This is a genomic window from Vibrio sp. 2092 (assembly GCF_033339635.1).
GTDB classification, from domain to species: Bacteria; Pseudomonadota; Gammaproteobacteria; order Enterobacterales; family Vibrionaceae; genus Vibrio; species Vibrio alginolyticus.
Genome location: NZ_JAWOUY010000004.1, coordinates 336955 through 394625, shown reverse-complemented (window position 1 = coordinate 394625; position 57671 = coordinate 336955). Strand labels below are relative to the sequence as shown.

Sequence of the window (57671 nt, the reverse complement as noted above, 5' to 3'; positions counted from 1 at the left end):
TCACCATTTAATTGATGTATTTTAGCGTTCCAAGAGGTTTGAGGTTGTTCTAAATTAAATTCAATTTCTAACATTTATTCTCCTGTTTTTTAGTGATTTTCTCTTTGTTAAGTAATTGATACCAATGTCTTTGACGGCCAGTTCTTTTTGAAGACATGATTTTTCCTATAAATAATAAATTAAGCAGTACTATTCAGTTTATTTTAGATAGCACAAAGCAATGCCTAAAATTAGGCTGAATGATTGATGAAAGAATATTTTAGAAGGAGAGAGGTTTGGTGCAGCATGGGCATGCTACACCAAGAAAAGCAGTCTTATAGAGGAGTTACTTCAGTCGCTTGAGGACCTTTTTTACCTTGCTCTACATTGAAGCTTACTTTCTGACCTTCAGTCAGTGTTTTGAAACCGTCAGAAACGATAGCGTTAAAGTGTACGAATACATCTTGGCCGCCGTTGTCTTGAGATAGAAAACCGAAGCCTTTAGTTTCGTTAAACCATTTTACTGAACCAGTTACTTTAGACATAAAAATACCTTTGAATTAAACATTAAAATTATGATTTGTTTTGTGGATCTTTTCTAAGCTATTGAATGTTCAATCAAGAGGAAGTTGTACGCAGGTGTCTGAATTGGGGATTCAAGATTTTACTGAGAGGAAACTTAAACTAAATGTTGCATTAACAGCTCTCTTCTAAGAGCCAAGGCACACTATACACCTTGTTTAGAAAATAGCTACATTTATTTTAGATAAATTAAATGTGCTCATTATTAACTCGATAAATTGTATTGTTCGAAAAAGTTGAATAAGTAGAACGAATAGTATGGCTCATAATTTTAGCTCATCAACCTAAAATAGAACCTTATCGATAGCCATAGATTGAACATGCGATTTGCAAGCGGTCACAAAGATAAACTAGGAGAACTAGTATGAGTAAATTCAGAGAAATTCGTCAGCTTATTCCTGCGCAACCTACTGCTGATGGTGATGGAGTGAAAATTCGCCGAGTAGCGGGTTTCAATCATGCTAGCTTTTCTCCATTTTTGATGATGGATGAACTCAAATCAGAAGACCGTGCTGACTATATCGGCGGTTTCCCTCCGCATCCGCACCGCGGTATCGAGACGCTTACTTATATGTTGAAAGGTCATTTCCAGCATCGTGATCATATGGATAATGTTGGCGAGCTTCGTTCCGGTGGTGCACAGTGGATGGCAGCAGGAAGAGGCGTCATCCATAGCGAAATGCCTATTATGAAGGAAGGCGAATTGCATGGTTTCCAAATTTGGATAAACCAGCCTGCGAAAAATAAGATGCAGCCAGCTCAATATCATGACTTTCAACCTGAAACGATCACTGAGTTTGATACTCCGAATACGGGGGTTGTACGTTTGATTGCGGGTCATATGACTATAAACAACGAACGAATTCAGGGGCCGCTAACAGAGACAGGTGTTGCTGCCACGGTAGCCGATTGGAGAGCGATGGGGGGGCAAGCTTTGAATTTGAACACGGATCAAGACAACAACATGATGCTCTATGTCTATAAAGGTCGTATTCAATTAAAAGGTCGTGAGATCAATCAAGGCGAAATGGCCATTTTATCGAAAGGTGAATGGGTTGAATTGCAGGCCGAAAAAGAGAGTGGTGCACTGATCTTTATTGGTGAGCCAATTAATGAACCCGTGGTGCATTATGGCCCTTTTGTCATGAATAGCATGGAAGAGATAGAACAAGCCATCCAAGATTACAACTCTGGGTTGTTTGAAACTTACTAGTTTGGACTGCCTACTCGCTTTCTCAGTTAGCGAGCAAATTAAAACAGTTTTGAGCCTGAATATTGGGCTCGACCAGAAGCAAATACGATAATCCACTGCCATCGAATTTGCGTTAGCCACGTTTAATCCACGTGGCTTTTTTCTACTTCTGACTCCAGCGTATGATGGCTTCCTTTCCTGCTTCAATTCCTAACTCATAAGCATGACGCAGTGGTGCTGGCGATCGACTCAGCCGTTTCAACTTGAATGTTTCAGGAGGACACACTTGAATGATTTCGATACCAGGTGGTGGGTTGTTGATCAGCGCTAAGGTCTGATTGTAGCGAACTTCACGTGTCAACATAGGTTCAATTAATCCGGGCGTTTCTTTCAACATCCTCCTAGTTAGGGCGCTGAATCTTCCTCTTGGCTTTTGATAGCTTGCGGGCTGACTGCGTAAAACCATAATCTTTTTGGCTCCTCGCTTTATTGCTTCTGCAACAGGAAGTGCGTCTGAGACGCCACCATCAACGTATTGAATTCCGTTCAGTGATACGCCATTTCGGTAAAGTACAGGCAGTGCGCTGCTGGCTTTCATTGTTTCTGCCAAGTCGTCGACATCAGGAAGGTGGTACTCCGCTTGCCCATTGTCTTGACGCGTCACGCCTAAAAAGAAAGGTCGTGAATCAGCTTTGAGCGCAGATTTATCGATGCCAAGTTCTTCGAGGGTGACATTCCACATCCAGTCTAAGTTCATCATATCACCACCACGTAGAAGTTGAGATGGAGAGATAAATTCTTTTCTTAAGCTGTAATCGAGGTAGATTTTTAAGTTACGTCCGGGCATTTTAGCTAAGTAGGCAGCCAAGTTGCTAGCACCCGCAGACACTCCCCAAAAGCTATCAAATGGAGAAAACTCGCTAGCAAGAAAATGATCGAGTATGCCGCATGAAAATACGCCTCGCATGGCTCCACCTTCGACAATCAATGCTCGAGAGCCTACTTTTTCCATCACTTCGCTCCACTCTTTATCAATCGGATAATAGCGTGCAGCTTAACGCATAATGGTTTTATACCCAAGTGGGCCAAAGGTCTAGGTTGCGTTCCTTTGAATAAAAAGGGCATCGATGGATGCCCTTGTCACTTTTAGCCTATGGAATTGCGGGTAATTGAGTCGCTAATTTAGTGAAGGAGAGCCGACTAGCCCCCTTACATAGAGCCATACCTGTAGTCCCATACTGATCGTTGTTGGAATAGTTTGATGATCACTTGTTAAATAGGCATACAAACACTATCCAGAGCGTTGTAAGCAAAAGTAATGGGGTGAATACTTTCTGGATAGAAGCGCCATCCGTTAAATTGTAAATTTTGATGGATTCATTATAAAACGCTCGTTTGAATTCTTTGAAGCTAATGTCGCTCTTCGCATGCGACTGTTCATAGTGCTGGTGCGCTGCGTCCGATAGTTGGTATTCCAAGTCTTGGAGCTCGTACTCCTTGTTAAAAAACGCATCCCAAGCCGAAAGGCGGGCTATCGTTTTAGGAGATGGATCCCCATTTAGTTTCTCTAGACGCTTAGCATAAGCTGCTTGATATTTATCCACGGTATATTCCTGTCTGAATAGACGTTGAGTTAGAACATATGTAAAAAGAAAAATAAGTAATAAAAGGTTTTTTACGTTCTATACCTGTGATAAATGCTAAAAAGTTCAATGCTCTAGCACTCCGATGTCGCAAATGATATTGATGGAATTGCTCTGCGACAAATAAAATAATTACTCTAGATAACAACGAATTTTTGTTGTTTTTTAAAAAAACTGATCATGAGATTGAGTGGGGAGTTTTACCGAGAAGAATTTCGCTACTGTAACTCTCTATATTTACTCAAAAAGAGAAAATCTTAGAAGCTTTCTTTGAGTGATGTGAGATATTTTAGGTCGAAAAGCATTAATTTTGGCTATGCTTATAGTTCGTCTTTTTTGTTGTTGAACTCTACTTCGAGGGGGAAAGAACCCATATTTCGAGCATAGGATAGCTCGCTTTTTCGTTACGTCGTTCTTGGAGTTTGAATCAGTGACGACGCTATGAGTCTAGCATCTTGAACTCACTTGGGTGTATTGATTAATTATAAAAGTAAAGCAGTGCTGAGCTAGGATAAACTTCAACGTAAAGGTGACGGTATGAATATACAATCAGCCATTATTGAATATGCGATAGCGATTATAGGCTTACTTTTGACGGGCGTTACCCTCTGAGCATGACTGCCCAGAGGATAGAAAGCGCATTAGCTTTTTGCTAACGATTGATGTTGTATCGAGCCATTGCAGCTTCTTCTGACGATACAACCGTTTTACCAATTGGTGCGAGTGAAATAACCGCTAGCTTGAGGTGTTGGAGCGCAAACGGAATGCCGATTATGGTGACAAAGCATGCTGCGGCAGAAAGTACGTGACCGATAGCTAACCAAAGGCCTGCAAATACAAACCAAAGGACGTTACCAATAACGCCGAGCGGACTCGTGCCAATGTCCATTTCATTGGTCAATTCATCGCGTGAGATGGCCTCTTTACCGAATGGGAAAAAGGAAAAATTACCCATAACGATACACGCACGCCCCCAAGGTATTCCGATGATGCTAATAAAGGCCAAAATACCAAAAAACCACCATAGCAACCCCATAAATACGCCACCAAATACAAACCAAATGATGTTACCAAGTGTTCTCATTCTATTTCCTTTATTCTTGAATGTGATGATTCAGATACCTGAGAGCACCGTAAAACAAATCTAAACCGTCTGTTTTGTCGATGTGTGCTTTTGTGCCCTCATTCACCTGATTGATAGAATAATCGCCGTAGTCTTAACAGAGAATGAATGCCTTCCTTAATGCAAGTCTTTTTAGTATAGAGCGTAATACTCAATCAAGCATATAGCCAAGAATCGCATTATCTAGAGACAACTTTCTCGAGATATTGACAAATTTGCTCTGCCAATCGATGGCTGGCAATGTTGCGTGTTACTACTTCATCAGCAATATTTCCAGACTCAACGACGCCAAACCAATCGAGCAACATCGAATGGAAACCTTTACTCGTCAGCATTGGCGTCCAGTCTTTCAAATTGATTTTTTGCTCTTGGTTAGCTTGCCATAGTTTGCCTTCAACGAAGGAGTCGAACTCAACTGCCTTGTTTGCATAACAAGCTTGAACGCGCTCTGTAGTGATACCGAAGTGGCGATTCATAGAGGCGTGGAGCAAAGTATCTCCATGTTGCCACTGAATATCTAAACGCGCCAACTGACCACCTTCAAGTTGATGAGTTACATAAGCATCTTTTAGATCGGCTTTGGCTGTGACGTTAACGCTGTCTAATGGGTGAATAAAATCATCAAATATAAAGGTACGAACATCCCCCGGTAGTTGGTGACGGTTCTTTTCCCAGCGTAGCGACTTTAAGTCAGATATGTTGCCTTGCTGCACTTGTGGCATATGTTGGTTGTAAAGTGGAATGTGACGACGGTTAAAGCCCACATAGAGTGGCTGTCTCTCTTTTTCGGCAATGTCGTACAGCTTTTCTACGTCATCAGCACTATTCGCTAATGGTTTGTCGACAAAGGTTGGAATTCCATGCTGCAGAAAAAATGCCGCTATTTGAGGGTGTACGCTTGTTGCCGCATGAATCATGACGGCATCGACGCCAAAGTGCAGAAGTTGCTGGTAGTCTTGGCAGATCTCTGAGATTCGATACTGCTTAGCCAGGCTCTCAAGTGTGTTTGGGTTGCGGGTACAAAATACAAGTTCGATATTTGGAAGCTGAGTGATAACAGGAAGGTATGCTTTCTGAGCGATATCCCCTAGACCAATAATACCAATTTTCATCCTAGTCCTTATCTCGATGTATGGATCGCGGACTGTCAGTATAATGCTTGGCGCGGCGATGAGTTTAAATACCTTGTTAGAAAAAGCCTGATTCACACTTTGAGCCAGGCTTTATTGAATGATTTAGGAAACGGCTCGGCAGGCTTTGAATATATCTAACTTGCTATCGTAGGCTTGAGTTTGTACATCCATAATGCCTAATAAAGAGTGGAACACGTTATCATGTGAGTATTGGCCTGCATTCTGTGCTTGTTTATACAAACAGTCGGTATTGATCTGCTTCGCTTGTTTAAAGCCCGAAGACAGCCACATAATCAAAGGAACGCGTTTTTGGAAATCTGGTGCAAGGCCATAAGGCATACCATGTAAGAACAATCCGTTTTCGCCTAGTGACTCACCGTGATCCGATATGTAAATTAGCGCAGTATTATACTCAGACTCTAACGCTTTAAGTTTTTTGATGGTTTCTGCCAATACAAGATCGGTGTAGCGTATTGTATTGTCATATGTGTTCACTATTTGTTCGATGCTACAGTTTTCGATATCTGCACGTGGACAGTCTGGTTTAAAGAAGGCGTTGTCTCTTGGGTAACGCTGAAAGTAGGTCGGACCGTGGCTTCCTATAAGGTGCATGGCGACCACTCGGTTACCGTGCATATCCGCGACTTCCTGATCAAAATGATCTAATAGCGCCATGTCGTAACAAGTTTGGCCATTACACATAGGGCTTACTTGCTTTCGATCAACTTCGATTTTCTTGATCTTGTGGGCTACTTCTTTATCCCCACCGTCATTTTCTTTCCAAATGAGGTCAACCCCGGCGCGCTGCATTATATCGAGAGCATTGTCCTGGTTATCCGCTTTGGCGCGTTCAAACTCGTTTCGCGTGAGCTGTGAAAACATACAAGGCACAGATACAGCAGTCGCGGTGCCACAAGACGCGACGTCTTGAAATGAGATAACATCCAGTTTACTAGTATAAGGGTTTGTCTCTCGTGTATAGCCATTGAGTTGGTAGTTCTGAGTTCGAGCGGTTTCTCCTACGACAAAAACCAGTAGTGTTGGTTTGCTCTGTGCTTGCTGTACGGCGCTATTTGACTGTTTTGCATCTGTGCCGATTTCTCGATATGGCTCTGGCGTGGTGAAATATTTCTCCTTCACATACCCGGTCGCGCTGTAAACGAACTGGGTGGGTATGATGATTTTTTTTAGGTGGCTATTGTTGCGCCCTACAGATGCGTAGTCTTGATAGTACACGCTGGCAATGACGGCGATGACAGCTAGCGACGACAGCATCGATACTAATTTGGTAACAGAGAAGTACAGTAATTGGTGACGTTGAGATTGCAGCTTGACCTTAAAGACAATTATCGCTGGGATAACTCCCATAATCAGCGTCCAAATTACAGAGTGAGCACTCAGGTAAGAACTCGCCTCGCTCGAATCGGTTTCAACAATATTGGCAATCATTCCAGAATCGAAAAGTGTGCCATAGTTATAGCTTGCGTAGCTCACCATACTTGAAACAATGATTAAAATTATAAAGAACGGCTTGCCGATCCAAGGCCAACTAAATAAATTAAAAAGGAAATTGAGCGCGGCAAGAAAGAAAATTGGTATTGTGATAATAAATCCAATCTTGACATTATCTAAGTGTGTAAAGATGCCGATCAGTTCTTTATAAATAGGGATATTTACGACGAGAGCGAAATACAGCGCCAACAGGAAAGTAAAGGTAACGTAAGAGATACCTCTCTGTTGTAAATCATGTGTCTTCATTATGAGTGTCTTGAATAAAAATTAGAGCAAGAACGAAGCCCAAATAAAAAGGGCAAGAGTTAACGCAACAAATACTGCTGCTGAGCCAATATCTTTGGCTCTACCACTGAGCTCGTGCCAGTCATCGCTAACACGGTCGACAACCGCTTCTACGGCGGAATTAATGAGTTCGACGATCAATACCAAGAACAGGCTACTGATCATCAGCACTCTTTCGTATGTGGTGACAGGAAGGAAAAAAGCACAGACGGAAAGCACCAAGGCGAGAATCAATTCTTGTCTAAAAGCGGCTTCGTGTGTCCATGCGGCTTTCAATCCTTGAAATGAATAGCCGGTCGCATCCATGACACGGCGTATACCTGTTTTACCTGGCTTCAAAATATGACCTTACTATTTAAGCATTGGGATGGAACACATATCCCAGAGAGGTAACGAGATTAATCGTTACAGCGTGAAACATTTGTGAATAGAATCCATCGCGCGATAATTTAAGAAAAGTGCTTATTTAATCAAGATCGTAGACGGTATAGCCTTTGTGCTGGAGGCATTTACGCAATACGAGAGATTGAGTTTTGGTTGAATCATTTGTTCCACTCAAAGCACCAGCTCCAGCTCCTACAGCACCGCCGGCAGCAGCACCGACAGCCGCTCCACCTAATCCGTCTTCTAGCGCACCAGCAGCTGCGCCGATCAATGCGCCTGTAACTGCCCCATTAGTGGCTTCAGATTTCGCTGCCTCTGATTTGTCGACATTTTCTGCATAGCCTTGGCAGTAAAGAAAGTCTTGTTCATATGTACTAGGGTCGACATTGGTCATGTCGACGACAGGTTTTTGGTTGTAGGCGCAAGCTGTAAGCGTAGAAGTAAGCGCCATAATCAGGATAAAAGATTTATACATGAGTACTATCCATTTAGTGTGTGAATCTTATGGATTAAATGTACACTGTTTTATTGTTGGGCTCTGTCGCTTGAGTGTATTGAAGTGTCGTCTTCTGTAAACGGGGTAGGAAGGTTAAGTTAACTGTCTGATTTTTTGAGGCTAAGTGTGAAGCAAGCTCCTCCAAGTGGGCTATGGTAAATCGAAACTTCTCCACGTTGAAGCTCCATTATCTGTCTGACAATCGCCAAACCGAGCCCAAACCCGCTCGTCTTTTTGTTGCGAGATTCATCCGCGCTGTAAAATGGTTCGAATAGATGAGGCCAATGCTTTTCTTCAATACCTATGCCATCATCATGAACATTGATGAAGCAGCGGTGCTGATCGTGTTTTATCTCTACTAAAATCTGCTTATCTGCGTACCGCATTGCATTGCGCAGCAAGTTATCTAAGGCTCGCTTTAACAATTTTGGGTCAGCAAACGCAAGAACGTTTTCTGAGTTTACTTCTTGAAGCGAGATAGCGAGCGTAGTCTCTTTTTGCCATCTCTGTCGTAACTCTTTGACTAAGTTGAATAGGACGACTTCTTCTTGAGTTTGTAATGCTGTGTCAGGACGCTCCATCTTTGCGTAGTAAAGCAATTCTTCAACCATTTCTTCCATCTCGTCAATGTCTTCGACGATACTGTAAACATACTTTTTCTGTTGTTCAGTTAAGGTTGAATCCGATAACAAATCTGCTTGCCATTGTAAGCGGAAGATTGGGGTACGCAATTCATGTGCAACGGCGTTAGTTAGCATTTTATTGCTAGTGATCAAGCGAGATACTTTATCGGCCATCGTGTTAAAGCTTTTGTTTAACGTCCCAACAGACTTAGCGCTTGAGGTACTAGCTCGAGCCTTGAAGTTACCTGAGGCAAACTCAACGGTCACTCTCTCTAGCTCTCGAATCCGACGGCTTAAGAACCAGATCAACAATATGCAATACAGAGCAAATCCAGCTAAAAAGAACAACCAAACGATATTGTCATCAAAGTTGGCAGCTTTAACCACAGGACTATTCGGATTATCGCTCATTTTAAAGATAGGCGTGCTCGCATCTAGGCGGAACCAGATATCCCTTTCTTCATCGTAAGCGACGTTAACGGAGGTATCACTTTCAAACGCCTTTTTGATGTCTGTTGGAAGCTCTTCAAGCGTATGAGGCACCAACAAACGATGGCTTGATGTGGCAAATTGTTCCAACTGTTGTTGAGTATATTCTAATCCGTGTTCTTTATAGATAGGGTAGATCAGATCGTGAAAAGCTTGACCCTCATGCTCTTGTAATAGGTAGTCATAATCTGTGTTGATCTCATAAACTAAGAACTCGTATCCCCACAAGCTAGCCATAAACAGAATGATAAGGCCAACAAAGCTTTCCAGATAAATCCGTCTCATTATTCATTCCATGCATCAGGCATAAATAGGTAGCCTTTGCCGCGAACGGTAATGATTTTTTGTGGTGAGCAAGAAGCATCGCCTAGCTTCTTTCTCAGTGTCACTATGCGATTATCAATGGTGCGGTCTGTTCCATCGTATTCAATACCACGTAGTGTTTTGGTCAGCCACTCACGTGATAGTGTTTTTTCAGCATGCGTAGCAAGAACCCACAACAAATCGAACTCGCCGTCTGTCAGCGCAATTTCTTCTTGGTTCATTACGCACGATTTACGCAACCGGTTTAAACACAGAACACCAATTTGTAGGCAGTTTTCGGACTCGGTAGGCGCCGCCTCTTTTCTTCTTAATAGCATGCGAATACGAGCTAGCAATACGCGAGGTTTGATGGGTTTAGTAACAAAGTCATCTGCGCCTATTTCTAATGCGGCGACATGATCGAAGTCATCATCACTTGCTGTCAGCATCAACACTTTGCCTTTGTAGCATTCTCGGATTTGACGACATACACTCAGACCATCTTGCCCGGGTAGCATCAAATCTAACAGCACCACGTCTGGTTGTGTGTCAATAATCGCATTAGGTGCGTCCGTCCCATTGTCGATACATTTGACCTGAAAACCTTGTTCAACAAAATACTCACCCAACATAGTTTGTAATTTGGGATCGTCTTCCACAATGATTAGAGATGGTTTGATTTGTTGTGCGTTCATTTAAGTGATGTATACAATATTTAATATCAATGGAACTTAAACAAATTTACGAATTATTTCAAATAAAGCTTTCTCAGAATAAGGTTATCGGATGAGTTAATTGGATAAAATTGCCAATTAATGATTTAAATCTAATCACCTATCACATTTAGAGAGATGCAAAAAGGCGCAACGTTTGCGCCTAGGTATGGAATCTTAAAGCGAAATTACCGCTTATTCGGTGGTACACACGACGCTGTTGTCGCTGCCAAATGCATTTGGAACGTAAGCATCAGCTTGTGGGTCATTTTCCCACTTCGCGTCATCGAGCAAGTAACGGAACTGAACGTTCTGCGCTTTAGGTAAGCGGGTTTTAAATTTAAACTGACGACTTTTCTTCACTAATTTCATCGGTTCTGGCTGCCAGTTGTTGAAGTCTCCAGCAATTTGGACAGAGTCCCACTGATCTTTATCTAGCTCGAACGTGACTTCGACTTCATCTTTTGTCTTAAAGAATCTCTTTTTAAGCATTGATCTTTCCTTGTTCGTACAAAAACCGTTCTAACTATTACTCGTGTTTCATAATGATTTCAAGTTTTATCGAATTGTTGCTGGTATCTGATGAGGGGAGTATCCGAACGGTGAATAGCTCGTTGTCCTGGTTTCGTGTACTGAGGGAGCGTTAGAGAGAAAATTCACTAGCCTAAAATAGTCAAAGAACAGAGTTTGTTAGCGAGCCGAGAGTCCGTATCTTGAAGTCAAACCGTTATCATGTATTATCTTAAATCACCATTTTCCTTGATGTAGCTATGTTGAAGTTTAACCGTACATTGTTCACTGCGATAGTTTGCTTAGTTGCTATGCTTTTGAGTAGTGTCGCTCCTGTGGCGCAGGCTTCCGCTCCGATGAAAACAATTGAAGTACGCGATCTTATTGTTCAACAGGCTGCTCTGCACAAACAACTTGGCGTCAATGACGACTGCGTAGAATCACATCACGATGAGTCAGCCATCAATAAGGCACAACAATCTCACACGAGTTGTAGCTCTTCCTGCATGGTCAAAATTCCCGCCAACTTATCTCAAAACGACTTACTGCTTCTTCCTTATAGCCTTGCCTTGATTGGTAGGCCTCTAGTCGAAAAAGTAGTGACAGTGATCACCAAGCTTTATCGCCCTCCGATTGTTTAATTCCTCATCTCAAATTACTTGGGGTTTACCCCTTTTTACCAAATGAAATGATTTGGCATTTGAATGCCACAAGGAAATAAACAATGAAAAAACTACTTGCCTTATGTAGTGCACTTTTACTGACTTTTACCGCTCATGCAGCGCAATTTGAAGAAGGGAAGCACTACAAAGTTCTGGATGTAAAGAAAGCATCGAAACCTGTTGTGACGGAATTCTTTTCTTTTTATTGCCCACATTGCTACAAGTTTGAGTCGCTTATTGAGCGTTTAAAACCTGCTCTGCCAAAAGAGGCAAAGTTTGAAAAGGTGCATGTGGGGTTCATGGGCGGAGATATGGCGATTCCGATGGCCAAGTCCTACGCGACGATGGTGTCGCTAGGAGTTGAAGATACAATGATTCCTGCCATGTTTGCCCAAATTCATCAAAAGCGACAAGCGCCAAAAGACGAAGCTGAGCTGAAACAACTCTTCGTTGATAATGGCGTAGAAGGTAAGAAGTTTGATGCGGCGTACAACAGTTTCGCCGTAAACTCAATGCAGAAAGGTTTTGATAAGCAATTCTCTGCCAGCACGTTAAGAGGGGTTCCGGGTGTGGTTGTGAACAATAAATACATTGTTTTGGCCAACGAAATTCGTACTTACGACGAGTACAATCAATTAGTTAATTACTTATTGACGCTGTAACTGTAAATAGCATTGAAGCTTAAAAATGGCGACGGTAGAGTCGCCATTTTTATGCTTATCACTTTCGTATTATCTAAGAACGCTTGTACATGCTTGAGTCGGAACACTAGTCATAAATATGGCATGCGGATAAAACAAGCTAGCAGCAGTGATTGCAACATTACATGGCTGAGCAATCGTGGTTTTAATCACATTGGTAAGCACAGCGCCTGTATTATTTACTGTTTGAGCGGCGGCTTGTTGTGCCTGGTAAGACACGCAACCTGTCGTTGCATTGATCATCGCAGTGCTAAACAAAAGTTTGCGAAAAAACATATTCATATCCTTTGTGAATGCTTTGAATTACTTATATGTGGATTGATTCATAAATGAAACAAAACAGTGTTCAAAATATGTGTGCATTCACGAAATAAACATTGTTTTATAAAAAGACGTTTTTTTGTGATCTTAGTACTGGACAGACCAGGTTATGAAACTAAAGCCAATCCGTGCATTACGATTACGCCGAAGGTCAGTTTGCTCCTCATTCCTTGATATCCCTTGGGCTCGGCGTCTTGTTCGACTTTCCTCACGAGCTTTTCTGCATACCAAACAGCAAGGTACCCAATTGCTAAGAGTAGGGTTGCGACTGCGTAATGTTTGTGGCCCTGCAGTAATGCGCCCCAAGCCAGTAAGACAAAAAGGTTGCTGAGAATTAATATATTTCGGCTAAGGCGATGGTAGTAATGCTCAATGCCATTACCCCAAAGGATGCCGGATAAAAAACTTAATATAACGGCGCTATATGCGATGAAAAATTGCTGACCACTTAAATTGAAGAGTGAGATGTCAGCGAAAATCAGCCCTAAACTAAACACAAATGGAACCAGGCCTAAGTAACCGAGTTGTAGCATGGTTGAGCGTGTTGTCATGGTCGTCACCTTATAATTGTTGCTCTATCATATTGGTAAGCGTAGTACTTGTCGGTGATGTGGAGCTTGGAAAAGTAGCAATAACTTTACCTTCAGAGCTAATTAGAAACTTGTAGAAGTTCCATTTTGGTTTTATGCCTGCTTGGTTAGTAATCTGGTTGAAGACTGGATTCGCATCTACACCTAATACTGAAGAGCGTGCCATCATTGGAAAGGTTACCCCGTAATCGAGATAACAGACTTTCGCTGTGTTTGTTTCGCTTCCTCTATCTTGTCGAAAGTCATTGCTCGGGAAACCGATAACGGTGAAGTTTTGGTCTTTGTAAGTTTGATAGAGGGTTTCTAACTGTTCGAACTGAGGAGTGAAGCCGCACTGGCTTGCTGTATTGACGATTAGTAGTGTCTTTCCCTTAAAGCTTTCGCATAGATCGACTTCTTCCGTTGAGTTTAACAACCTTTGCTTACCTTGAAGAATATCAGGGCACTCAGATGCAAGAGCAAGCGAATTCATGGAGAGAAAGCTAACGAGAGCGGTGAGTTTCAGTAATTCTTTCATGGTGTTGTTCCCCTTGTTTTCAATAAGTATAACTACTCAAGTGCAAAGAGGATCGATCAAAAAAGCCGCACAAATGCGCGGCTTTTTTCAAGAGCTGAGATCTGACTATGCCAGTTTCAACTCGAACTGGTTCAGGTACATTACCATGTCTTCAATCGTCAGTACCGGCATGTTGTGCAGGCGACCGAATGCTACGATCTCCGGTGCCTTTGCCATCGTGCCATCTGGATTGGTCACTTCACACAGTACGCCAGCGGGTTGAAGCCCTGCCATTTGCATCAGATCAATCGTACCTTCTGTGTGACCACGGCGAGTCATTACACCACCTGGACGTGCGCGCAGAGGGAATACGTGACCCGGGCGAGCAAGATCTTCCGGTTTTGCGTGCGGGTTTGCCGCCGTTTTAATGGTCGTTACGCGGTCTGCTGCTGAAACACCCGTTGTTACACCAACTTTCGCTTCAATAGAAACCGTAAATGCGGTTTGGTTTGCGCTGTTGTTGTTTACCACCATTGGAGGCAGTTCCAGTTTGTCTGCTTGAGCATCTGTTAAGCACAAACAAACTATGCCGCTACATTCGCGGATCATCAATGCCATTTGCTCGTTAGTGAGGTGCTCGACTGAATAAATGATATCGCCTTCGTTTTCGCGATCTTCATCATCAAGAAGCAGTACGCCACGGCCTTCTTTTAAAGCGATAAGTGCGTTTTCAACGCGAGTAATTGGGTCGCCGAATTCGGCAAGTAGTGATGACTGATTCATGGTTAACTCCTAAATTTCACCAGAATCAGGGCGGTATGAGAGATCGCCGTAAAATACGATCAAAAAGAAGTGCACCAGCATTCTTAGCGATCTGACTCGCTATGCTGGTGTATTCTTATTCTCTTTCATCCGGACTATAACCGTCGGCTCTGGCATCTCACCAGATCTGCTGACCTCGACGAATCGAGCGCTCGCGGGCTCACTTGAAAAAGTATACCGCCGGTGGGGAATTTCGCCCCGCCCTGAGAACAATTAAAAATGTACCACTTCATCCAAGTTGTGAAGAAGTGGAGCTAGGATAGTACTGCGAACTGAATAGCTTGGAAAGTCGATTCCATCTGTATGATGGAAAAGTGTGCTATCGACGGAAATAATCTGTGCGAATAAAGTGATCAATCTGCTGCGGCACGAAGGTGTTGTAAATCAGGCTCGTATGCGTTTGCTTCACTTCGATATGATCTTGCATACCGTCCAGTCTTGTCTCTTCTACGGTAACGGTACCGTCCGACATGGTGTTGTCATTACGGATCAACAATGGGCGAGCGCCAATCGGCATCGTTCCTGCGATACTGCCGAGTTTTTGAGGGAAATCCCAAGCGTCATCATGTTTGTTTAATCCGTGGTGTGGCGAATTGCCTAAAATTGCACCCAATCCGAGATCTTGAATTCGACCTACAATGGACGCGCCTTTCAGAGGCGAACCGATAGCGACAACATGAGAGATTAAGTTAGTGCTCGGTTTTCTGTTGGCGAGATAGCGCTTAATCATCAAGCCTCCCAAGCTGTGTCCCACGAGCACGTTTGTGGTCAGTGGATTAAGCGAATGATCAATAGAATCAAACAGTGAAGACTCATCGATAGCAACGGTGTTATAGCTGAGTACTTGCGTTTCGTATCCGAGTTTTCTCAGCTTTTGGCTAAGAGGCTGCATGACCAGCCCATGCATATAAAGACCATGTAAGATGATGATTTTCATAATACCTCCTAGATTTATGACGTCGTAGATATCCTACTCTAATTGACAAGAAACTACTTGTGCTTTGTGGTGCATATTTACGTTTTGCTGCAAAGTTTGACTGCTGTAGCAAGCGACTCAGCCCAGTAAATCCTGTACTTGTTGTTGCAATTGATGACGATTTAAAGACGCAGGACTTAACACTTCACCGATAACAACATCCACTTTTGACCAAAAACGAGTCGGTCGTTTTGTGAGAGCATGTCCGCCTTTATGGCTGAAAAAAGAACCCCAAAGCCCTTTTAACGCCATAGGGATGACAGGAACAGGGTTACGTTCAAGGATTTTCTCTACACCAGGGCGAAACTCACCCAATTGACCGTTAGACGTTAAACGACCCTCAGGGAAGATACAGACAACCTCACCGTCGTAAAGTGCTTGTTCAATCTCCTCAAATGCTCGTCGGTAAGTGTCGGCACACTTACGTGGAGAACAGATCGGGATAACACCGGCATGACGGAATACATATTTAAGAACAGGTAGCTCGCTGATGGACTTGTCCATCACAAAACGAACCGGGCGAGTAGAGGTTCCCATCAAAATCAACGCATCGACATAGCTAACATGGTTAGCCACGATTAACACAGCACCTTGTTCAGGAATATGTTGACGCCCCTTTACAGACACACGATACATACAATGGCTGAGTAAATAACTGATAAAGCGTTGTGTAAATTCCGGTACTTGACGATAGACATAGATTGCCACGAAGAAGTTACCTATTGCCATCATGGCAAACAGTTCCACAATAGAAAGATCTAGTACGCTGAGTACAACGATCGAAACCAAAGCAGACACCACCATAAACAATGCATTCATGATGTTGTTAGCAGCAATGGCACGTGCACATTCCCCTTGTTTGAACGCGATTGGATGAACGCATAAAGAGGAACAATAAAGACACCGCCGCTTACACCAACAAGGAACAGGTCAATCATGACGCGCAGATGTTTGGATTCAGCAACGAAGCTTTGCACATCATAAAAGTGCACCGGAAGCGATGGATAACTCGGGACTGCCCATAGCAAGTCGACGCCAAACACTGTCAGTCCAAGGATACCGAATGGCAAAATACCAAGCTCAACGTGGTTGAAAGAGAGCTTTTCACACAACCAAGAGCCTGTAGCGATACCAATGGAAAACAATGCCAACAGTAAAGAAACGACAGTACTGTCTGCAAACAAATGTTCGCGTGCGAAGTTAGGGAATTGAGTTAGGTAAGTCGCACCCATGAACCAGAACCAACTGATGGCAAGAATAGACATCCAGATGCCTCTCTGCTTTTTTGCCACTTTTAACGTGTTCTTTAAACCAGAAATCGGTTCAAACTTCGCTTTGTCATTTGATTGGCTAGGCATCGCTGGAATATTCACGCTGCTCATGAACCCAAGCAAAGACAAGGTAATCACGGTACCATTAGGAATGGATAGCAGCAGGCCTGCACTAAGCGTACCTATAAGAATCGAAAGGAACGTGCCCATTTCAACCCAAGCATTTCCTTTAACAAGCTCATTTGGTTTGAGCGCTTGTGGTAGTAAGGCGTATTTCACGGGGCCAAAATAGGCCGATTGAGTGCCTGTCATAAACAGCAGAACCAGCATAAGCATGGCACTTTGGGTGGCAATAGCGGTTGCTGCGCAAGACATGATAGCCAGCTCGATGAGCTTTAGACGTCGGATTAATTTGGCTTTGTCCATGCTGTCAGCGACGGCACCAGCATGCGCTGAGAATAGAAAGAAAGGTAGGATGAATAAGCCTGCCGCCAAATTAACGAATAGATTGACGGATATTGGTAGGTTATCAATTTGGCTGTATGTCACCATCAATAACAGAACGTTTTTGTAGATGTTGTCATTGAGTGCGCCAAGGCATTGCGTCACAAAGTAAGGAAAAAAGCGTTTTGAGAAAAACATACGGGCCCCGATTAAACAAAGTCGAATGAGATGGGAGCACTTTATGCTCAATGAACGATTAAACCAGCTTTCTCTTTCTAGTGACGTTGTATGCCACCAAAAGTAACGAAATTCGTTACTTTTATTTCCATTTGTTTATTGAGTTACTAATTGCGAGACTTATTGGTGAGTTTTCTTTCCCATGGTTCAAATAAAGGGAACGTCCAGCGACGCATCGCAATAATCAGAGAGGTGCCGTGTTTTTCGTCCATATCGAGAGAGCTATCACTTTGGCAAGCCTGATAAAACTCATCGATGACCTTTTGCAGTTTCTGTTGTAGCTTCTTGTTGGTTGGTACACTCATCAATCCTGTTGCCATGGAGAACTTTTCATCTTCACCAGAAAAGTAGCTTTGGAAAAAGGCGTCTTGAACTTGCTGTTGGAAGAACCGTTGAATAGGGCCGCCCATCTGCCACTTAAATGTCGGAGATATACGCAAACGAATTTTGTTATTTGGCTGCAAGTCGATGATGTTCAGCCGATCCAAATGAGCAAGCTTTTGCACCAGTTCCAACTCATTGAAGGTATATTGCTGAACGATTTGTTCAAACTGATAGCCATTTACAACACAGATCGCCACGAGCAGCAGGGCTTTATCGTCAACCAGCTGCTTTTCTTGCTCTAACGTTAGCGACTCTAGACCTTTATTGTGCGCAGCCGCGAGCTTAAATAGTTCCGCCATTTCTAAACCAATCAATTGGCAAATTCGTTCTAAGCGCTCAAGGCTAATGTGCTGACCTTCAGCGAGTAAACGTTTGACGCTTCCTTCACTTAAATTAAGGTGTTGTGCAACATCCGCATAATGCAGCCCAGCTAACTTTAGTTGGCGTTTAAGCTCTTTAATTAACGTATAGCTTTCTGACATTTACGCTGTTACCTCGTCGTGTAACTGCTCTAGGTACGTTTGCATAAAGGTTTTGCGTTTTTGCGCTTCGCGTCTCGCTGACTCCGTGTTCATGGTTTCAGCGATTTTGAATAACTTGGTTTGAAAGTGATCCAGAGTGAATTGTTTATCGTTAAGTTCACGTTCTTCGGCAAATATATCGCTGTCGTTGTAAAGTTGCGCGTTAAATTGAGTGCTGACTTGAATGCATCGCGTCACGCCAATTGCGCCTAAAGCGTCCAGACGGTCGGCATCTTGGACGATTTTGGCTTCCAACGTATTTGGCCTGATGTTTGCGCTAAAGCTGTGTGCCTCTATCGCATGAGCAATGGCATCATGATATTGCTGCGGATAATCGATACTCTCTAAAAATGCGACCGCTTTTTTGGCTGCGATGATTGAGCTCTCTTTGCGATTTGGGTGATCTTTCGGGTAAGTAAAGCAATCATGCAAATAGGCAGCCGGTAATACAATCGCGATGTCTGCATTTTCTTCTTTGCAGAGCTGTTTCGCTGTTTTGACCACGCGTTTTACGTGTTTAAGATCATGAGCTGCATCTACTTGCATCTCTTGCTGCATAAATTCCAAAAATTGCGGTTCTATCTGGCTTAATGACGTCATGGTTCATATCTACAACTAAAATGAAGTCAGAAGTATGCCCAACGCTTAGAATAATTTCCAAGTGCGATGGTGTAATTGAGATTCAGCCACCAGAACCTTGTGCAACGTTTGGTACTGAGCCGTTTTATATGGCCTTTCAATGTGTTCAGTGGTTTATGAGACAAGAATAGACAGAGCGAGCAGTGATGTTTACCAGTAGAAAAAAGGCCTGACGATGTCGTCAGGCCTTTTTCGTTTCGCCGATCTTTTTAGCGTTTGAACGTTACTTGCTCTGCTTGTTCAAGATGAATATGAGTTGTCGCAGGCTGTGTTTCTGCAATCACTTTACCGTGACGAACAGAGTAACGAACCGGCACTTGGCGACGTACTGCGTCAAAACCATTTTCTGCGGGAAGAATCAGTAAACTACCTGGTTTGCCTTCTTCAATGCCGTGCTTGTCTTGAATGTTCAGTGTACGTGCTGAATTGTTGCTGATCAGATCCAGTGAGTTGTTGATTTGGTCGTAACCCATCACCTGACACACGTGCAGACCCATATGCAGTACTTGCAGCATGTTTGCAGTGCCTAGTGGGTACCAAGGGTCAAATACATCATCGTGTCCAAAGCAGACGTTGATGTTGGCATTCAGCATCTCTTTCACTCGTGTTACGCCGCGACGTTTTGGGTAATCATCAAAACGTCCTTGTAAGTGAATGTTCACCAATGGATTTGCCACGAAGTTGATACCGGACATGCGTAATAAACGGAACAGGCGAGATGCGTATGCACCGTTGTAGGAACCCATCGCTGTGGTGTGACTGGCCGTGACTTTATTCCCCATATCAAACTTGTGCGCTAATGCTGCCAGTGTTTCAACGAACCGAGATTGTTCGTCATCGATTTCATCACAATGCACGTCGATCAGGCGGTCGTATTTTTTCGCTAACTCGAATACGTAGTGCAGCGATTCAATGCCATATTCGCGTGTGAATTCAAAGTGTGGAATCGCGCCAATCACGTCCGCACCTAATTTGACGGCTTCTTCTAGCAGCTCTTTGCCATTTGGGTAAGAGAGAATTCCTTCCTGCGGGAAGGCGACGATTTGGATATCTACCCATTCTTTCATCTCTTCACGCACTTCTACCATCGCTTTTAGGGCAATTAGGGTAGGGTCTGAAACATCGACGTGGGTACGAATGTGTTGTACGCCGTTTGCTATCTGCCATTTTAAGGTTTGTTTTGCGCGCGCTTTCACGTCTTCAATCGACAGCATTTCTTTGCGCTCAGCCCAACGTTCAATACCCTCAAACAATGTGCCAGAGATGTTCCAGCTTGGCTCACCTGCGGTTTGAGTTGTATCTAAGTGAATGTGTGGCTCGCAGAAAGGCGCAACCGCCATACCGCCTTCAGCATCGATGATGTCACCGTTATGACTAAGCTCCACATCGTTGCTTTCAATGCGCTTGAATTGACCATCTTCAATCAAAATTTGCTGCAGACCTTTTTGTCCTTTTAGCGTTACGTTTTTGATCAGTAGTGTTGTCATGATGGTTCCTTACGCTGGCTGTGTAGCCAGTGCTTTTTTGTTGAGAACAGGATTAAGAATCAGGAAGCTAATTGCGCCGCCAAGTACAGCGTTAATCGGCACTACGCCAGGCAGGAAGTGTCCCGCACCAACGCCAATCACGACAGCGATAATGCCAGCCCAGTTAACGTTTTGGAATTGGGCGGCTTCAAAGTTTGCGTAGCGTTTACGGTTCGTGAAGAAGTCAGCGATGATCACACCGCCAATCGGTGGAATTGCCAAAGATAAGAAGGTCAGCCAGCCAACAAAGTTATTGTAGAGCCAGAGAGCGCAAAGTGTGCCAACAAGACCGTTCGCCATTGAGATGTATTTACTTGGTAAGCCTGTGATGTTGGAAAATCCAAGACCCGATGCGTAGAGCGCGTTGTCGTTGGTGGTCCAGATGTTCAAGCCAAGAACGATGATAGCTGGAATAAGAAGACCTTGCGCGATCATCACTTCAGAGATGTCTGATTGACCCGTCACCGACGCACCTGCCGCGCCAAAGATAAACATTAACGAGTTACCGATGAAAAATGCCACCATGGTGATCATCACGGCGCTGCGCGGCTTTTTACCAAAGCGTACGAAATCCGCCGTTAATGTACCAGCACTGACAAAAGAGCCGACAACCATCGCGAGAGCTATTGAAAAATCGAGTGGCTCGGTTGGTTGAACTTGTTGTAGTTCGCCAATACCACCAACGCTATTTACTGCCTCGATGACAGAGTAGCCGCCAAGTAGCGCAATGGCAGGAACGGCAATTGCTGACAACACCATCAGTGCGGAGATGCCAAAGTAAACGGTCGCGGTCATGAGCAAACCGGAGACAAGGATCAAAGTATTGGTATCGATGCCCGTTGCTTTATGCACCGGAATCGCAAACATCGCGACACCAACTCCAAACCACCCAACTTGAGTACCGCCAAGAAGAGCGGAAGGAAGCCAAGAGCCTTTAGAACCAAAAGAGAAACGAGCAAGAAGGTGGGTAGAGAGACCAGTAGAAGCGCCGATGTAACCGAGGAAAGAAGTGTAAATACCGAGGATTAGGTTACCGATGAGAACAGCGAGGAAAAAATCATTAAAGGAGAGCCCAGTACCGAGAGAACCCCCTGTCCACATACTTGCGGAGAAAAAAGTGAGTCCTAACATCACCATGGTTAGTGACGCCACGCCTTTTCTGGCCGTGTTGGGAACTGGTCCAAGACTGTAGTTATTGTCTCCAGCCATTATTGCCTCCGCACATTGAAATATTAAATTATAGCACCTGATTTTCAGGCAAACGGCGCGTATTATCGTGATGTAAATTTAATAGTCAATGATAAAATTGAAATTTAAACGTTTGCTTGGTTTTTTATGTGTGTTTTTTCTTTTAATAACAATAGTTTGATTTTTAAATTCTAAAAGTGGAAAGTTTGTTTTTACGTATTTTCTATGATTTATAGACAGGTTTTCTATGTGAAATTAATGTTTTGAATTGCTATTTGTTTTTATGGATTAAATTTATCTATACCTCTGGATTGTTCAGTCGATTTCTATGAAAAGAAAACGATTTCATGATGAGGTTTTTGGTTTGGACGTTATTTGTTCTTTTCTTGGGTGTGTTTTCTTGGTTTTATTTTATGTAGGTGATTTATTTTTGTTGAAGCTGGCATTTCTAATGGTTTAGTGGGCGAATATTTGAATTTTATAAACAGTAAACAATCTGTTGTGGGTAAGAAAAGTACAACCGAGCTCGGTCAGAGGATAAGAGGGCAATAGCCACATAAAAAAATAGCCAACCGCAAAGAGTGCGATTGGCTTATATACATGTGAACAAAATCAAGTTCACTAACAACGTCAGTTGGCTAGGTGACCCTCGGCTTAAGAAGGGTCGATTTATATAATGCAGTTACTGTGCCAACTTTAATATGCCCTAAAATACGTAGTTTCTGTGACATGCGTTGCTTAAAGTTTGAGTATGTTTGCAATTTGCAACTGCGTTATGCAATTTGACTCTATTATGCTAATGATTGATTAATAAACAATGAACCTTTTAAAGCATGACTAAACTCGCCGTTCCTAAAAAGGCGAAAAAACCAACGACATCTGTCACTGTTGTTAGAATCACCGAGCCAGCCAAAGCGGGGTCCAATTTAAACTTATCCAGAATAATGGGAATCAGCACACCAAATAAAGCTGCGGTAATAATATTGACGATAATGGCCAGCGCGATGGTTCCCCCAAGAACCGGAGATTGAAACCACAATCCGGCGAGCCCGCCGATGATTAACGCCCAAGCAATGCCGTTCAGAGAGCCAATACCCAACTCATTTTTCAAAAGCTTGAAGCGGTTACCTGGGGTGATCTGATTAAGCGCCATCGCACGAATCATTAGAGTGAGCGTTTGGCTGCCAGCAATGCCCCCCATGGATGCAACAATTGGCATGAGCACCGCCAAAGCCACTACCTGAGCAATTACATCTTCAAACAGTCCGATAGTGACAGACGCCAAAATAGCAGTAAGCAAATTGATGCCTAACCAAACCCCGCGCTTTTGCGAGCTTTTTAATACTGGTGCAAACAAGTCATCGCCTTCATCCATACCTGTACCGGCCATCAAACGTGCTTCGTAGATTTCACGCTGTGTACTCAATGCAAACTGCCAATCGACTTCACCGATCAGTGTTTGGTCTGCATCAGTTACAGGGAGAGCGGGCAGTGTGCTGTGTTCTAATGCCTCTACCGCTTCAGGAAGCATCATTTTACTGTCTAGCACCGTCACAGCCTCAATAACGAGTGTTTTTAAGCGAGTATCGGGGTCACCACGCAAGATATCGAAGTAGTTGACCGTTCCACGATACTGTTTATTACGATTAATCAGATACACCTGTTGAGGCGTGTCGTAGCTATAGCGCTCCATTAACTGCTTAGCTGTCCCAATCGTAATGTTGAAGGGCAGAGTGATGATCTTACGTTCAGCCCAGTGGCCGAGTTCTTCATCAGCATACTCGTTTGCTTGATCGTAAAGTTCCAACTCATCTTTTTCTATCAACGAGAGTGCTTCGTTGATGATCGACTCTGGCAACGAATCGGCCCATTCGATGAGCGACAAGTTGTCGAGTTTAGCGAGAGTGAGCTTTAGCTCGACTTCAGATAACGCATTGATGATAGAGAAACGTACGTCCGCACGCATTTCCGTTAACACGTCGATATGTAGCTCTAGTGGTAAAGCTCGCCATAAGCGAACACGGTCGTCGATTGGAAAGGCTTCTAGAATCAGGGCAACCGCGCCGGGCTCGAGGCCCGCTTCAATAGATTCATTGAGCGTTGCGACTTGATCCGCTTCTTCGGCTTGGCCAATTTGCTGGATTAGAGTGGAGAGATCTTGAAACTTGCTCACCGAGTACCCCGATAGTTAATTCGTTTTATGGAAGTATGGCATGTTATTGAGATGCACAACTATGCATCTTAACCTTGCTCAAGGTACTTGAAAGTAACAGAAAAACAATAGGCTATTCGCTGTTGATGGTGAGATATGGCTGTACCAATTGGCGAATGTTCACTTTTGCGCCGATACGGGCTGCCAGCAAGTACATTCCGCCGATTTTTCTGTGTAAAAATAGGGCATCTGCTGGTGGAGTATGCCAGTATTCTTGTTCCATGCTCAAAATAGTGCCAGCTTCGCGAAGCTTTTGTGCTAAGCCGCTGGCTTTAAAGTCATAAGGCTCATCAACTAACATTGGTTCACATGCCATTTTCACTAGATCGAGAATCGCTTGGCGCTGGTCTGGAAGGATGGTTTGGCTGAAGAAGCCTATTTGTTCAAGCGCATCATTTAAGCCTTGTTCGTCATTATTCACGACAGACGCAAAAGCTTGGCGATAGCCGGTACTGAACCGTTCGCTGTATTCGCGGGTCGCCCCGAAATCTAGCAAGCCGATTTGACGAGTGTTTTCGATATATAAGTAGTTGGCGAAGTTTGGGTCGGTTTGTACCATCTTAAATTCGAACAGCTCTCGAAACAGTAATTCGAGTAGGCTGTGCATGACAAAATCTCGCGTACTCTGATCATAATGTTCGATTTGCTCAATCGGACTGCCATCAATGAATTCCATCGCGAGAACGGAGTCTGAGCAACTTTCAGTATGAATCTTGGGCACCACAAAATGAGGGTGCTCCTTCAAAGCGTCATGATAACGAATGGCAAATTGTGCCTCTCGTGCGTAATCGGCCTCGTCATGTAGCTGCTTTTTCGCTTCTTCGAGCAATCCTTTGTAGTCGACAGACTCGGGAATCAACCCAACGACCTTGAGCAGTGTACCGACATTATCGACGTCGCTATCGATACTTTTCCGTATGCCCGGATATTGCACTTTGACGGCTAGGTTATCGCCCGCATCGCTGTAAGCTTGGTGCACTTGTCCTATTGATGCACTGGCGATTGGTTTGAAGTTAAATGACAGAAACTCAGCTTTCCAATTCGTTCCTAGCGAACTTTCCATTACTGCGTTGAGTTGTTTTGCAGGCATTGGGTCTGCGTTGGAACGAAGACGGGAAAGAATATCGGCAAGTTCAGGTTCTAAAACATCACCAGCATCCATTGACAGCATTTGACCAAGCTTCATTGCAGCGCCACGTAGGTGAGCAAGTTGGTCAGTTAAACGCGCGATGTTCTGTGGCGTCAGCAAGAGGTCTTTCGCTTTTGGTTTGTTGCCTTTGGCTATCTGCTTCGTGCCTTCTGTAATCACATTGCCTGCGACACGGGTAGCAAGTGAAGCGAACTTGCTGAATCTTGAGATGCGATGGGTAGGTAGGCTTCTTTCCTTTGCCGACATGAATCTTCTCCGCTATTTACTAACTAATTGTTATACGGGAAAAGGATATGTTTGGATACAAATGAAAAGAAAACCGCCAGCGTAACTGGCGGTTTGCGAGTTTAGATAGAGTAGAAGAAGTACAGTTGAGACTTCATTCGGATGATGATCCCGCGAATCACATCTAAGAAGGCCATGAAGCCTATCGGTTTTTCACCGCTGACCCATGCGAGGCCAACAGAGCCAACAGGGATGTCGTAGCCTTCTGGCTCATCAATCTTAAGACGAACAAAGTGGTGTTTGTTCTGTAAGTTCTTTCCAGTGGTGACACGTACGGAATCATCGAAACCCAGTAGATTACCTTGTGACTCACCTGTTGCTTCAACAATGCCTTCGACGGTCGCTGAGAAGATCTTACCTGGGTAAACGGACGAAGAGAATTCCGCTGGCTGACCCGGTTTGATGTTACGAATCGCCTGGTGGTTGACTCGCATCAGCACGTACTTCTCGTTGGTGTACATGTTGATACGCGGCATCATCGATACACGCTGACCTTCACGCAGGATAAAGTTGGTGACAAAGCCATCTGTTGGGGCATGAACTTTTGTGCTATTCAAATCCCATTGCGCTTTTGCAATTTGCTCTTCAGCTTGGCGCAGTTCGGCTTGTTTAGTTTCAACTGCAAGTTCCGCTTTATGAATCGCCAGTTGTGCACGGGAAATATCGACTTGTTTCTTCTTGATTTGAGACTCAAGGGTCAACACGTTGTGACGTGCCATATCAACCGCACTCGATTGTTTGTCGATATCGCTTTCCGTGATGGTGTTGTGCACTACTCGGTTTTGCTCAACATAGCGATCTAGCATTTTTTTCTGCAATTTGTAGTCAACTTTCGCCGCTTCCAACTGGCTCTTTGATGTTTCTAGATCTTGCACTAGCGCTTCGTGGTTAGCTTCTTCAATCTCGATGTCGCCTTTTGCCGTAGCTAATGCGACTCGTGCAGAATCGGCGGATACGTTCGCTTGATTTAATGCGATTTCGTATTGCGTTGGGTCAAGTTCATAAATGAGCTGACCCTCTTTAACTTGCTGATTCGGCTTAATGTAAATGTGGTCAACTTTACCTTTTACATTGGTTGAATCTGGACGCAATTGGATGTGTGGTGACTGCACGACAGAACCACCGGATAAATCCATCGGGGTGAAATTAATCAAACCTACCCAGACGAACATCAACCAACTCAAACCGCCAAGATAAGCGAACGATTTGGTTGCTTTGTTCCAAGGCATGCCAACCAAACGCAGCAGATAGATGAAGAGAGCCCATACCGCTAAACCTTCTAACATTACGCTTCCTCTTTTGGCTGTGTTTCTGTTTGCGGTTTACTTCTCCATGTATCACGCAGATTGATGATGGCTTTTTCCATATCAACGAATGCAAAGATCACAGCTAGCACCCAAACCCAGTGCCAGACAAACCCTATCCAGGTGAGCGCAGTGATGAGCCCTATCTGATGATGGTCTTTGCTGTGCGCCTTATTAATTGGCAACTCATGGATTTTCCAAAAGCCGTAACACGCGCCCGCGACACTCGCGATTAAAACGACAGCAGCGACAACATGTAACGCCGTATCTGCGCCTGTACCGACAAATGGGACACTCAGTAAACTCATTAAACACTCCTCTATCAAACTGTTGGCGTATTGTGATCTGAATTTGATTTGCGGCTTTCTTTGTGACAGATTCAATCACTATAGGATTAAATTTGATGTAATTGGTTATGAAAACGGTTCGGTTTATTCGCGCGATGGGCATTCTAAACATGCATAACCTCGCGTTATCTAAATACAATTTGGACTCAGATGAGTTAGGGATCCCAGCATCGGTGTTTCGTAACCCAATGACACTGATCCCGCTAAAAGCCGTTGCGGAATGGTATCGTTGTGTTGAACAAGCCAGTTGTGACCCGGATGTGGTGTTGAGTCTCAGCCGAGGTATTGAACTGCAAAAGCTAGGGCCAGTGGGACGCTGGTTATTCTCCGGCAATGATTTAGCCAGTACCATTCGGCGAGTGAATTATGGTGTGAGCAACCTACAATCAGGGGCGTTTTTTGCTGGCGAACAGTCGGGTAAAATCATCAAATGGACTTACCACAACCCGTTTATAGAAACGTCAGTAAAGGTGCACGATAGTATCCGCTGTGCGGTATTTATGATTAAGGTGTTACGCGAATTTCTTGGCAAAGATTACCAGCCTTTACGTGTCAAGGTTTCAGGCTCGAGAAAAAATACTGAGCGATACCGGGAATATTTCGGCTGCGAGGTGGAATGGAGTCAGCCAAAAACAGAGATATGGATCCCGGGAGATGACCGACTAGCTTCTCGCCAAGTGAGCCATCGAGAAGACAACCGTCTAGCGATGAGTTTTTCCGATTTGGATGATTTGCTTAATATGCCCGACCCAGAAGATGAGTTGAAAGTGATTTATGAAGTGGTGAATTACAGCAGCCATTATGGATTGCCAACGTTAGAGCGCGTGTCTTCTCTGCTTGATTTATCTGAACAGCAGTTTCAACGTCGTTTGCATAAATTAGGGCTCAATTTTTCGACGGTTTCTGGCTATGTATTGAGTAATATTGCAGCTGGTTTGTTGAGTAAGCGCGTGAGTATTGATGACATTGCCACGCGCCTTGGTTACACCAATGTGGCGAGCTTCAATCGTATGTTTAAGAAACATCGTGGATTAACGCCCAAGCAGTATACGGGAAGATTAGAGAAGTAGTGCTCCACTTATCTCTATGAGTACAAGCAATAAAAGCCCTCAAAAAAGTAGAGGGCTTTGTTTTTTTGCGTGTTGTTGTTTTATGTAATGGCTATTTTTTAGGGCGCCAACTTAGTGCACTTGCAACAGCGCCGATGGCAATTACATCCTTTTTTTGTTCGCTAAGTTCAGGGAGCATCTGTACCGCAATGGTACCGTTCGTCTGCACAGCGGCAATTTCTTGTGTGCCTTCCTTAAAGCTATAACCCAATGGAATGTCTACCGCCATCATGGCGTCAGGACTAGTATGTACAGTTTCTACATTAAAGTGGGTGCTACCAATACGCACTACGCCTGTCTCTTTTTTCTCAAAGCTGATGTCGATGAGAGCGGATTTTGGCTCCATCGCAAACTCACCGACTTTTTTACCATCTTGAGTAATGTCACAGGTGTAAGGATCATTCCCACCAAAATCGACGCCCATGTAGTTAACCGACATACCGCCTCCAGTGCAGTTCAAAAGCCAAGTTTCCCCGCTGTCGATACGAGTCACTTCTGCGCCCATTGAACCTTCTTTGAAAGAGATACGGTTAAACCAACTTGAGTTAGAAGCACTGCGTGAATACTTGCCTTTGTACTTACCAGCAAAATCAAAATGGCCATCCGCACCGAATCCCCAAAAATCACCGTCGGTTTTGATCAGCATTTCTGGTTGTGCTTTTACGGCATCAGTACGATCCATGACGGCTAGGCCACCACAACCAGCAAGGAGCAAGGGAGCGAATAGAATAAGTTTCTTCATGTTTTTCATTTTTTATAGCTTGGTTACATCTAGGGTTTGGTCGGTGAATTGGATGTTCTGAATGTCGTACAACTCGTCAGTGCCTGTACTCGGGCACTCAACAGAAACGCTCTTTGCTTTGATAACAGTACATTCCGCCAGTTTGTGTGGCACTATATAGGTGTTGATACCGCCTTCACCATAAATGCTGTTGTCTTTGCTGTTGCCTTCAAAAGTATTGTTTTGATCATTACCGATCACATTCATCGCGTCGCCGCCAATGATCTTCACTTTTGTTAGCCACTGAGATTTGTAGGTGTACGCTTCTATCAAACCGTCTTTGTTGGGAGCCATACGGAAGGTAGGTACTGTGCCTGGACTTGTCTTTTCTGTGTAGAGCTTGACGCCCGCAGAGTCGATATTCGCGGTATATTGCAAGTATCCGTGGAATAAGCCACTGATCCAATCAACGGCTTGTGGATCTTGGGTTTGCATTTCTTCACGCGTTAACGCTTGGTAGCCATCTAAACCATGTCCGTTTGCTTTTGCTACACCCATGTAAGCTTCAAAAGCGGCAGCAAAATATTCGTGAGAATATGAAGGGCCCGTTTGTTTCACACTTTCAGGATCGAAGTCGTCCGATTTCCAATCGTCCCAGTCATACTGAGTAGGGCGCCACACCGTCGGTTTGCCCGATTGAATATCGTTATAGATGCTTAACGCATGAGCTTGAATGTCATTTTGCAGTGCCGCAGTCGCCGTGTTAGGTGCAATACCTTGCGCTTGGACCAAGTGTAAAATTTCTTCAAAAGCGGCGTCTCGTTCGGCTTTTTTACCAAGATTGGCGCAGTAATCGGCAAAATTACTCATGTAATGGCAATCGCCTTCAACTGTCAGTTCTCGATACATTAAAGATTGGCTATTCCTTAGCCAGTTTGGTGTTTCTTTACTAGTTACTAATGTTGACGCGATAGATGTGACAAGTGTATCCATATCATCTTCGTTAAGTACCATCATGCTTACAACAAACTTTTCTAGAGAACTCGTATCAAAAGAGTGTGCTAAGCCCGAGCTTGTAACTGCATCGTTCAATTTGCCTTGGCGAATCAGTTCGTTGATAAAGATTTTGGTTAGCATCTCATCATTCTGTTCGTCGTTTTCGGTCAGCATTAGTGTGGCATCACGCTCGGCTAATGTCTTAGCGATACGAGACTTGTCAGCACCGTACTTAGAGTCTGGTTGGTTTGTGAGAAGGTGTTGGATGATTTTGGCTGCACGAAAGATTTTTTCATTATTCGCACCGTCATCAACAGCCACAATGTGAAATGTATCGTTGTTGTTTGCTTCGGAAAGGGAGATTTTCACATAGTGGGTGAAGCCAGCATCAGCAGCCACTTTTAACTTGGCTGGAAACTCTGTAGAAACGACAGTTGGGATTGTGACAGTGCTCAATGTTGGCATTGGTGGTGGTGGAGGTGTTGTTTTCGATGGTTTCGGATTAGATTCACTGCCGCCACAAGCAGTTAGACTTATCGCGCAAAATATGGCTAAAGGTGTTAATTTGGAATATCTCATTTCATGTTACTCGTAGACTTTATTAGAGCAAGAAACTTAGAAGCAACATAAAGTCCTGTCTATATAAGCAAACTAAGTCATATATGTTGATATTGTTTTTTGGTAAGACCTATTATTCGATACATTTAAAAATATAGTGGATTTTTATTCCGAATTTTATTTTCTATGTGAAGCTATATTCTGGTAATGAATAAAACCTCAGGTTATTGCATGGTTTTAGGGGTATAGAATGATTAGGATTATCGTATATGTATGGTTTGTAAGCGTATGTAAGCCTGCGTTTTATTAAAATTATCATTTAAGTAGGTTGCGCAGTATAGGACGAGCGATATACTCCCTCCATCATATTGGTGGAGTAAATGATTCATGGTGGGTAATACAATCTTACTGGTAGAAGACGACTCTGAGATTGCTCGATTAACCAAAATGTACCTCGAAGCCGAAGGATATACGGTAACTGTCATCGATAACGGTCAAAATGCATTAGAAACGATTAAGGGGCTCAAGCCGGACCTAGTGCTGTTAGATTTGATGTTACCAGGAAAAAATGGCGCAGAAATATGCCAAGAGGTGCGTAAGTTTTATCATGGTATTATCATTGTTTTGACTGCGAGCGATGATGAAATGAGCGAGGTGAGCTTATTTAAGTTTGGTGCTGATGATTACCTTACCAAACCGATAAAAGGCAATATCCTTCTCGCCCGTATTGAAGCAGCGTTGCGTCGCTATTGTCGTCAAGTTGATATCGTTGAAGAAGAAAAGCTGAGCCGATATGGCATTAGTCTTTGTCTTCGTCGCTCCCAGGCATTTTATTTGCAAAAAGATATTGGTTTAACGAGTTCTGAGTTTGAAATTTTAGAGCTCCTGATGCTGAATGTCGATAAGCCAGTATCTCGTGAATCATGTTGCCGTCTTGCCCGAGGCATTGAATACTGTATTACTGATCGCTCGATTGATATGCGTATATCCTCACTAAGGAAGAAATTCTCTAAGGCTCATATCCATACGGCTACCATTAAAACCATACGCCACCACGGCTACATGCTGACAGGTAAATGACGCATGTTTTCCCTGTTTACTCGTCTATATGTGGGGTTAGTAACTGGCCTTGCGCTGACTGTTGCTTTGTTTCTCTTTATGGGGGAAGAGTACATGCGCAAAACAGAAGTCGGTGTTTTTTTGAGTGATGGTGCTTATTTTGTCGATCAATACATTGAGCAACGAGGCACTCCGGATTCTCTCTACAAGAAGTTAACCGAAAACGGCAAGCAAGATTTCTTTATCTTTGATTTAACATTGGTTGAAAACTGGGACGGATCACCGCCTTGTCGAGATTGTAATCTGTTGTACCGAATGCAAGGGATACCTGTTTATCTTATTGACGGCAGTACCTATGCTGCGGTATTCCCTTTGCCTAACACTTCGAAGAGTTTAGTTTTCAAAGAAAAAACGGACTTCTTTAGCCCACACGTTGATTGGAATGAAGATTCTGAGATTGTATTTATACTTACTCTGCTTTTGGTTGTTGTATGCAGTTTAGGCATTATGGTTTACATACCTGTACGACGTCTTGACCGCCAAATTCGGCAATTAACGGCTGCGCAACAACAATTTGGTTCTGGTGAGTTGAATACGCGAGTCGATCTAAAGCAATTTTCGCAACCCGTAAAAGAGCTCGCCCAAGGCTTCAACTGCATGTCTGAAGAGATTGAGAGACGAGTGCGCCAAACACACATCTTTACTCAAGCTATTCCTCATGAAGTGCGCACTCCGCTGAGTCGTATTCAGCTAGCGACGGATTTAGCTCGACGCACGAGTGGTGAAATGCAGGCAGAGTTACATGACGATATTGAACGATACGTTGATGTCGTGACGGATTTAACATCCGACATCGTCATGCTGTCTCGCTTGAGTGTGAAAAACCACTCATGGATCGATTCTGTTGAAACCATGGAACTGCCACTTTGGTGTAAAAGCCGCATGAATTACCTAGGCTTAGAGTCCGCCATGTTGAGAGCAGAAAATGAACTCGCGAACCGATTGATTCACTTTCAGCCTACTTTGGGTAACCTCGTCCTCGATAATTTACTGCAAAACGCCAAGCGTTACGGTGAATCCTGCGTTGAGGTGACGATTCGAACGGTAGCGGATTGCTGGAGCATCGATATTGAGGACGATGGTCCGGGCATCCCTGAGGCGATGCGAGAAGAAGTATTTATGCCATTTTCGCGCTTAGACAAAAGCCGCAACGCCGACATGAAAGGCTTTGGTTTAGGGCTTGCCATCGCTACCAGTGCAGCGCGGCAACTGGGGTGGGAGCTTTCTGTCGGCGAGAGTCACTTAGGCGGCGCACGTTTTACGGTGCTTATTCCTGCCAACGGTTAGAGTAGGCACTGCGGTAGTCTGGCTCTGCGATACCTTCATACAAATCGTCACAAGCTTGCAGCGGACCTACGACGGTTTGGTAGGGTAGGACACCTGCCCAAACAGGGATGTCCATGTCTTCCGCATCGTCGTTGACGCCAAAATTGCTGATTTTCACCGATGCTTCTGTGAGTGGAATACGCAGCAGCATGGTGGCTTTGAGTTCTTTTTCATTACTCAAACGGATTTGTTCTGTTCTCCCCGGAGCGATCTGTTCAATAAAGTGATTCAGCAACCTGTCTTTCTCTTGGTTATCTTCCACCACCTCAAACTGGCCAAAGACCACAGCACTGCGATAATGCGCACTGTGGTGAAACGCACTTCGAGCCAATACCCAACCATCAAACAAAGTAAAGGTTAAGCACGTTTGCACTCCTTGTTTGAGTGAGCGTAACAGTCGACTGTTGTTGGCACCATGGATATACACGTAATCATCGACACGCCATGCCAGCATAGGGATGACCACAGGGCCTGACTCGTTGGTTATCGCAATATGAGCGATTAGGCTTTCATCTATGATGGCGTGCAGTTTGCTAACATCAGAGACGGCTTTATGTGCGCCTTTCTTAATTTCCGTTCTATTGGTGTTGGATAGCATTTTCTCTCCTTGCTTGCTCACGATTACGAGCGATTTATCCTCATTCTTTGATTGCAATGTAGCGTTTAACTGGTAGCTTAAAGAGAGCCAGTTTTAACTAATGGATGGATCCAGTTTGTCTTTGATTGATATCGGTGACCTACATTTAAAAGACAGTGAAGGAACGCGTCAGCAAGCGTTGTTTTTGGCTATTCGTAAGAAAATTGTTCAAGGACTGTGGGTGAAGAATGGGAAGCTGCCTTCTACGCGGAAGCTTTCACAAGAGCTTAATCTAAGTAGGAATACCGTGATTTCTGCCTACGAACAGTTAGTGGCGGAAGGGTACTTGAACAGCCAAAAAGGTTCTGGCTTTTATGTTGCCGTAGAACTGCCAGAGCAGTACTTGCCTGAACCTAGTTCAGTTCAGAGAGACTCATCACCGAAAGCTCACTTTGATATCAACCGCGCATTTGCACCGGGTGTGCCGGATTTGGACGCATTTCCGATGGCGCAATGGCAAAAGTTACTCACTCGCCATATGTCTCGTACTTGCTTGTTGGGGAATCAAGATATTCAGGGTAGTTGGGCATTGCGCTGTGCTTTAGCTGACTACCTCGCATCAAGCCGTTCAGTGAATTGTTCTCCAGAGCGCATTATTATTACCTCTGGGGCGCAGCAAGCGTTGTCGATTGCGACGATGGTAGTGCTCAAACAAGGTGATAAGGTTCTGATGGAGCAACCAGGTTACGCGCAAATGCGGAAGTTGATTCAGTTCCAAAACTATCAATTTGAGCCTTTGTTCGTAAGAGAGACATTAGGTTTTGATGTGGAAGCGGTGACCACAAGCGATGCCGATGCCCTGTATATCACCCCAAGCAATCAATATCCGATGGGCACCACACTCAATACTGAGCAAAGAGGGAAGATCATCAACTGGGCAGTCGAACAGTCACGTTGGATCATCGAAGACGATTATGACAGCGAATTCCAGTTTGCTCATCGTCCCTATACCAGCTTACAGGGGCTAGCGGCTCAAATGGGTCGAGATGAGCGTGTGTTGTATGTGGGTTCCTTCAGTAAAGTGATGTTTAACGGATTGCGGCTTGGCTACCTTGTAGTTCCTGAACGTTTAGTAGAGCAATGCTTAGTGGTTAAGGATGCGTTAAGTGGTGATTCGCCGACGCATACACAAGAAGCATTGGCAGATTTTATTACTGAAGGTGGGTTATTACGTCATATTCGAAAAATGCGTCGACTGTACAAAACTAAGCATGAACAGATGCATTTATCCATTCAACAGCATTTTGGCGACCATGTTTGCGTCGTTAGCCAAGCGGCGGGGCTTCATATTACGTTGAAATGGCAAGACGGTATGGATGAGCTGCGTTTTACGAAACTAGCAGAGCATGAAGGGATCATCTTGCGACCTTTGAGCTATTATGAACACCCAGATTTTCAAGCACGTCACTGGCATGGTGCCGTGCTTGGTTACGGCAATATCGCGTTAGAGAACATAGACGCTGGTATCCAACGTTTAGCTCACATATTTCGAAATGGGAAGCGATGACTATTCAACTACACGTGTTTGTCGCTTATGTCGCCACTGTTTCCAAGGCAGTAAAAGTAGAGTAAAAATGCCAAGTGCATAAAACATTGACCAGCCTAAACATATAAAAACACCGGTACAAAGCAGTAGGGACAGTCCCGCAAGTGTTTTACCAAATCCTCGAAGCAATTTGAAAGCGGCTAACATCGCCAACATGTAAACCAGAACGAATACACTGTTTGCGAGTTTTAGGAAAAACTCCAGATCGAGCTGTGATAGGGTTCCTATCACACAAGATATCAATAATATACCGCCAACTAATATGGTGGCTGAGAAAGGGACACCACGACGTGAAATCTTGGCTAGTGGACTAGATGGACGATGTTCCCGAGCTTGAGCCCAGACCATTCGCGCTAGGCTCTGTGTGTATAAGTTAACGCTCGCGAAACAAGCGGAGAAACCTATCAAGCTGATTATCCATTTGGCTCCATCGCCTAGTAGTTGGGCACTAAGCCAGGGGATGGATGCGTTATCAAATTGAGCGTTACCATACGCGCCAAATTTTAAAATAACGACAGAGCATGCCCAATAGGTAGCCCCTGCTACAAAACAACCGACCACAATGGCAATAGGGAAATCTCTTTGAGGGTTTTTGAACTCTTCCCCCATGTGGGCAAAAGCCTCTATGCCAACAAAACACCAGAACATCACGCCTAACGCTGCGGTAATAGGCCAAATTGACTCTTGTGTGATGGCGGGCATCACAAGATCGGCGCTGTTAACGTCGCCTTTCCATAAAAATGCGCCAACAAGTGCGAAGACACTCAAAGCAATAAGAGTTTGTAAATGACCTGATGATTTTGTGCCCATCAAGTTGACGAACACAAGAAGTACTACCGTGAGAACTTGTGCAAACAGATTGTTGCTAATAGGCTCTGGCAATATTTGTTGTAGGAAGCCTGCGGCGAGTGCAATCGCGGCCGGAACCCCTACCGGAATGACACTAACAAATAGCCAAGCGACACTACTTTCCAGTTTGGCGTTAAAGGCTTTGCGTACAAAAAAGGCTGTTCCGCCCGCGTTGGGGTATCGTTTACCCAGTTGAGCAAAAGTCAGCGCAATAGGACAAATCGCGATGAACAATAAAATCCAAGCCCATAGTGAAAAATGGCCAGCTATACCTGCTGCGATAGCCGGGATCATAAACAGCCCCGTTCCCATTAATGTGGTGGATAACTGTGCGATACCTGATGTGAGTGAAATGTCTTTTTTGAGCTCTTCCATGCGAATTGATTCATCCAATGTTATGAGGTTTATTACGAAAAAGCTTGTGGCTTCTGGTTATTTCGTTTTATGTGTTTAAGCGATGCTATTTATGTGCTGAGTACTTAAGTTGGGAATTTGATTTCAATGTGTTATCTATTTTCTGTTGAAATGGATAACAGCACTCATCTCATGCCCGCCAAATAGCATATCCAAAATGTTAATAACAAAATGATTTACTAAACCGTCAATATGACGGTTGTTTTAAATAATTCCAACAAAATGTTGGTTTCTTATGCAGTTAGAATCGGTATAGAATGAGAAAAATAAGGAAAGCTTGGTAACGGTATGGACAAGTTTGATCATAAGATTATGGATCTGCTCAGGCACAACGCTCGGCTGTCGGTGACTGAAATTGCGGATAAAGTAAACCTTTCTCGTTCTGCGGTAACGGCCCGTATTCGTAAGCTAGAGCATGACAAAGTGATTCTAGGGTATCACGCTGAAATTGCGCCTTCGGGTGGGGATTCGATTTGCGCCTATTTTGCCTTAAAGTTCGATAAATCAACCTCTACGTATTATTGCGAATCATACGCGGACGAGTTATACAAAATTGATGGCGTAAAATGGTGTCATGCGATCAGCGGTGAGACGGACATGATGGTTTTTGTCGAAGTGCCTACGATGGCTCGCTTGAACGAAATCAGAGATCAAATTCAACGATATCCAGAGCTTCGAAACCTGATGACTCATACCGTCTTAGCTGAATTCTTTAACACGACTGGGAACCTGTTTGTGAAGTGACCATGAATGGATGCCATGTTGAAAACCCTTCAGAGCGAATATGTTAAACAACATTAATTTGAATCTACTTAGATCCTTGCATGTACTTTTAGAGGAGTGTCATGTCAGCCGGACCGCAGACCGTTTGCACATTACGCAGTCTGCCGTCAGTCGACAGCTTGCACAATTGCGCGATCTGTGTGGTGACCCACTGCTTATTCGTCAAGGTAATCAACTGATACCAACGCCACGAGCAATAGCGTTAAAATCAAAGCTTGATGCATTACTGGCTGAGTTTGACCATTTACTCGATGACCAACCTTTTGAGCCGCGGCAGTGGCAAGGTGAGCTTGTTATTGCTTCTAGTGACTACGTGGCGCAATACGTATTGCCCGATATTGCCTCTCACTTGGGTGAACAAGCGCCACAGTTAGATATGGCGTACCGACTGTGGCAACCCAACTTTCTTGATAAACTTCATGAGACGGGCATCCATATCGCGTCTTCTATGTATCCAGAAAAACCACAGAGTGTGTCGAGCGTTAAAATTGGTGAGGATTCATCAGTTTGTTTGATGAAATCTTCTCATCCGTTAGCAAAGCAGGACCAGATCAGTATTGAAGACTTGATTTCATATTCACACATCAAAGTGACTGGCGGCGGAGACAAAGATTCCTACACTGATTTAGCATTGAAAGAGCTAGGGCACACCCGCCACGTTACCTTTAAGGTTCCATTCTTCTCTGCTGCGATCAATCGCTTAGTTGCAAGTGAGCACCTGATGGTGGCTCCTGAACATATTGCCGTTAACCTCGCTAAGCATTGGGACTTAACCCATAAAGCATTACCACTCGAAACACCTATTCATCAATATTGGTTAATGTGGCACCCCAAATACGACACGGATCCTGCGCATAAATGGGTGCGAGAAGAGATTCGCTCAGTAATGCAAATTTCTGAATATTCCATTCGCTAATACGTACACCGTTTAGCTATGACTTGAAGTCATGATTAGTATGAATAACTTTGATTTCTAATTATACCTCTTCCGTTGATAGAGTGAGCGTCAAAGAGGGGAGATTCTTATGACACTAACAGTTTGGTTATCACTTTTTACCGTGTGTTTATTAGGGGCTATGTCACCAGGTCCCAGTTTAGCTATTGTCGCTAAGCACTCGTTGGCTGGTGGACGTATCAATGGATTAGCTACGGCTTGGGCTCATGCGTTTGGCATTGGTATATATGCGTTTATTACCTTGATTGGGCTCGCTGTTGTTTTGCAGCAAAGCCCGATGCTGTTCAAGACGATTAGCCTTGTGGGTGCGGCATATCTTGCGTATTTAGGGTTTAATGCTTTGCGTTCAAAAGGTGGTGTGGCTGCGAAGTTGGAGTCAGGTGAGGAAACAACGGTAATCCAGTCTGCGCGAGAAGGCTTTTTTATCTCGATTTTAAGTCCCAAAATTGCTTTGTTTTTTATCGCATTATTCAGTCAGTTTGTCGCGCTCGGTAATGATTTGAGTAATCAGATGATCATTGTTGCCACGCCGTTTGTTGTGGATGGGCTTTGGTACACCTTTATTACCCTAGTGCTATCGAGCTCTAAAGTCGTTGACAGAATTCGCTCTAAGGCAGTGTTGATTGATCGTTTGTCAGGGGTAGTACTCATGCTGCTGGCTCTTAGAGTGGTCGTAACGGTATAGACAAGCTCGCAAGACAGAAATACTAAAAGCAGCCCGTGTGGCTGCTTTTCAAAAAAGCACCCTGCCATTTTAAGGACAGGGTGAAAGCAAGAAGTTTCTCAGGAGCGGTCTGGGGAGAGAAACTCATCTAAATCTTATTTACTTACCGGCGAACCTCTTCAAATTCACCTTCAATCGCATCTGCTTTACCTGTATTAAATTCATATTCTTCGTGCATTTCTCTCTGCATTTTCTTGACGCGATTTTCAATACGCTTGCCGGTAATTAATGCTGCGATGGTCAACGGAATCGCAATGATCAAGCTAAATACTAACGTAAAAAAGCCGGTAATCAGTGCTAGTGCAGTTACAATAATCCGATTCATAATCATGACCTCTCTGTAATTTATGTGCTCAGATTAATGCTGTGAACATGAACAAAACATGAATGCTGACGTTTACTTTGTCCGGAGAGTGTCAAATGAATGAAACGAAAAAACGCCTGAGAGTGATCAGGCGTATAAACGGGGAAAAATATTAGTAATGCGCATGGCGCTTATTATTTAGAACAAATATGAGATATTGTCCGCTACGCTATGTGGTTAACGTTGTGGAGCAAAGTTCACCTATCGAGGGAATGTTTGGTAACGAACACCCATCATTTGTTCCATACAGTGCACAACTTGGCAGCTGTAACCGAATTCGTTGTCGTACCAGATGTAAAGTACACAACGCTTGTCTTGTGCGATAGTCGCTTGACCATCTACGACGCCTGCATGACGAGAACCAACTAAGTCAGTTGATACAATTTCTGTTGAATCGGTGTAGTCAATCTGTGCCGAAAGCTCAGAGTTCAACGCCATTTCACGCAAGTAATCGTTCAGTGAATCACGGTCTACGTCTTCACCTAAGTTTAGATTAGCGACTGCCATAGATACGTTTGGTGTCGGTACGCGAATCGCGTTGCCTGTTAGCTTGCCTGCAAGCTCTGGCAATGCTTTAGCAACTGCTTTTGCCGCGCCTGTTGAAGTCAGAACCATGTTTAGTGAAGCACTACGTCCGCGACGGTCACCAGAGTGGAAGTTGTCGATCAAATTTTGGTCGTTTGTGTATGAGTGCACGGTTTCAATATGGCCAGAAAGAACACCATATTTATCGTTCAGAGCCTTAAGGACTGGCGTGATTGCATTTGTTGTACAGCTTGCCGCAGAGATGATGGTGTCATCTTCTTTAATTACCGACTCATTTACACCGAATACAACGTTTTTGATGTCACCTTTACCTGGTGCTGTTAGCAGTACTTTCTCTGCGCCTTTACACGCTAAGTGTTGGCTCAGGCCTTCAGAATCACGCCAAACACCTGTGTTATCAACAACTAGCGCGTTATTGATACCGAAAGCTGAGTAATCCACTTCGCTTGGGTTATTTGCGTAGATGATTTGGATGTAGTTGCCGTTAACGATCAGTGCTTTACGCTCTTCATCGATAACAATGCTACCGTTGAACTGACCGTGAACTGAGTCACGACGCAACAAGCTAGCACGCTTCTCCAAATCGCCTTTTTTACCGCCACGAACCACAATCGCACGTAGTCTTAGTGGGTAACCTGGACCACTTTTCTCAATGAGAAGGCGAGTAAGTAGTCGACCAATGCGACCGAACCCGTAAAGAACCACATCACGCGCTTTCAATGAAGAATCTGCGTCGCGAGCGCCATCAAGTGCAGTGATAAGGAAATCGTTTAGAGAGCTTGTATCGTCATGTTCATTCCAGTACATAGTTGCCAATTGGCCAACATCGACACGGCATGAAGAAATGCTCATTTCACAAAGCGCTTGAATAATAGGCATCGTGTGCTCAAGCGAAAGTGGGTTACCGGTATAACGTCTTGCAACGCGATGAGTTTTGAGAATGTCTATAGTAGTAGCATTAATAAGCGTTTTACCAAACAGAACCACTTCGATTCCTTTTTGACGATATAGCTTACCAATTAGAGGGGAAATAGATTCAGCAATCGTTTGGCTAGTTTGCCAGTCTTGGAGATATTTCTCTGGACTCATTGTTGTATTAGACCTTTCACGTTTTGGGGGCTAACCATACTCTCTGCTGTTGCCTCTTCGGCAGCGTGCAAGAGTGTGGTGGGTTATGTAATCGGGTTGTAATAGTTATGTGTGCGGATTCTAAGGTCAGAGTCCTTATTCTGCTAGGAAAATTAAATCCAGTGTAAAACACTACTTAAGGGGACGTTAGTGGTGGATTAATGTGACTAAAGCAGTGGTTTTCACGTATTGACATTTAGAAAGTAACTTACTTTTTTTGCGATGATAACGTTTGCTTTCAAATTAGTTTTGTTGACAAAAATGGATATTTTGCATTTTTGTGTGATTTGACTCGATAAGGCAACTCAATAGGTAAACATACAATAGATGATTTCCTGAAAAGTGATGCGACTCTTAGTTGTGAGTGAAACTTTATTGTTTGCATCCAACTTTAAGATCAAAAAATATGACTTGAATCACAATTGCCACTTCATTAGCCGATGATAAAACACTCACAATAACCATAATCTAGGTAGGTGAATGTTGTTTGAAAGTAACAATGTCGTATATGCCTTTCAATGCAAGAAACTAGTCTAATATTAAATAAACGGATGAAATCAACCATTAGGCTGATGGATGTTGAGATTATCAATAAAAACACGCTTAGCACTCCTCGCACTATTACCCGCTGTGGTAATAGTGGTGTTTGCAGTTCAGCAGTTTTCTGATAATGCGTTGCGCGTGAGCCGTCTCAATCAAACGGTTAGCAATATTCAAGGTTTCCAATTGATATCCAAGGCCTCCCACTTTATTTACTCCATAGAGAAAGTACGCCGACAGCCTGATCTTCAAGTCTCTGCAGCCATTAATATTGAAGAACAAGGTGAAGTTATTTCTTCTTTGCATCAAAAGTTTGTGAGTAACCCTAATACTGCTGAGTATGCTGATGAACTGAAAGAAGCCATGCTGGGGGTATTGTCAGGTAGATTGAGTGAGATGGACGACCTGGGTGATTGGGCATTTCAACAGCTCCAAAATATGTCGCGCTCTTTGTTGCAAAATCATCAATGGTATGGCAGTGACGATGGCATTCGCATGCAAAATTTTATTGCCTACCTTGCTCAGCTCTCTTTTTGGACACAGAAAGAAGCTTGGCTGACGAACCGTTTAGTCCAAGACCCTAAGAGTCGGCTAAGTCAAAGCATGTTTTATCAGGCGATTGACCGACAGCAGCAAAATTTGGATGCGTTTTTAAACTTAGGTGGGTCATACGAGCAAGTGGATAAATTGCTTGGCTTGTTTACTTCGCCGAGATATCAGAGAAACTTGGCGTCTCGCGGACAATTAATGTCAGGAGACATGTCACAAAGTGACTACGCCGCATATTTAAAAGAACTCGATTTTCGTGTGCAGCGCTTACAAGTGCTCATTGATGGGTTCACCAAACAAACTGAGCAGTCGCTTCTCACGCAGGTTCATGAACAAAAGGCCAATATAGCGGTGATCAGTTTTGGCGTTGCCTTAGTGGTTATCCTGCTTTGTTGGCTCGGATTTAGTACTTGGTTCCGAGTTAACAGCAAACTCGATGCGATCATTCACACTTTAAACGCGTTGATCAACTCCGAAGAGAAGCAAACAAAAGTCAAAGTTGATGGAAGTGATGAACTGACCATTTTTGCTCAGCAAGTGAATCGAGTGGTTGAAGAAATGCAGAGACAAACTGAAGAAATACTGCATGCAAAAGAGTCAGCAGTATCGGCTAATCGTGCAAAATCTGTGTTTCTTGCCAACATGTCACATGAAATACGCACGCCCCTTAACGGGATCATGGGCATGACAGAAATACTCTCTCAAAGTGAGTTGTCTTCGCATCAACAAGAAGTTGTTGATGACATTGACTCCTCATCTCAAACACTGCTTACTTTACTTAACGATATATTGGATCTCTCTAAAATCGAGTCTGGACGATTGGAGCTGTCACTAGTAGAAGCGGATATCCGAGAAGTCGTGTATCAGTCGATGATTTTATTCCAATCCAAAGCAACATCTAAACAGCTAAAGTTAGGTATTAATTTAGCTGAAAATATCCCCATTCGCGTGATGGTCGATGATCATCGTGTCAAACAGGTCGTTACGAATCTGGTATCGAATGCGGTTAAGTTTACCGAAAGTGGGCATGTATGCGTTGATGTTAGTTATGAGGAGTTACTTGAGAAAGAACGTGGAGTGCTGACGTTTAAAGTAGAAGATACCGGAATAGGCATTGATCAAGATAAGTTAACCACGATTTTTGAACCCTTTACTCAGGAAGATGAAGGAGTGTCGAGGCAATTTGGCGGCACAGGGTTGGGTTTGGCAATTTGTTGTCAGCTTGTGTCGATGATGGGGGGCAAGCTCGTAGCAACATCTACAAAAGGAGTGGGCACATGCTTTGAATTCTCGATTGAGGTTGAAGCAATTCCGGTGTTTGGCTGGCGTTCGGAGGTGATTAATAAAGGGCTTTTGATCTGCTCAAATTACGACTACGCCGACCAAGTATTAAAAGAGTGTCGCTTAGCGAAAATCAATCTCTTTGGTGTTAATAATGTGAATGAAGTGCAAGCGATAAATGATGACTTTGATGTCATATTTCTGTGCCACAGTAACGACGCTAATACCGATGAAATCTTGGATAATCTATCATTTAATTACGATCTTCGCCGTGTGATTATTTGCCAGCATCATTTATCCACTCCCTACGAAAATGCAGAAAAAGTACATGCCGTACTCACATTACCTTTCCTTGGCAATCGATTTAAGCATGTCATTGATGATTTAGCTAAGGTTGAAAAGACTATATCAAGTGACAATGTCACCAATAATGTTGTCAGCTCTGAATATCGAGCGTCGCGCTCTCATCGGAGGATCTTAATTGCGGAGGATAACTTGATGAACCAGAAAATAGCGAGTTTCTTTCTGGATAAAGCAGGTTATGACTATTTGATAACAAGCAACGGTCAAGAAGCGTTAGAAGCCATCACAAAGGGAGAAGAATTCGATGCAATTTTAATGGACTGCATGATGCCCGTGATGGATGGACTGACCGCGACGAAAGAAATTCGTCGTTGGGAAAAGAAAGCAGGACGTGAAAAAACGATGATTATCGCACTCACTGCGAGTGTTTTGGAAGAAGACATCCACAACTGTTTTGCGGCAGGCATGGATGCTTATTTACCTAAGCCGTATAAATCGAACCAGTTGTTTGAGCTCTTTAGTGAATTAAAACTCGCCTAGCTAACATTTCAACTTAGACAAGGTGTCAAAACGATTAAGCCCCATTTCAGGGGCTTAGTTCTGATTATTCATCGTTACGCGTTGGCTTGAGCGCCTGCGAGTTTGCGTATGGTTTGGCGATAGGTTAGGTATGCGGAAACACCAGCTAACAGGTTGCCGATACAAGCGCCTAAGAGTAAACCTCGGATTCCATCCATTTGAGCGCCAACCCACAAGCACGGTAGGAAAAAGACAAACAAGCGCAGCGCTGAAATAGTGAGCGCGGTGTAAGATTTGCCTAATGCATTACAAAGAGAAACCATTAGCATACAAACCCCTAATGAACCCAAACTGATCGGCACTATCAGTAAATGCATTTCCAAGACTTGCTCCACTTGCACATCACTTGTCATCAATAATGCGAGTGGGTTTGCGACGGCAAATGTAATGGCAGCAATCAAAAGTTGGAAACCTAGAATGAATTTTACGGCAATACTGACGAGCCTTTGGATATCTTCATAGTTCTTTGCTCCAAGTAAGCGTCCAACCATTGGAGGCATAGACATTGTCAGCGCCAAGACCGAAACGATAGCAAAGAACTCATAGCGTGAACCAAGCGCCCAAGCGGCGACTGCTGCGGTTCCAAAGCTTGCCAATAATTTTGTTGCTAGCATGGAAGACAACGGTGGCAGCAGTTGGCTAATCATCGCAGGGCCCATAATGTTACCGATAGATGCAACACTTTTGGCTACGTTAAGATCTTGCCATTGTGTCGTTGCCCAGTGATTCTTTTTCACGCGAGGAGCGACGACTAAAATACCAAACCCAAAAGCGACGATGGTTGCTATTGCCGCTCCGTTAATACCCAAGTCAAACGTGAAAATAAATAGCGGATCGAGTACAAGGTTCACGCCGCTGGTTATCATCATCATTGTGCCAGGTAACATTGTATTGCCATTAGCTCGGCAGATACTGTAATAAAAATACAAAACCGCACCAGTCCATGAGCTTAATAACCACCAAGGCCAGTAACTGTCGATTATCGGCATAACAGATTCTGGAGCGCTTAATAGAGCTAAAATGGGGTAGCGCAAAAGCCAAATTAGCCCGCCAAAAATAGCGACACCAATTGAGCCGATCATCAATACCAATCCGCCAAGTTGTTTGGCATACCGACTTTCATTCGCCCCAAGAGCTTTAGAAATGACCGCTGTCGTTGCGATCCCTAGACCGACTTGAATGCCGATAATGACCATTTGCAAAGGCAGAGTGAAACCTTGAGCGGCTAACGGTAAAACGCCGAGCTGACCGATAAACGCGCTATCCACAAGCTGAAAGCTCATTAAAGACAGAACACCAAAAAGCATTGGCCAGGTCATCGTAAATAATTGTTTTGCAAGCGTTGGTTGTGTACTTGTCGTAGTTGAAGACATAGAAAGCTGAATGCGTTAGGAATAAGAGTTAGATTGATTGTACACGGCGGTTAGTTTAGAGACAAAAATAAACCCCGAGGAAGATATTCTTGCTCGGGGTTCGAAAATCTAGCTTACGCGTTTATTTTTTGCCGCTAGTTTGCTTGTCTTCTTCAGTCAGCTCACGAATGCGACGGCTGATGTCACGACGTGCTTTAGAGATCTCAGCGCTTTTAATGATGTGGTCATCAACACGATCTTCATAGTCTGCTTTCATATTTTTGATGATTGCGACGATTTCATCGTGAGTCATTTCTGGTTTGATGTAGTCTAGAAGGTTTTCTAGAAGATCAACACGTTTACGGTTATCACGAACTTTCTTCTCGTTATCAAGAAGCTCACGTTTTAGTTTGTTTTTACGACGAGCTTGGTTAACGATTTCAAATACGCTACTCATAGTTCTCTTTCCTAATTTTATGAATATCTTCCTCGATTAAAGCACAACATCCAGTGGCATAACAGTCTTTAGATCAATAGCAATGCAGAGTTGAACATTTCTCAACCAATTGCGCTGTGTCCATATAATCGTGCTGCTTTCTTCGAGTTTTGGCCAACATCGTAGAATCCATCGATTCATTGTCATAACGTGGCCTTCACTATATTATCAACACCATTGAATGCAAAATGATGAACTTGATATGGACTCTGGTAACACTGCGGAGCAAGTAAATAGTCAAGATAATGAGCAAGTCACTCGCTCTGTGGCTGAAAAGTTAAAAACGGCGTATATCAACGCTCGCGAGCAACTCGAAATCATCGAAGTTGAGCTTAATCGTTCAAAAATAATGATGGTCGACCAAGATGGCAATTTGACGAGAGTGCCGATTCTCTCGGAGCATTGATACCTGACCCTATTCGTAAGGGGTGTCAGGTCTTACGCTATGCTTTAGCCTGACACCAACACCTGAACCGCTAACGCTTCTTGCACTGCTGTGTGAATTTATGGCGTATGATTTCGAAGCGATTTAGGTACAAAGTCAAATGCAAAAATAATAAGGAAATGCATTATGAAAGTTGAGCTAACGGCAATTGAAGCACGAGTTATTGGTTGCTTGATCGAAAAAGAAGTCACTACCCCAGATCTTTACCCCCTCAGCCTAAACGCATTAACCAACGCGTGTAATCAAAAAAGCAACCGTGATCCCGTGATGTCACTCTCTGAGTCAGACGTTCTCGATGCCGTTGATGCTCTTATTGAGCGCAGGCTCGTCAGTGACGAAAGTGCGTTCAACAGCCGCGTCAGCAAGTATCAACACCGTTTCTGTAATACGGAATTTGGTGATTTAAAGCTGACAGAGCAGGAGAAGGGCATTGTATGCTGTATGCTTTTGCGCGGTGCTCAAACACCTGGGGAAATTCGTACTCGTACTAATCGTCTCGCGACATTTCATGATGTAAAAGAAGTGGAAACGGTCCTTGAGCATTTAGCAAGCGAAGAGAAAGGACCATTAGTGGTCAAATTACCACGTGAGGCTGGTAAGCGGGAGTCGCGTTATATGCATTTGTTCTGTGGTGATGTTGATGCGTCCGAACTTGCAGCGCCTGTGTCTGCTGCAATCTCGAGCTCCGATCGAGTAAGTCAGCTAGAGCTCGAAGTCGCTCAGCTGAAAGAAGAGCTGGATGAATTAAAAGCTAAGGTTGAGTCACTGCTTTCATGATGGAAAATACAACGCAGCGTTGGAGTGTCTATCTGATACGAAATAACCGCAACGCGTTGTATTGTGGTGTTACCAATGATGTTGAACGAAGATTCAATCAGCACCAAACCGGAAAAGGAGCGAAAGCTTTGAAGGGAAAAGGCCCTTTGGTATTGGAATGGTCATCGGATTTTGAGTCAAAGACGCTTGCCATGCGAGCAGAGTACTATATTAAGCAACTAACTAAAGCGAAAAAAGAGCTGCTCGTTATGTCAAAAGCAAATATTGTCGTCGACGAACATCAACAAATGATGTTAGAGATAGTGGCACTCTGATAAGCCCTTGCTACGCAAAGATACACGGAAACCGCCCATGTCACATTGGCGGTTTCTTTTTGTTTTTGGAGTACCATGTAGGAATAAACTGACGCATAATGGGCTGGTGTTCTGTTTACAGGTCCTGAATATGAAAAGCGCGAAATGTCTTTGCGTCATCGAGATAAAGGAAGCGACTCAATGTACTTTCATTTGCATCCACTCAGACCAAGAACCAATTTACTATTGAAACAGACACTAAGAGGAAGGTAGATTACAAGAGTATAGGATGACTCGGCTAGGTAATGAATAGAGCTGAATTAGGCTCATAAAAAAGCTAAAAGAGCAGTAGATGAAAAAAGCGTTAGTATTCTCCCTGATTTCAATGGCCGCTTTTACGCCGAATGTGCAGGCCACCCAAGTTCTTAATGGGTATTGGGCATATCAAGAATTTTTAGACCAGTTTCCACAACAGAAGCAGCTAACTAGTGCGTTGGCTGAAGTGGTAAGAGAAACCCCTGTACCCGTAGCAAAAGACAAAAAGCGTCCACTGAAAATTTCTGTTGTTTATCCAGGGCAGCAGATCTCTGATTATTGGATTCGAAACATCGATGCGTTTGAAAAACGCCTAGATAAGCTTGATATCGACTATCAACTAAATCAAGTGTTTACTCGTCCTAATGCAGATATAAAGCAGCAAAGTTTGTCTTTAATGGAGGCGCTGAAAAGCAACTCCGATTACTTGATCTTTACTCTAGATACCACAAGACATCGTAAGTTTGTTGAGCATGTCTTAGATTCAAAGAAAACCAAGTTAATTTTACAAAATATCACCACACCTGTTAGGGATTGGGAACATCATCAGCCGTTTCTTTATGTTGGTTTCGACCACGCAGAAGGAAGTCGTGAATTGGCCGTTGAGTTTGGCAAGCGTTTCCCTAAACATAGCCACTATAGTGTTCTCTACTTCTCAGAGGGCTACATTAGTGACATCAGAGGCAACACTTTTATCAACCAAGTGAACCGCGATAATCAATTTGAACTACAATCTGCTTACTACACCAAAGCAACAAAGCAATCTGGGTATGAAGCTGCAAAAGCCAGTTTGGAGAAGTATCCGGACGTTGATTTCATTTACGCGTGTTCTACCGATGTAGCATTAGGTGCTGTTGACGCTCTTAAAGAGTTAGGTCGTGATGATGTCATGATCAATGGTTGGGGCGGCGGTTCAGCAGAGTTAGAGGCGCTTTCTAAAGGGGAGTTAGACGTTACCGTTATGCGTATGAACGATGATACAGGTATTGCAATGGCTGAGGCCATTAAGTGGGATTTAGAAGGAAAGCCAGTTCCCACCGTTTACTCTGGTGATTTTGAAGTCGTTACCAAATCGGACTCTCCAGAAAGAATTGAAGCATTAAGAAAACGTGCATTTAGATACTCAGATAATTGATGACAACTACATCAAAAACAAGAAAGCGTCGCTCACTGTCGACGCTTATTACCAAAATAATTATTCTCGTACTTGCTCCGATCATTCTAGGCATCTTTGTTCAGAGTTATTACTTCTCGAAGCAGATTATTTGGCAGGAAGTCGACCGAACCAAGCAGCAGACCTCTGCCCTGATCCTGAACATTTTTGATAGCCATTTTGCAGCGATTCAGATTCATCACAACAGCAATTCGAAAAGTGATGTTGTATTGGATTTTTATACAGAACGTGATGAAGAGGCACTCAATTACTTTTTCATGAGTATTGACCAGAGTGATCCTTCCCATACACCAGAGTTTCGTTTCCTAACCGATCATCAAGGTATTATTTGGGACGATGGCAACGCGCATTTCTATGGCATCAACAATCTGATACTTAGCCGACTTGCCAGTCAGGTGACCTTTAGCAACAACTGGTATTATCTACCCTCACAGACCCCGATGGGAACTCGCCATCTGTTACTTCGTCGCGTACCCGTTTTACAACCTAAAACCGGTGAAGTGATGGGGTACTCTTACAATGTTGTTGTTTTAGATAATAACTTTGGGTTGATGGAAAGGTTAAAAAATGAAGGCAACGTCGACAATGTTGTGTTGGTCGCTAACAACACACCATTGGCAAGCTCATTAGTAGGAGATGAGGCTTATCAAATATTTGACGTACTCAAACGACGAGAGTCCCAGCACAAGCTTGACCAATTATTGATCATCAAAACCCCTATTGAGGTAAATGCCGCCGAGACTGACTTGTGCTTGCTTACTGTGCAAGACAATCAGAGCGTGGTGACATTGCAAATCCAACACCTGCTAGCAATGCTAGCCTCAGTTATCGGTATGGTCATGATTGCGCTAATGACTAAAGAATGGATCGAGAATCGAGTAGTTGAAGAGTTAGGATCCCTGATGGCATATACCCGCTCGGCTCGTGAAGAAAAAGGATTTGAGCGTTTTGAGGGGTCAGATATTGAGGAATTCGATCATATTGGTTCGACACTAGAAAACACTTTTGAAGAGCTTGAAGCACAAAAGCGCTCTTTCCGCGACCTGTTTAACTTTGCGTTATCACCTATTATGGTGTGGTCTGAATCGGGTGTGCTTGTCCAAATCAATCCGGCAGCACGCAAAGAGTTAGTCATGGAAAACGATGTTGAAACCATGCACCCAGTGTTCAAAGGTTTCAAAGAAAAGTTGATGCCACACCTTCGCATGGCGGCTCAGGGAGCTACGTTGACAGGCGTTAATGTGCCAATTGGAGACAAAGTATATCGCTGGAACTTATCGCCGATTCGAGTTGATGGAGATATTAGCGGTATTATTGTTCAAGGTCAGGATATTACCACGCTAATTGAGGCGGAAAAACAGAGTAACTTGGCGCGCAAAGAAGCAGAGAAATCTGCTCAAGCCCGTGCCGACTTTCTGGCTAAAATGAGCCATGAGATCCGAACGCCAATCAATGGAATTTTAGGGGTTGCTCAATTGCTAAAAGACTCTGTGGAAACAGAAGAGCAGAATAACCAAATTGACGTACTTCGACATAGTGGTGAGCACTTACTTGCTGTTTTGAATGATATTTTGGACTTTTCGAAGATTGAGCAGGGTAAGTTTAATATCCAAAAGCACCCGTTTTCTTTCACTGATACAATTCGAACGTTAGAAAACATTTATCGTCCTATTTGTGAAAGTAAAGGCGTCAACCTTGTCATTGAAAACAAAATAGATCCCAATGTTGAAATCTTTACTGACCAAGTTCGTCTGAACCAAATTTTATTCAACCTAGTCAGTAACTCAGTAAAGTTTACGCCCTCGGGTAGCGTGCGCTTGCATGCTGAACTTGAGCAGTTCTATGGCGCTGACAATAGCGTGCTGGTCGTGGAAATTACGGATACAGGTATCGGCATCGAGTCTGACAAACTCGACCAAATGTTCGAGCCTTTTGTTCAAGAAGAAGCAACAACGACTCGAGAATACGGCGGCAGTGGCTTAGGGCTGACCATTGTGAAGAGCCTCGTCGACATGCTGGAAGGTGATGTTCAAGTCCGCAGTCAGAAAGGCTTAGGAACGACTTTTGTCATTACAATGCCAGTGAAAGATCGTGAGCGAGTACTCACCCCTCTTGATTCGAGTTTGCGAGTTAAGCCAGGTGAACTATTTGCAGAGAGTCTCAAAGTGTTGTTGGTAGAGGATAACCATACTAACGCATTCATTCTAAAAGCGTTTTGTAACAAGTACAAAATGCAGGTTGATTGGGCGAAAGATGGGTTAGAAGCAATGGAATTCTTAAAAGATCATACTTACGATTTGATACTGATGGACAACCAACTTCCGCATCTTGGTGGAATTGAAACGACCAAAGAGATCCGACAAAAGCTAAAACTAGGCACGCCAATTTATGCGTGTACTGCTGACACCGCGAAAGAAACCAGTGACGCCTTTATGGAATCGGGTGCGAATTACGTGCTTCTCAAGCCGATTAAAGAAAATGCGCTCCATGAAGCATTTGTGGATTTTAAGCAGCGGTTCTTAGTTGAGCGAACATAAGGAATTGGCTCACTACGAGATAACCCAATTATTCATTATCTGAAAAGCACAACACCATGACAGTGGGTTGTGCTTTTTTGTATCTGACCCTTTTACTCTTATACAAATCAGACTTTATTGGTCTCGACGTTTGTTGTGTACATCGCTGCATTTCAAGTTCAAACATAGTGTTGTGTTACTTAGATTTCTGCCCCTTCACTGACACACCCAACGTGATTTCAATCACAAAAAGATATTTACTTAGCGTGCTAACTATTTTATATTACTTAGCACGCTAAGTAATTGAGTAGATCTTATGATTCAAGACATCAACAGTTTGCGAGACCTTTCTCTGGCTGAAAAATTATCTCGTGTTGCTCGTTTGTGGAAAATGGTTGCAGATCGCGAGTTAGAGCCTTTAAACCTAACGTATCCGCGTTGGACTGCGTTATGGAAGCTTTATCGAATGGGTGACAACATCAGTCAGAAGCATTTGGCTGAAGCGCTTGAGATCGAGTTAGCGTCGTTGATGCGAACATTAAAATTATTAGAAGAGCAATCTCTGATCGTTCGCCATTGCTGTGAACACGATAAGCGAGCACGTATTGTTAGCCTCACAGAAGAGGGGAAAACCCTACTAAAGCAAATGGAGGCTCGAATTCTTCAAGTTCGAAGCAAGCTCCTAACGGACATCAACGACCAGGAACTTCAGCAGCTTTCATTGATTCTTGATCAGATTGCTCACAATGCGCTTGATTCACTTAGCGAATAAGTCAGAAAACCGAATAAAAAGAGAAGTAAACGCCTATGACTCCAGATCAAAAATTCGCACGTTGGATCAAATATTCTTGCGTCGCGTTTGTCCTTGTCTTTGCCTATTTTCTAGTTGCAGATCTCGCCATGCCGTTGACGCCTCAGGCAATGGCAACGCGTGTGGTAACTAAAGTGGCCCCCCGTGTGAGTGGGCAGATTACGCATCTTTATGTTGCCAACAACCAAGAAATAAGCCAAGGCGATCTACTATTTCAGATTGATCCCCAGCCTTATCAGCTCGCCGTAGAAAAGGCTCAACTTAACCTTGAGCGTGTGATTCAAAACAACGAACAACTTGATGCTTCTATTGCTGCGGCAAAAGCAGACGTTGAAGCGAGCAAAATCGTGGCGGAACAAAAAGTTCGCGAAGCAAAACGTCTTAATACCCTGTTTCACCGTAATGGTACTTCGCAACAGCAGCGCGATGACGCACAGAGCAGTGCAACGGCAGCTAAAGCGAACTTACTGGCCGCACGTGCTCGTTTAAAAGAGTTGGAAGTAAACCGCGGTGATTTAGGCGCAACGAATGTGAATATCCGCGTGGCGCAAAACCAGCTAAAACAAGCGGAACTTAATCTGTCTTACACTCAAGTCTCGGCGGAACATGATGGCGTTGTCGCTAACTTGCAGCTGGAGACGGGGGCCTATGCGGCAGCTGGTACACCTCTTGTCGCTTTAGTCTCCGATGACGTGGATATCATTGCCGACTTTCGTGAAAAGAGTTTACGACACTTTAATCAGAACAGCCGTGCGTTAGTGGCTTTTGATAGCTTACCTGGTGATGTATTTGAAGCTCGTATTACGAGTGTGGATGCCGGGGTCAGCTCGGGTCAATTCGATGCGGATGGTCGCTTAGCAACACCAACTGACTCAAACCGTTGGGTGAGAGACGCGCAGCGCTTACGTTTACATTTAGCTATCGATGAACCTCAGCAGCGCGCATTTCCAGCAGGGGCACGAGCAACCGTGCAGTTGTTGCCAGAAAACTCATTATCTGGTTGGTTAGCGAGGTGCCAGATCCAATTCTTGAGTCTTCTTCATTATATTTATTAACGAGGAGGCGATATGAAGTTATGGGACCACCCCATGTCGGAAAACGACTTCCGTCAGTGTTTGCGCATTGCAACTGGTGCGACCATTGGTTTCACTTTATGTAAAGTATTTGGTTGGAACTATGGCGTATTCTTTACTGTAACCCCGATGCTGTTACTTGGAATGGTGCCAGTCATGAGTCTACATGCCGCACGACAACTGATTTTTTCAGCGGTTGTGTGTGGATTAGAAGTTGGTGTGCTTGGTGGGTTATTTGGTGGGCACCCAGGCATGATGACAATCATTGCATTCGGGTTGTTCCTGTATAAATTCGCCTGTATGTCAAAAGGGAGCTTATTCTTATTTGGAGCGAACAGCGTACTGAGCTTAAGCATCATGCTGCACTTTGCGAGTTATCCAACCACTGACTTAAATGACCTAATCTTTAGCAATCTGCAAGCGAATGTTATTTCAGTGATCGTTGCTTATGTGGTGACATTTTTGATTCCCGATGCGGAACCTCGTCAGCCACCAGCGAAACCGTCGCAGCCTAAACAGAGTCATCGCATGCGTCATGAAGCCCTTATGGGGGCGAGTATCGCTACAATGTCTTTCCTTGTATTCCAGCTATTTGACCTCAGTGACTCTATGTCTGCTCAGGCGACAACCTTACTTTTATTGTTTCCTATGCATTGGAACGGTGCTTTAGGGTATGCGCGAAAAAGAGCAATGGGGACCTTGATGGGGGTGACCTTTGGTATTGTCGGACAACTTGTATTATACGATTGGTCGGATACCTTATTGTTTATCGTCCCATTGCTTTGGATTGGGGCTATGATGTTCAGTTATATGCACGTGAAAGAGTCTAGCGGTTCGGGAGCCGGATTTGGCGGTTTAACCACATTAGGCATTTTGTTCGGCCAATATCTTACTCCGGATGGTGACTTAATGTTCAGTGCGCTGTATCGCGTGAGCAGTATTTTGTTTGCTATTGTTGCGACGCTGCTTGTGACCTATACGGTTCACAGAATACTCAACAGCTTTGAGGCGACGCGCTTTAGCGAGCAGTAAGTTCAGACGTTACTGGTTAGAAAGGATTGCTCCAGTAACTCTGTTTTTAGTTCGTGAGTCATCTCAATGGGACTGGCAAACTTAATTCCAACTACCCATCCCTTCACCAATTTCTTAATGTTGGCAATGACACATCGATTTTCTTCTCCGATATAGTGGCTTAACGGGCATTCGATGGTAACACTCTCACCCACGTTGAATTCGGGCTCAATCAAGGTTGATATACCAACACCTGCTAGAGAGAAATCGATAAGGCTACCGTCGTAGACATTCCCTGCATGAATAACGTTACAGTCCATTTGCAACTTGTAACGCTCATGTTCTCGAACTGGTTTGGTTGCAAATGTTCCTGGAATGCGGATAAACAAAAGGGGGGATGGTCGAACGGTCGTCGTCAGTACGCTGGACTTAAACGCAATGACATGGCCTAACTCCGTATCTGATACACCACGCACGATGACATCGGCGTTGGGGAGTTTCCTCATCACTTGCTCTTCAAGCAAACGCGTTGGTATATCAAGAATCAAATAAGCATTTTCTTTCATCCCAAGATAGGTGGTGGAATACGTATATTGATCCTTAGGCCCAAATTCTAAATTAGTAGAAAGTTTCATTCCCGGTTTGAGAAACCTATGCAGTTCATCTTTACTATGAGTGGCTGGCATCACATTGGCGTTTTAATTATTAGTTAAGCTGAGGCTATCAAAACGCCATTTTGTTATTCAAGATAGTAAGGCATAAGTTTTTGTAAAATCATCGCTATCTGTGAAGTGGTGGGCGATAAGTTTGGTTCATTCCACCTTTCATAAAGATTTGGCTTGCCACAATACTGCCGCATGTGACCAACATCAGCGCTAACCAAGTGAGAGAATCTGGTTGTTCACCAAAAATTGGAACGGCAAGAAGTGTCGCGACGACTGGAGTTAATGAACCAAAAGCAGCGCTGGCTTCGGCACCGATGATCCTAATTGCATAAATGAAAGTGAAAGAAGCGATTAAACCTGCGCCAACACCTTGTAGCATCGCGTGGCCAAATAACTCCTCCCATGGCCACTGGCTGAACGGTGTTACCACCAAATAACTGTCTACCCACCCGAAACCAACGGCGATGATGAGCAGAGCCAAAGACGCGATTGCAACGAATCCTGCACAGACGTGTGCATTAAGATTGGCGACACGAGCGCTGATGGTGAAAGCAGCCCACATGATGCTGCCAGTTAGAAACAGGATATGCCCTTGCAACTGAGACCAGTTGTACTCTGCGCCGCTATTCGAAAGAAGAAAAACAAAAATGCCTAACAACACCGTAGAAAGCCCGATTAAGCGGTGAGCACTCAGCGACTGTTGATAACAAAGTACCGCGATAGCAGAAACAAACAATGGCAAAGTGCCAGGTACTAATGCACTGCCGTGCGCCACGGGAGCGAAATGCATAGCCGTTCCGACGACCAGAAGATAGGGAAGGCCGCTTCCAACCACAACACTAACCAGGTAGCGTTTAGGCACGACGCGCAGCGACTGTTTATGCTTAATCACAAATGGTAATAAAATTATACTTGGGATTAGAAAGCGAACTAACGCGATATCGGCTGGCTGCAAGGCAGAAATTGCGCCCCCTTTTAAAGAAATAAAGAAACCAGACCAAAGCAGTAAGGTCGTTAATATAGCTGCGTATCCCAAGATCATTATCGACATGTCCATTTGTAAATGATGTGTTAATTGTTGAATAAAACTCTTGCCAAAGGGAGGCAAAGTTTGACGTAATTAGGCTTGATGTTAGTGATAAATTGCGTATAAGTGTTAATTGTTAGTGATTAAAGGCACGGAAGAATAAATGGATAAAATTGACAGGCAACTTATCAACCTAATGCAGAAGGATGCCACTCTGACAACGGCAGAACTTGCTGATCAAGTAGGGCTATCGGCATCACCTTGTGCAAGGCGCATTAAGCGTTTGGAGCAGGAAGGTGTAATTAGTGGTTATCGAGCTATTGTGTCCAGAGACACTGTAGGCATCGCGATGACTGTATTTGTTGAAGTGAGTTTAAATAACCACCAAGCTTCTTCGATTGATGAGTTTGAACATGCCGTTGTTGAGATGGATGAAGTGATCTCATGCCATGTCGTATCAGGGGCCTATGATTACCTGTTAGAGGTGGTCAGCAAAGATCTTGCTGGCTATGAAACATTTACTAGAAAGTTACAGCGATTAGAAAATGTGAAAGATATTCATACCCACCTGGCGATTAGACAAGTGAAAGGAAATGGCAGTTTGCCGATTTATGCATAAGAAAGATGAAATTTTTCGATAGACTTAAGATTGCTCACTATCATAGAAAGAGATATAGGCAGTTTGGTAAAGACAGAGCCCGAACTCTGGGATGGGCAGATAAGTATAGTCAGATCAGCCGTTTTGAGGCGTTGTGCCGAGGGTTAACGTTAGACGGTTCAAGTATTTTAGATATTGGGTGCGGCTACGGAGACTTGTTAGCGTTTATCGAACTTACGGGGGGGCTTCCTCAAAGCTATATTGGCATTGATCAGCAAAAACAGTTTATCTCTGAAGCCAGAAAACGAGATTTTCGTACGCAAAGTAAGTTTATATGTGGCGACTTTTCAACGTTGGTATTGCCTCGTTGCGACTTTGTTTTTGCTTCCGGATCATTGAACTATCAATCCACCAACCCAAATCATACCATTGAAATGATTGATAAAATGTACCGAGCGACAGAGAAAGGTTGTGTGTTTAACTTGTTGGATGAATCCAAACTACCCAGCATGAAAATGTTAGCGTCGCACAATAAAGAAGGTGTCTTTCGCTATTGTCGGTTGCTGTGTCCGAATACACGATTGATTGAGGGATACTCCGAGCACGACTTTACGATTGCCATGATCAAAAAAGCGGAGTCCGTTTCCTGACTCCGCTTAATAAATTCTTAAGCCTTATTGGTTTTTGTATTGTGAGATTTCACAGTTACCTGTGTATCTATCAACCTTGAATGAGAACGCGGCTGAATGGTATTCCCTCCCATCACTCCATATTGTTTCTCCGAAGATTTTACAAAGATCCAAATCACTGATTGAACCGAACTCTTTTACGTGCCTAACTACTGACAAAAACTTGGCTTTGGTAGCATTAGGACATTCCCTGTTACTTAATCGATTGATAACCATGTTTGTAGCATCATCTCCAGCCAAATGTGACTTTTTATTAAATTTTATTAATGGCTAAACTAACCAAAAAATGTCCATAAGTAAAGCATTAATGTGACGTATGTCTCTATAAATTGATTGTCTTGGTCATGGTTTAGTCAAGT

Annotated in this window: 56 protein-coding genes, 1 pseudogene and 1 riboswitch (1 of these 58 running past the window's edge); of the genes and pseudogenes, 21 read left to right on the top strand and 36 right to left on the bottom strand. The window is 43.7% G+C overall.

Going from position 1 to position 57671, the window contains the following annotated elements; genetic code table 11:
* On the bottom strand, positions 1-74 hold the start of the coding sequence (locus tag R7P80_RS10380) for a hypothetical protein (protein ID WP_005373692.1). Its footprint begins 136 nt before the window's first position; only the first 74 of its 210 coding nucleotides appear in the window; its start codon is at positions 72-74; its stop codon lies off the left edge, out of view.
* A 240-nt stretch (positions 75-314) separates the two neighbouring features.
* The gene (locus R7P80_RS10375) at positions 315-524 is read right to left on the bottom strand and encodes a cold-shock protein (RefSeq protein ID WP_005373691.1); all 210 of its coding nucleotides are present in this window, start codon (positions 522-524) and stop codon (positions 315-317) included.
* Between the two features lie 401 nt (positions 525-925).
* Between R7P80_RS10375 and R7P80_RS10370 the strand changes: the two genes are divergently transcribed.
* Positions 926-1774 (top strand): pirin family protein, encoded by an 849-nt coding sequence (locus tag R7P80_RS10370; RefSeq protein WP_225491540.1) that lies wholly within the window; start codon positions 926-928, stop codon positions 1772-1774.
* Between the two features lie 142 nt (positions 1775-1916).
* Here R7P80_RS10370 and R7P80_RS10365 read toward each other — a convergent pair whose 3' ends face one another.
* The 10 genes from R7P80_RS10365 to R7P80_RS10320 form a co-directional block, all read right to left on the bottom strand.
* Complete coding sequence (locus R7P80_RS10365) at positions 1917-2765, bottom strand: patatin family protein (RefSeq protein ID WP_005373688.1); 849 nt, start codon at positions 2763-2765, stop codon at positions 1917-1919.
* 253 nt (positions 2766-3018) lie between these two features.
* Positions 3019-3357 (bottom strand): hypothetical protein, encoded by a 339-nt coding sequence (locus R7P80_RS10360; protein ID WP_017635147.1) that lies wholly within the window; start codon positions 3355-3357, stop codon positions 3019-3021.
* A 691-nt stretch (positions 3358-4048) separates the two neighbouring features.
* The gene (locus tag R7P80_RS10355) at positions 4049-4480 is read right to left on the bottom strand and encodes a YccF domain-containing protein (RefSeq protein WP_005373685.1); all 432 of its coding nucleotides are present in this window, start codon (positions 4478-4480) and stop codon (positions 4049-4051) included.
* A 218-nt stretch (positions 4481-4698) separates the two neighbouring features.
* Positions 4699-5631, bottom strand: a complete 933-nt coding sequence (locus R7P80_RS10350) for a Gfo/Idh/MocA family protein (protein WP_115386524.1) — start codon at positions 5629-5631, stop codon at positions 4699-4701.
* A 123-nt stretch (positions 5632-5754) separates the two neighbouring features.
* The gene (locus R7P80_RS10345) at positions 5755-7410 is read right to left on the bottom strand and encodes a phosphoethanolamine transferase (protein ID WP_085569161.1); all 1656 of its coding nucleotides are present in this window, start codon (positions 7408-7410) and stop codon (positions 5755-5757) included.
* A gap of 21 nt (positions 7411-7431) precedes the next feature.
* On the bottom strand, positions 7432-7788 hold the full coding sequence (locus tag R7P80_RS10340; RefSeq protein ID WP_017635149.1) for a diacylglycerol kinase: 357 nt from the start codon (positions 7786-7788) through the stop codon (positions 7432-7434).
* A 127-nt stretch (positions 7789-7915) separates the two neighbouring features.
* Positions 7916-8308 carry a hypothetical protein gene (locus R7P80_RS10335; protein WP_005385575.1) on the bottom strand — a complete coding sequence of 131 codons (393 nt, stop codon included), beginning with the start codon at positions 8306-8308 and terminating at the stop codon, positions 7916-7918.
* A gap of 119 nt (positions 8309-8427) precedes the next feature.
* The gene (locus R7P80_RS10330) at positions 8428-9726 is read right to left on the bottom strand and encodes an ATP-binding protein (protein WP_213879782.1); all 1299 of its coding nucleotides are present in this window, start codon (positions 9724-9726) and stop codon (positions 8428-8430) included.
* Positions 9726-10439 (bottom strand): response regulator, encoded by a 714-nt coding sequence (locus tag R7P80_RS10325; RefSeq protein WP_104980484.1) that lies wholly within the window; start codon positions 10437-10439, stop codon positions 9726-9728. Before R7P80_RS10325 ends, R7P80_RS10330 begins: the two co-directional genes overlap by 1 nt.
* 213 nt (positions 10440-10652) lie before the next feature.
* On the bottom strand, positions 10653-10949 hold the full coding sequence (locus tag R7P80_RS10320; protein ID WP_005373671.1) for an isoamylase early set domain-containing protein: 297 nt from the start codon (positions 10947-10949) through the stop codon (positions 10653-10655).
* A 278-nt stretch (positions 10950-11227) separates the two neighbouring features.
* On the opposite strand from R7P80_RS10320, the gene R7P80_RS10315 reads away from it, so the two are divergent.
* Both R7P80_RS10315 and R7P80_RS10310 read left to right on the top strand, forming a co-directional pair.
* Positions 11228-11608 carry a hypothetical protein gene (locus R7P80_RS10315; protein ID WP_225491541.1) on the top strand — a complete coding sequence of 127 codons (381 nt, stop codon included), beginning with the start codon at positions 11228-11230 and terminating at the stop codon, positions 11606-11608.
* 83 nt (positions 11609-11691) lie between these two features.
* Positions 11692-12291, top strand: coding sequence for a thiol:disulfide interchange protein DsbA/DsbL (locus R7P80_RS10310; RefSeq protein ID WP_005373667.1), 600 nt, complete (start codon positions 11692-11694; stop codon positions 12289-12291).
* A gap of 69 nt (positions 12292-12360) precedes the next feature.
* Here R7P80_RS10310 and R7P80_RS10305 read toward each other — a convergent pair whose 3' ends face one another.
* The 14 genes and pseudogenes from R7P80_RS10305 to R7P80_RS10240 form a co-directional block, all read right to left on the bottom strand.
* The gene (locus R7P80_RS10305; protein ID WP_005373664.1) at positions 12361-12606 is read right to left on the bottom strand and encodes a hypothetical protein; all 246 of its coding nucleotides are present in this window, start codon (positions 12604-12606) and stop codon (positions 12361-12363) included.
* Positions 12607-12758: 152 nt separating this feature from the next.
* A complete protein-coding gene (locus tag R7P80_RS10300; RefSeq protein ID WP_005373660.1) occupies positions 12759-13202 on the bottom strand; it encodes a DUF3429 domain-containing protein in 444 nt (147 codons plus the stop codon).
* Between the two features lie 10 nt (positions 13203-13212).
* Positions 13213-13758: a glutathione peroxidase gene (locus R7P80_RS10295; RefSeq protein WP_225491542.1), complete on the bottom strand. Its 546-nt coding sequence runs from the start codon at positions 13756-13758 to the stop codon at positions 13213-13215.
* Positions 13759-13863: 105 nt separating this feature from the next.
* Positions 13864-14520 (bottom strand): 3,4-dihydroxy-2-butanone-4-phosphate synthase, encoded by a 657-nt coding sequence (gene ribB / locus R7P80_RS10290; RefSeq protein WP_005373655.1) that lies wholly within the window; start codon positions 14518-14520, stop codon positions 13864-13866.
* Between the two features lie 113 nt (positions 14521-14633).
* Positions 14634-14774, bottom strand: a riboswitch (FMN riboswitch).
* 104 nt (positions 14775-14878) lie between these two features.
* Positions 14879-15496, bottom strand: coding sequence for a hypothetical protein (locus R7P80_RS10285; protein WP_005373653.1), 618 nt, complete (start codon positions 15494-15496; stop codon positions 14879-14881).
* Positions 15497-15613: 117 nt separating this feature from the next.
* Positions 15614-17448, bottom strand: a pseudogene (locus R7P80_RS10280) (MFS transporter).
* A gap of 146 nt (positions 17449-17594) precedes the next feature.
* Positions 17595-18353: a helix-turn-helix domain-containing protein gene (locus R7P80_RS10275; protein ID WP_042522681.1), complete on the bottom strand. Its 759-nt coding sequence runs from the start codon at positions 18351-18353 to the stop codon at positions 17595-17597.
* Entirely contained in the window at positions 18354-18992 is a 639-nt protein-coding gene (locus tag R7P80_RS10270; protein WP_017819864.1) for an HD domain-containing protein, read from the bottom strand. It lies immediately after the preceding gene.
* Between the two features lie 248 nt (positions 18993-19240).
* Positions 19241-20518 carry a cytosine deaminase gene (locus tag R7P80_RS10265; RefSeq protein WP_225491543.1) on the bottom strand — a complete coding sequence of 426 codons (1278 nt, stop codon included), beginning with the start codon at positions 20516-20518 and terminating at the stop codon, positions 19241-19243.
* A gap of 9 nt (positions 20519-20527) precedes the next feature.
* Positions 20528-21766: a cytosine permease gene (gene codB / locus R7P80_RS10260; RefSeq protein ID WP_104980495.1), complete on the bottom strand. Its 1239-nt coding sequence runs from the start codon at positions 21764-21766 to the stop codon at positions 20528-20530.
* An 805-nt stretch (positions 21767-22571) separates the two neighbouring features.
* The gene (locus R7P80_RS10255) at positions 22572-23918 is read right to left on the bottom strand and encodes a magnesium transporter (protein ID WP_005373641.1); all 1347 of its coding nucleotides are present in this window, start codon (positions 23916-23918) and stop codon (positions 22572-22574) included.
* Between the two features lie 112 nt (positions 23919-24030).
* The gene (locus tag R7P80_RS10250; protein WP_225455317.1) at positions 24031-25353 is read right to left on the bottom strand and encodes an ABC1 kinase family protein; all 1323 of its coding nucleotides are present in this window, start codon (positions 25351-25353) and stop codon (positions 24031-24033) included.
* A gap of 101 nt (positions 25354-25454) precedes the next feature.
* Positions 25455-26678: an HlyD family secretion protein gene (locus tag R7P80_RS10245; protein ID WP_054729669.1), complete on the bottom strand. Its 1224-nt coding sequence runs from the start codon at positions 26676-26678 to the stop codon at positions 25455-25457.
* On the bottom strand, positions 26678-27004 hold the full coding sequence (locus R7P80_RS10240; protein ID WP_046875867.1) for an MFS transporter: 327 nt from the start codon (positions 27002-27004) through the stop codon (positions 26678-26680). Before R7P80_RS10240 ends, R7P80_RS10245 begins: the two co-directional genes overlap by 1 nt.
* Before the next feature lie 107 nt (positions 27005-27111).
* On the opposite strand from R7P80_RS10240, the gene R7P80_RS10235 reads away from it, so the two are divergent.
* Complete coding sequence (locus R7P80_RS10235) at positions 27112-28113, top strand: AraC family transcriptional regulator (RefSeq protein ID WP_225491544.1); 1002 nt, start codon at positions 27112-27114, stop codon at positions 28111-28113.
* A gap of 91 nt (positions 28114-28204) precedes the next feature.
* On the opposite strand, the gene R7P80_RS10230 is transcribed toward R7P80_RS10235, so the two are convergent.
* Entirely contained in the window at positions 28205-28894 is a 690-nt protein-coding gene (locus tag R7P80_RS10230) for a hypothetical protein (protein ID WP_031778833.1), read from the bottom strand.
* A gap of 12 nt (positions 28895-28906) precedes the next feature.
* Positions 28907-30448: a hypothetical protein gene (locus R7P80_RS10225; RefSeq protein WP_064369369.1), complete on the bottom strand. Its 1542-nt coding sequence runs from the start codon at positions 30446-30448 to the stop codon at positions 28907-28909.
* A gap of 366 nt (positions 30449-30814) precedes the next feature.
* Here R7P80_RS10225 and R7P80_RS10220 point away from each other — a divergent pair, with 366 nt between their 5' ends.
* Both R7P80_RS10220 and R7P80_RS10215 read left to right on the top strand, forming a co-directional pair.
* Positions 30815-31507, top strand: a complete 693-nt coding sequence (locus R7P80_RS10220) for a response regulator transcription factor (RefSeq protein ID WP_225491545.1) — start codon at positions 30815-30817, stop codon at positions 31505-31507.
* 3 nt (positions 31508-31510) lie between these two features.
* On the top strand, positions 31511-32833 hold the full coding sequence (locus tag R7P80_RS10215; protein ID WP_182039584.1) for an ATP-binding protein: 1323 nt from the start codon (positions 31511-31513) through the stop codon (positions 32831-32833).
* Here the strand turns inward: R7P80_RS10215 and R7P80_RS10210 are convergent.
* Positions 32814-33470 (bottom strand): pyridoxamine 5'-phosphate oxidase family protein, encoded by a 657-nt coding sequence (locus R7P80_RS10210; RefSeq protein ID WP_064369367.1) that lies wholly within the window; start codon positions 33468-33470, stop codon positions 32814-32816. The two genes, R7P80_RS10215 and R7P80_RS10210, sit on opposite strands and share 20 nt — an antisense overlap.
* Positions 33471-33570: 100 nt before the next feature.
* Between R7P80_RS10210 and R7P80_RS10205 the strand changes: the two genes are divergently transcribed.
* The gene (locus R7P80_RS10205; protein WP_225491546.1) at positions 33571-35016 is read left to right on the top strand and encodes a PLP-dependent aminotransferase family protein; all 1446 of its coding nucleotides are present in this window, start codon (positions 33571-33573) and stop codon (positions 35014-35016) included.
* On the opposite strand, the gene yjeH is transcribed toward R7P80_RS10205, so the two are convergent.
* A complete protein-coding gene (gene yjeH, locus R7P80_RS10200; RefSeq protein WP_017635168.1) occupies positions 35017-36279 on the bottom strand; it encodes an L-methionine/branched-chain amino acid transporter in 1263 nt (420 codons plus the stop codon).
* A 327-nt stretch (positions 36280-36606) separates the two neighbouring features.
* Between yjeH and R7P80_RS10195 the strand changes: the two genes are divergently transcribed.
* The 3 genes from R7P80_RS10195 (at position 36607) to R7P80_RS10185 (ending at position 38741) form a co-directional block, all read left to right on the top strand.
* Complete coding sequence (locus R7P80_RS10195; RefSeq protein WP_225491547.1) at positions 36607-37062, top strand: Lrp/AsnC family transcriptional regulator; 456 nt, start codon at positions 36607-36609, stop codon at positions 37060-37062.
* A 40-nt stretch (positions 37063-37102) separates the two neighbouring features.
* Entirely contained in the window at positions 37103-38017 is a 915-nt protein-coding gene (locus R7P80_RS10190; RefSeq protein WP_017819875.1) for a LysR family transcriptional regulator, read from the top strand.
* A 109-nt stretch (positions 38018-38126) separates the two neighbouring features.
* The gene (locus R7P80_RS10185) at positions 38127-38741 is read left to right on the top strand and encodes a LysE family translocator (protein WP_005373611.1); all 615 of its coding nucleotides are present in this window, start codon (positions 38127-38129) and stop codon (positions 38739-38741) included.
* A gap of 142 nt (positions 38742-38883) precedes the next feature.
* Here R7P80_RS10185 and R7P80_RS10180 read toward each other — a convergent pair whose 3' ends face one another.
* Complete coding sequence (locus R7P80_RS10180) at positions 38884-39105, bottom strand: hypothetical protein (protein ID WP_021035939.1); 222 nt, start codon at positions 39103-39105, stop codon at positions 38884-38886.
* A 240-nt stretch (positions 39106-39345) separates the two neighbouring features.
* Positions 39346-40779 carry a glyceraldehyde-3-phosphate dehydrogenase gene (locus R7P80_RS10175; RefSeq protein WP_025767937.1) on the bottom strand — a complete coding sequence of 478 codons (1434 nt, stop codon included), beginning with the start codon at positions 40777-40779 and terminating at the stop codon, positions 39346-39348.
* Positions 40780-41394: 615 nt separating this feature from the next.
* Between R7P80_RS10175 and R7P80_RS10170 the strand changes: the two genes are divergently transcribed.
* Complete coding sequence (locus tag R7P80_RS10170; protein ID WP_158173409.1) at positions 41395-44031, top strand: ATP-binding protein; 2637 nt, start codon at positions 41395-41397, stop codon at positions 44029-44031.
* A 74-nt stretch (positions 44032-44105) separates the two neighbouring features.
* On the opposite strand, the gene R7P80_RS10165 is transcribed toward R7P80_RS10170, so the two are convergent.
* Both R7P80_RS10165 and R7P80_RS10160 read right to left on the bottom strand, forming a co-directional pair.
* Entirely contained in the window at positions 44106-45443 is a 1338-nt protein-coding gene (locus tag R7P80_RS10165; RefSeq protein ID WP_005385628.1) for an MATE family efflux transporter, read from the bottom strand.
* 121 nt (positions 45444-45564) lie between these two features.
* On the bottom strand, positions 45565-45879 hold the full coding sequence (locus tag R7P80_RS10160) for a DUF496 family protein (RefSeq protein WP_005373603.1): 315 nt from the start codon (positions 45877-45879) through the stop codon (positions 45565-45567).
* A 241-nt stretch (positions 45880-46120) separates the two neighbouring features.
* On the opposite strand from R7P80_RS10160, the gene R7P80_RS10155 reads away from it, so the two are divergent.
* The 8 genes from R7P80_RS10155 to R7P80_RS10120 all read left to right on the top strand — a co-directional run bounded on the left by R7P80_RS10155 (position 46121) and on the right by R7P80_RS10120 (position 54354).
* Complete coding sequence (locus R7P80_RS10155; RefSeq protein ID WP_031777159.1) at positions 46121-46324, top strand: hypothetical protein; 204 nt, start codon at positions 46121-46123, stop codon at positions 46322-46324.
* Between the two features lie 165 nt (positions 46325-46489).
* On the top strand, positions 46490-47140 hold the full coding sequence (locus R7P80_RS10150; RefSeq protein ID WP_054576121.1) for a YceH family protein: 651 nt from the start codon (positions 46490-46492) through the stop codon (positions 47138-47140).
* The gene (locus R7P80_RS10145; RefSeq protein ID WP_053304534.1) at positions 47137-47454 is read left to right on the top strand and encodes a GIY-YIG nuclease family protein; all 318 of its coding nucleotides are present in this window, start codon (positions 47137-47139) and stop codon (positions 47452-47454) included. The genes R7P80_RS10150 and R7P80_RS10145 overlap by 4 nt, the downstream gene beginning before the upstream one ends.
* A 331-nt stretch (positions 47455-47785) precedes the next feature.
* Positions 47786-48883: an autoinducer 2-binding periplasmic protein LuxP gene (locus R7P80_RS10140; RefSeq protein WP_104980502.1), complete on the top strand. Its 1098-nt coding sequence runs from the start codon at positions 47786-47788 to the stop codon at positions 48881-48883.
* Positions 48883-51459 (top strand): quorum-sensing autoinducer 2 sensor kinase/phosphatase LuxQ, encoded by a 2577-nt coding sequence (luxQ, locus tag R7P80_RS10135; RefSeq protein WP_017635176.1) that lies wholly within the window; start codon positions 48883-48885, stop codon positions 51457-51459. Before R7P80_RS10140 ends, luxQ begins: the two co-directional genes overlap by 1 nt.
* Before the next feature lie 295 nt (positions 51460-51754).
* Positions 51755-52210, top strand: coding sequence for a transcriptional regulator SlyA (gene slyA / locus R7P80_RS10130; protein ID WP_017635177.1), 456 nt, complete (start codon positions 51755-51757; stop codon positions 52208-52210).
* 35 nt (positions 52211-52245) lie between these two features.
* Entirely contained in the window at positions 52246-53304 is a 1059-nt protein-coding gene (locus R7P80_RS10125; protein ID WP_017635178.1) for an HlyD family secretion protein, read from the top strand.
* A 12-nt stretch (positions 53305-53316) separates the two neighbouring features.
* Entirely contained in the window at positions 53317-54354 is a 1038-nt protein-coding gene (locus R7P80_RS10120) for a DUF2955 domain-containing protein (protein ID WP_017635179.1), read from the top strand.
* A 2-nt stretch (positions 54355-54356) separates the two neighbouring features.
* On the opposite strand, the gene R7P80_RS10115 is transcribed toward R7P80_RS10120, so the two are convergent.
* The gene (locus R7P80_RS10115; protein WP_213972230.1) at positions 54357-55019 is read right to left on the bottom strand and encodes a flagellar brake protein; all 663 of its coding nucleotides are present in this window, start codon (positions 55017-55019) and stop codon (positions 54357-54359) included.
* A gap of 94 nt (positions 55020-55113) precedes the next feature.
* Positions 55114-56040 (bottom strand): DMT family transporter, encoded by a 927-nt coding sequence (locus tag R7P80_RS10110; RefSeq protein WP_054729663.1) that lies wholly within the window; start codon positions 56038-56040, stop codon positions 55114-55116.
* 148 nt (positions 56041-56188) lie between these two features.
* Between R7P80_RS10110 and R7P80_RS10105 the strand changes: the two genes are divergently transcribed.
* Both R7P80_RS10105 and R7P80_RS10100 read left to right on the top strand, forming a co-directional pair.
* Positions 56189-56644 carry an Lrp/AsnC family transcriptional regulator gene (locus R7P80_RS10105; protein WP_005373581.1) on the top strand — a complete coding sequence of 152 codons (456 nt, stop codon included), beginning with the start codon at positions 56189-56191 and terminating at the stop codon, positions 56642-56644.
* A 5-nt stretch (positions 56645-56649) separates the two neighbouring features.
* Positions 56650-57273, top strand: coding sequence for a class I SAM-dependent methyltransferase (locus R7P80_RS10100; RefSeq protein ID WP_005373579.1), 624 nt, complete (start codon positions 56650-56652; stop codon positions 57271-57273).
* The last annotated feature ends 398 nt before the right edge of the window (positions 57274-57671 follow it).

Excerpts from the sequence above, each read along its gene's own strand:
- R7P80_RS10375 (WP_005373691.1), bottom strand. The coding sequence starts at position 524 with ATGTCTAAAGTAACTGGTTCAGTAAAATGGTTTAACGAAACTAAAGGC.
- R7P80_RS10370 (WP_225491540.1), top strand. The coding sequence starts at position 926 with ATGAGTAAATTCAGAGAAATTCGTCAGCTTATTCCTGCGCAACCTACT.
- R7P80_RS10365 (WP_005373688.1), bottom strand. The coding sequence starts at position 2,765 with ATGGAAAAAGTAGGCTCTCGAGCATTGATTGTCGAAGGTGGAGCCATG.
- R7P80_RS10355 (WP_005373685.1), bottom strand. The coding sequence starts at position 4,480 with ATGAGAACACTTGGTAACATCATTTGGTTTGTATTTGGTGGCGTATTT.
- R7P80_RS10350 (WP_115386524.1), bottom strand. The coding sequence starts at position 5,631 with ATGAAAATTGGTATTATTGGTCTAGGGGATATCGCTCAGAAAGCATAC.
- R7P80_RS10345 (WP_085569161.1), bottom strand. The coding sequence starts at position 7,410 with ATGAAGACACATGATTTACAACAGAGAGGTATCTCTTACGTTACCTTT.
- R7P80_RS10335 (WP_005385575.1), bottom strand. The coding sequence starts at position 8,308 with ATGTATAAATCTTTTATCCTGATTATGGCGCTTACTTCTACGCTTACA.
- R7P80_RS10330 (WP_213879782.1), bottom strand. The coding sequence starts at position 9,726 with ATGAGACGGATTTATCTGGAAAGCTTTGTTGGCCTTATCATTCTGTTT.
- R7P80_RS10325 (WP_104980484.1), bottom strand. The coding sequence starts at position 10,439 with ATGAACGCACAACAAATCAAACCATCTCTAATCATTGTGGAAGACGAT.
- R7P80_RS10320 (WP_005373671.1), bottom strand. The coding sequence starts at position 10,949 with ATGCTTAAAAAGAGATTCTTTAAGACAAAAGATGAAGTCGAAGTCACG.
- R7P80_RS10315 (WP_225491541.1), top strand. The coding sequence starts at position 11,228 with ATGTTGAAGTTTAACCGTACATTGTTCACTGCGATAGTTTGCTTAGTT.
- R7P80_RS10310 (WP_005373667.1), top strand. The coding sequence starts at position 11,692 with ATGAAAAAACTACTTGCCTTATGTAGTGCACTTTTACTGACTTTTACC.
- R7P80_RS10305 (WP_005373664.1), bottom strand. The coding sequence starts at position 12,606 with ATGTTTTTTCGCAAACTTTTGTTTAGCACTGCGATGATCAATGCAACG.
- R7P80_RS10300 (WP_005373660.1), bottom strand. The coding sequence starts at position 13,202 with ATGACAACACGCTCAACCATGCTACAACTCGGTTACTTAGGCCTGGTT.
- R7P80_RS10295 (WP_225491542.1), bottom strand. The coding sequence starts at position 13,758 with ATGAAAGAATTACTGAAACTCACCGCTCTCGTTAGCTTTCTCTCCATG.
- ribB (WP_005373655.1), bottom strand. The coding sequence starts at position 14,520 with ATGAATCAGTCATCACTACTTGCCGAATTCGGCGACCCAATTACTCGC.
- R7P80_RS10285 (WP_005373653.1), bottom strand. The coding sequence starts at position 15,496 with ATGAAAATCATCATCTTACATGGTCTTTATATGCATGGGCTGGTCATG.
- R7P80_RS10275 (WP_042522681.1), bottom strand. The coding sequence starts at position 18,353 with ATGTCAGAAAGCTATACGTTAATTAAAGAGCTTAAACGCCAACTAAAG.
- R7P80_RS10270 (WP_017819864.1), bottom strand. The coding sequence starts at position 18,992 with ATGACGTCATTAAGCCAGATAGAACCGCAATTTTTGGAATTTATGCAG.
- R7P80_RS10265 (WP_225491543.1), bottom strand. The coding sequence starts at position 20,518 with ATGACAACACTACTGATCAAAAACGTAACGCTAAAAGGACAAAAAGGT.
- codB (WP_104980495.1), bottom strand. The coding sequence starts at position 21,766 with ATGGCTGGAGACAATAACTACAGTCTTGGACCAGTTCCCAACACGGCC.
- R7P80_RS10250 (WP_225455317.1), bottom strand. The coding sequence starts at position 25,353 with ATGTCGGCAAAGGAAAGAAGCCTACCTACCCATCGCATCTCAAGATTC.
- R7P80_RS10245 (WP_054729669.1), bottom strand. The coding sequence starts at position 26,678 with ATGTTAGAAGGTTTAGCGGTATGGGCTCTCTTCATCTATCTGCTGCGT.
- R7P80_RS10240 (WP_046875867.1), bottom strand. The coding sequence starts at position 27,004 with ATGAGTTTACTGAGTGTCCCATTTGTCGGTACAGGCGCAGATACGGCG.
- R7P80_RS10235 (WP_225491544.1), top strand. The coding sequence starts at position 27,112 with ATGAAAACGGTTCGGTTTATTCGCGCGATGGGCATTCTAAACATGCAT.
- R7P80_RS10230 (WP_031778833.1), bottom strand. The coding sequence starts at position 28,894 with ATGAAGAAACTTATTCTATTCGCTCCCTTGCTCCTTGCTGGTTGTGGT.
- R7P80_RS10225 (WP_064369369.1), bottom strand. The coding sequence starts at position 30,448 with ATGAGATATTCCAAATTAACACCTTTAGCCATATTTTGCGCGATAAGT.
- R7P80_RS10220 (WP_225491545.1), top strand. The coding sequence starts at position 30,815 with ATGGTGGGTAATACAATCTTACTGGTAGAAGACGACTCTGAGATTGCT.
- R7P80_RS10215 (WP_182039584.1), top strand. The coding sequence starts at position 31,511 with ATGTTTTCCCTGTTTACTCGTCTATATGTGGGGTTAGTAACTGGCCTT.
- R7P80_RS10210 (WP_064369367.1), bottom strand. The coding sequence starts at position 33,470 with ATGCTATCCAACACCAATAGAACGGAAATTAAGAAAGGCGCACATAAA.
- R7P80_RS10205 (WP_225491546.1), top strand. The coding sequence starts at position 33,571 with ATGGATGGATCCAGTTTGTCTTTGATTGATATCGGTGACCTACATTTA.
- yjeH (WP_017635168.1), bottom strand. The coding sequence starts at position 36,279 with ATGGAAGAGCTCAAAAAAGACATTTCACTCACATCAGGTATCGCACAG.
- R7P80_RS10195 (WP_225491547.1), top strand. The coding sequence starts at position 36,607 with ATGGACAAGTTTGATCATAAGATTATGGATCTGCTCAGGCACAACGCT.
- R7P80_RS10190 (WP_017819875.1), top strand. The coding sequence starts at position 37,103 with ATGTTAAACAACATTAATTTGAATCTACTTAGATCCTTGCATGTACTT.
- R7P80_RS10185 (WP_005373611.1), top strand. The coding sequence starts at position 38,127 with ATGACACTAACAGTTTGGTTATCACTTTTTACCGTGTGTTTATTAGGG.
- R7P80_RS10180 (WP_021035939.1), bottom strand. The coding sequence starts at position 39,105 with ATGAATCGGATTATTGTAACTGCACTAGCACTGATTACCGGCTTTTTT.
- R7P80_RS10175 (WP_025767937.1), bottom strand. The coding sequence starts at position 40,779 with ATGAGTCCAGAGAAATATCTCCAAGACTGGCAAACTAGCCAAACGATT.
- R7P80_RS10170 (WP_158173409.1), top strand. The coding sequence starts at position 41,395 with ATGTTGAGATTATCAATAAAAACACGCTTAGCACTCCTCGCACTATTA.
- R7P80_RS10165 (WP_005385628.1), bottom strand. The coding sequence starts at position 45,443 with ATGTCTTCAACTACGACAAGTACACAACCAACGCTTGCAAAACAATTA.
- R7P80_RS10160 (WP_005373603.1), bottom strand. The coding sequence starts at position 45,879 with ATGAGTAGCGTATTTGAAATCGTTAACCAAGCTCGTCGTAAAAACAAA.
- R7P80_RS10155 (WP_031777159.1), top strand. The coding sequence starts at position 46,121 with ATGGACTCTGGTAACACTGCGGAGCAAGTAAATAGTCAAGATAATGAG.
- R7P80_RS10150 (WP_054576121.1), top strand. The coding sequence starts at position 46,490 with ATGAAAGTTGAGCTAACGGCAATTGAAGCACGAGTTATTGGTTGCTTG.
- R7P80_RS10145 (WP_053304534.1), top strand. The coding sequence starts at position 47,137 with ATGATGGAAAATACAACGCAGCGTTGGAGTGTCTATCTGATACGAAAT.
- R7P80_RS10140 (WP_104980502.1), top strand. The coding sequence starts at position 47,786 with ATGAAAAAAGCGTTAGTATTCTCCCTGATTTCAATGGCCGCTTTTACG.
- luxQ (WP_017635176.1), top strand. The coding sequence starts at position 48,883 with ATGACAACTACATCAAAAACAAGAAAGCGTCGCTCACTGTCGACGCTT.
- slyA (WP_017635177.1), top strand. The coding sequence starts at position 51,755 with ATGATTCAAGACATCAACAGTTTGCGAGACCTTTCTCTGGCTGAAAAA.
- R7P80_RS10125 (WP_017635178.1), top strand. The coding sequence starts at position 52,246 with ATGACTCCAGATCAAAAATTCGCACGTTGGATCAAATATTCTTGCGTC.
- R7P80_RS10120 (WP_017635179.1), top strand. The coding sequence starts at position 53,317 with ATGAAGTTATGGGACCACCCCATGTCGGAAAACGACTTCCGTCAGTGT.
- R7P80_RS10115 (WP_213972230.1), bottom strand. The coding sequence starts at position 55,019 with ATGCCAGCCACTCATAGTAAAGATGAACTGCATAGGTTTCTCAAACCG.
- R7P80_RS10110 (WP_054729663.1), bottom strand. The coding sequence starts at position 56,040 with ATGATCTTGGGATACGCAGCTATATTAACGACCTTACTGCTTTGGTCT.
- R7P80_RS10105 (WP_005373581.1), top strand. The coding sequence starts at position 56,189 with ATGGATAAAATTGACAGGCAACTTATCAACCTAATGCAGAAGGATGCC.
- R7P80_RS10100 (WP_005373579.1), top strand. The coding sequence starts at position 56,650 with ATGAAATTTTTCGATAGACTTAAGATTGCTCACTATCATAGAAAGAGA.